Source organism: Pseudoalteromonas sp. Angola-30, assembly GCF_028599215.1.
In the GTDB taxonomy this organism is placed as follows: domain Bacteria; phylum Pseudomonadota; class Gammaproteobacteria; order Enterobacterales; family Alteromonadaceae; genus Pseudoalteromonas; species Pseudoalteromonas atlantica.
The window spans coordinates 115,344-156,623 of record NZ_JAQREI010000008.1 but is presented as its reverse complement, the minus strand read 5'-3'; the positions used below and the strand labels follow the sequence as shown (position 1 = coordinate 156,623).

Sequence of the window (41,280 nt, the reverse complement as noted above, 5' to 3'; positions counted from 1 at the left end):
AGATGTGTATAGGAGACACCAGTAGAGCAAAGGCGAACAAACCTCGCATCACTGCCTTCTTTAGGGTTTCGGCCATGAGCCACAATAGCGCTGTATGATGTACCTGCAGGGTGAGAAAACTGCTGACCTAAAAACGTATCAAGTGCACGAGGACTAATGCCCTTTTTTACACCGGCTTTAACTAAAGCTGCTTGAGCTGCCTCCATAGAGAGTAATGCGCCGCCTTTGGCCGTGGTAAGCGTTGCCTCTGCAACCATGTTTTTTTCATCAACGTTAATAACAATGCTCGCGTCCGTGGCTTTGGCAATTACTAATGATTCTTGCTGATAATTTTTACTCGGTGAAAATAACTTACCAATATTGCTAGAGAGTACTTCAAACTCGCAATAATCTGACTGTTCAAGCAGCTCAATAAGTTGAGCACTCGTCACCGGAAATCCATTATCAATAGGGTGTGCAGATAACGCCAGCTCGCCCGTTTGTTCATTAAATAAAAAAACCGACATTTATAAATTCCCTACGTAATATGCCTGTTATTATGATTATTACTTTTACTACTAAAGCCTTATAGCTAGTGTAAAATTTAACTCCTTATTTGAGCACAACTTGACCGGTATGTTAAGTAAATGTTCAGTATTTGTTTGCTTTTTTACAAACTTGTGCTTGTTTACTGTTCAGTTGATTCAGTTAGCTAAAATAAAAGTGTCACACCCCTTGAGTATCAGTCGTTTACTCAGTTATACTGCCCTCACTGAAAGAAATTCATATTTCAGGGGCTGATTAGGATTCGACGGAATTCAAGAAGCCTGAGGTGCATGTCGAGGTGCGGTTTGCCTCGTAAAAAAGCCGCAATTTAAAGTAATCGCAAACGACGATAACTACTCTCTAGCAGCTTAGGCTGGCTAGCGCTCCTTCCATGTATTCTTGTGGACTGGATTTTGGAGTGTCACCCTAACACCTGATCGCGACGGAAACCCTGGCCGGGGTTGAAGCGTTAAAACTAAGCGGCCTCGCCTTTATCTACCGTGTTTGTCCGGGATTTAAAGGTTAACTAAATGACAATACTAAACATGTAGTACCGACGGTCGAGGCTTTTCGGACGGGGGTTCAAATCCCCCCAGCTCCACCAATACAGGTATTTAAGTTCGTTACTTAAAAACCATAAAAAACCGCCAATTTGAGCAATCAAGTTGGCGGTTTTTTTATGGCTTTAATTTATTCTGTGCTTGTAGTGGCTAGCTTCATTTTTATCGACCTTACTTTCATTTTAATACTAATAATAATAAGCGTTAAAAACGACATTAAGCTAATTAGTAGAGTTAAATCTAATATCGGTGACTTGGCGAGTTGTGTGTTTGTAGGCGTGACGGGCAAAGCGTCAGGCTTATTTTGTTGTTGCCTAATGTAGCTTTGGCTTATCCAATCAACGGCGTTGATCCATTGAATTTTATCAGGGTTATCATTACCAAGCTTGCTCATTACATGGGCGTCGTTATTAAGCGATTTAGCAAGGTTAATTAACTGCTCCCAAAATACATGTTCAGTGCCTAGCGCATCTATTTCTTGTAGGTGCTGCTTTAACCTTTCTGCGCCCATACTGTTTATATTTGGTTGCTTTAGAATTTTTGCGTAACTGTTTATATGCGTTGAAAAACGAGCAAAATAGCTATCAATTTTTTGCTGCGCCCCTTGGTTAAGCTCATCTGTGTTGTGGGTGTTAGGCAAGGTGACTTCTGGGTGCTTTTTTTGATTTGCTAAGTACTGCTTATAATGAACGTAATTTAATGTTGTTGAGGGCGAAGCTGATGAGCTGTCTATCATACTCATTTTAAGTGTGTTAAAGCTTATTACTGCTGAGCAAATAAGGCAGATGAATAATAAGCTATAACAAAAAAACAATGCGCTTTGCAGTGCTAATTTGGGCAAGGCGGTTGGGCTATTTACGCCGGACTTTTTAATGCTGGTTATTGTATTAGCTATGTTTTTTACCGCAGGCTCATTGTGAGCAACAACCAGTTTAGTACCCGCGGCACTTTGGGTTGCCCTTACACTTGCGTGCGGTTCTACTTTGGTGATTAAACCAAAACTTTTTAGTTTAGATTCTGTTTTAACTGCATCAATACTCGATAGGTCTTTTACGAGTGCGTAGGCTCGGCCATCAAATAATTTTACAGCGACATTATGAGGAATTTTTAAAAACTGACAAAGTTGCTCTTGTACGGTACTAATGTCAGCATTTTGGTGTAACTGACCATTAAAAATAATTTTAAATGAGGCGCTCACGCTATGTCCTTATTCGTGCAACTTCCATTGAGGAATTTTTATTATTGTTTTAACACGCTGTTAATTTACCAGATAAAATAAGGGGTTTCTAGTATTCAGCCTTATTAAACTAGTAAAAAAGCCTGAACAAAATTTACTCTGTTGAGTTTTTAACGCATTGTTTTGTCGTGATTTTAGTGGAAGTGCTTGTTTTTCATGTTGTTTTATTAGGAACGCGGTGTGTAGGCTTTTATAAAGCGATTTAAACGTGTTGTTTACATTTAATAAATATAGTGAAGCAAGGGAGGGCGCGTGCGATTTAGCATTTAAATACGTTGCCCTTTGCAAGGAGTTTACAAAGGGCAACCAGAGTGTTTATTTTACAGCTGCTTTAATGGGCGTTTCGCCATCAAATAGTTCAAAAACGCGGTTGCCATTAAATGCGTTAGTAGCAATATGTAATAGGGCATTGGCAACGTTTTCGCGGCTAATTTTAGCTTTAGAACGATCGTTTGGACGCTCGGTGGTTACTTTCATTGAGGCGCTTTCATCGGTCAGCCCACCTGGGCGCACTATGGTGTAGTTTAAGCCACTGTTGATAAGGTGCTCATCGGCCATATGTTTGGCAACTAAGTAAGGTTTTAAGTCGCTTTCAATTGAGTCTGGATCGTCAGCGCCAATCGAGCTAATCATAATAAAATGCTTTACGCCATGCTCTTTAGCATACGTTGCTGCTTTGGTGGCTGCCCATAAATCAATAAGCACGGTTTTATCTGTGCCTGTACTTCCGCCCGAGCCAGCAGCAAAAATAACTTGATCGCAATCTTTTAACGCACCAGAAAAATCTCCTTCGAGATCTTGCTCCACAATGCTTAAAAATGGACTATCTAAATCATCTAACTTACTTTTATCACGCACTAATGCAGATACATTTTGCTCATTGTTTAAAAGCAACTTGGTTGCCATTTTACCAATTTGTCCGCTAGCGCCAATAATTAGGGTCTTACTCATAATTAATTCCTTCTCAATTTAGTGTAAAGGTATTTAGTACAAATAGACCTTGGGGTAGGCATTCGTTTTTAAAGGGTAAAATGCTGTTTTTCTCTACAAAGTGGTTATTTAAAAGTAAATAAAAATTGAGTCTGAACTGAGCATGAAAATTAGCCGCTTTTTACTGTGTTTATTCAATCATTATGCTGACTTCGGTAACATAATTATGATGGTATAAACTGATGCGAACAGCATGGTTTTGGTAGTTATAGTAAAGGGTGCGGTAGTTATTATCACCTTTGCTGTTAATGGGGTCACCAAGGGCCTGCTGATAAAATTTAGAAATAGCATCAATAGAAGCAGCTAAATACCCTGTTCTAACCAGCGGGTATTCGCCAGTTACATCCATGGTAGTGATGAATTCTTCAGGTAAGGGGATGGCGGTTACGTCTTGGCTAAATGTGTTAAACGATAAAGCGGCGAGTAATGTTACAGCACAGGTTAAAGCTTTCATTGTTATCCTTTTATTGATACCCATCCGCATTCATACATATGGTGCGCATTGGTTATATAATACCAGTGCGCAATAATACTTGATCATTTTGCGGTGCTAACCGTGTCGCTACCTGTTTTAAAAAATTCTTATTTAGAACAACTAAATAGCGAACTTTTTACCTAGCTATCAACACGTTTTTCCAGCCTCAAAATTGATCACTTAATTAAGCGGATTGGTATAAATTCCTTTTATGGTTATTATTTTACGCAAAAAATGAATGATGTCATTTAAATTTTATTTCGTATTAAATCACGCACTATAAAACGCGCAGGGTGAATGGCCTGGCTTACACGCTCGCTGAGTGGGCGAGGTTCATTATTTAACGTGCTAATAAAGTGCTCGCTTAATAACGGTGCGCTGCATAATGCACGCGCTCCAAACCCGGTAAAAATATGTAAGCCTTGTTGTGGCTTGCATAGAGGTGAGTATTGATAGCGTTTACCTAGGCGTAAATTAGCAAAGGCGGTGCTGTAATCGCTTTGCTCACACCATTGTCCTGCCATTGGTAAGTGATCTATAAACGTGCAGCGCACAGCTGCTTTAGCACAGGTGATGTTACCTAATGTGGTGGCAAAGTCGCTTTGATGGTAAAAGCTAAGTAGTTGCTCATGGTTTAGCTGGTTGTCTTTTTCTGTAACGACGCGACTTTTTGTGTTTTTTTCAAATGTAGCGCCCATACAGTGTTTACCTAAATAGGCGGGGGTAAAATAACCTTTATGGCACAACACGGTTTTAAGCTGCTTAGATTGTTCACTCGCTTGAATATGCGATACTTGACCACGTACCCCTACAATAGGTAATGCGTTTGTTTGTTCAAACGCATCGCTATGCTCACCTGCACATATTATTACATCACTAAAAGGGCCATATTGGGTATGCTTGTGGGTTAAATACCAGCCTGCATCGGTTTTAGTAAGCTGCTGTATATGGCAATTAAAATAGCTATTAATAGGGTTAAGGCTATTGGCCGCTTTTAGCATTGCCTCAACTAGCTGGGGTGGGTTTACCCAACCGCCTTGCTCAAAATAAACGCCGGGGTAGCCGGTTTTTACGCCTGCCAGTTTATCTCCTTGCTCTACAGTTACATTGCGCATTAAGGCTTGAGGCCATAACTGTTTTTGTTCTAAATTTTGATGTTTATCGGCAAGAGGCTTTTTAACCGCATGTTGCAGTACACCGCACCAGCTATAATCAAAATTAAAGCCGTTTTTTAGTAGTTGCTGGTAACTGCGCTTAGCGTATAAAAAACTGTGCGCAAATAATTCACTATGAGGTGAATTTTTAGCTTGCAGATGGGGGTAAACCGCGCCTTGTACGTTATGTGAAGCGCCCATAGCTGGTTTTTCATCTTGGCAAAATAGGCTACTTTTAATGCCACGCTTAGCCAAACTGTGCAAAATACAGCTACTCGCAATCCCGCCGCCAATTACAGCAACATGTTCTAGTTTGGCAGGGGGTTGATCAAAGTACGGGGGCGATGACTGTGCACTATTAGCGTGTGCTAATTTGCCTATCAGCATTTCGCGTTTACGGCCAAAGCCTTTCGCTTTTTGCATGCTAAAGCCTGCAGCTATTAAGCCTCGGCGTACAAAGCCTGCAGCGGTAAATGTGGCAAGTGTTGCATGCTTGCGCGATATATCAACCATGGCATTAAACACACTTTGTTGCCACATGTCAGGGTTTTTACTCGGTGCAAAGCCATCTAAAAACCACGCATCGACCACCCCTGATTGCGGGTAGCTCATTGCATTTATTGAATCAAGCACGTCGCCAAAATACAAATCAAGAATAACCTGGCCGTTATTAAATTCTATGCGATGACAGCCGCCTAAGTTTATAGGGTAGTGCGTTATTAATTCATCACTAAGCTTGTTTAATGTTGGCCACGCTTGCAGTGCTTTTTTTAGATCATCAGCATTAAGCGGGTATTTTTCAAACGAAATAAAATGCAATCGCTTAACCCGTTTGTCTACTTGATTTTGAACTTGTTGATTGGCAAGGTGGTCATTAAAGTGTTGCCATGCATTTAAAAAATTTAAACCAGTACCAAAACCGGTTTCGGCAATAACAAAATGCGTTTGGTCATGATTTTGTAACCGCGCCTGTATATTGTTTTGTTGATAAAACACGTAATGCGATTCAGTAAGGCCGTCGTCATTAGAAAAATAAACATCGTCAAAGTTATCGGCTACTGGTGTGCCTACTTCATTAAAGTGTATTTGGGCGTTTTTTATCATGACTTATTAAATTTTTAGACAGTATTTTTTAATTATTTTACGGGTTTTCTTTGAAATAGTCTGGCGTTATTTATAAGCTATTAAATTCAGAGTACAGGTGTACGCTAGAAAGCTGACCACTTAACACCAAAAAACAGCGTAAAATACACAGTAATTTAGTATCAAGCTAAGGGAATTACCCATGAGAAGAGCCGTAATTACGGGTATCGGTGTTGTATCAAGCATCGGTAATAACAAACAAGAAGTATTAGAGTCACTAAAAGCGGGCAAAAGCGGTATTGCTTTTAACCAAGAATTTGCCGATTACAACTTACGTAGTAATGTATCGGGCAAAATTGATATTGATGTTAAAGAACACGTAGACCGTAAAGCAATGCGCTTTATGGGTGATGCTGCTGCTTACTCTTATATTTCTATGAAGCAAGCAATTGAAGACGCTGGCTTATCTGATGAGCAAGTATCTAATGAGCGCACGGGTTTATTAGTTGGCTCTGGTGGTGGCTCTTCAAAGTGGCAAGTAGAAGCGGCCGATATTTTGCGCGAAAAAGGCGTAAAGCGTGTAGGTCCTTATATGGTTCCGCGTACGATGGCAAGCACGACATCGGCTTGTTTAGCAACGCCATTTAAAATTAAAGGCGTTAACTATTCTATAAGCTCTGCGTGTGCAACATCTGCACATTGTATTGGCCACGCTGTTGAGCAAATTCAATTAGGCAAGCAGGATGTTATTTTTGCCGGTGGTGGTGAAGAGCTCCACTGGACCCTTGCAATGGAATTTGACGCAATGGGCGCGTTATCTACCAAATATAACGAAACACCAGAAAAAGCATCTCGTACGTACGATGCAAACCGCGATGGTTTTGTTATTTCTGCTGGTGGCGGTATTGTTGTAGTAGAAGAGCTTGAGCATGCACTTGATCGTGGCGCACATATTTACGCAGAAATTGTAGGCTACGGTGCTACATCTGATGGCTACGACATGGTAGCACCTTCAGGTGAAGGCGCAGTACGCTGTATGCGCCAAGCAATGCAAGGCGTTGATACTCCAATTGATTACTTAAACACGCACGGTACCTCTACGCCAGTAGGCGATGTTAAAGAGCTAGGCGCTATTCAAGAAGTGTTTGGTGGTAACTCACCGCTTATTAGTGCGACTAAATCATTAACGGGTCACGCACTAGGTGCTGCGGGTGTTCACGAAGCTATTTTCTCAATTTTAATGATGGAAAACGACTTTGTAGCGCCATCTATTAACGTAGATGAGCTAGATGAGCAAGCACAAGGCCTTAACATTGTAACTGAGCGCCGTGATGCACAGCTTAATACTGTTATGTCTAATAGCTTCGGTTTTGGTGGTACAAACGCCACATTAGTTATGAGCAAATATAAAGGTTAATTCGTTTTCTCTTTATAGTGATTAAAAGCCGAGCATTGCTCGGCTTTTTAGTTTGTGTAATGGCTCGGTTGTTCGTTACAATAGCGCCTCATTTTGCCATACGGACTCCCCAATGAAGATTCTTGCCGATCAAAACATGCCTTTAGTTGAGCAGTATTTTGCAGACTTTGGTGAGGTAACGCGCTTTGATGGACGAAACTTAACACCCGATGCGTTAATTGATGTTGATGTATTACTTACGCGTTCGGTTACTAAAGTAAACAGTGACTTGCTTGCCCACGCTAATAAAATAAGCTTTGTAGGTACCGCCACTATTGGTGTTGATCATATAGATACACAGTTACTAAACGATAAAGGCATTGCCTTTAGTAGTGCCCCAGGTTGCAATGCAGTGGCGGTGGCTGAGTATGTAATAAGTAGCTTGTTTGCCTTAAGCCAAGAAAACGCAGCCCCTTTAAGTGGTCAAACAATAGGTATTGTCGGGGTGGGTAACATTGGCAGCTGTTTAGCACAAAAACTAAAAGCACTTAATGTTGATGTTTTATTATGTGACCCAATTAAACATGAGCAGGGCTTATTAGCCGAGCATGTTGAGCTTGACGAACTACTTGAGCGCGTAGATGCGGTTACCTTTCATGTACCGCTGATTAAAACCGGTGAGCACAAAACGCATCATTTAATTGATGAAAAACGCCTTAAAGCGTTAAAGCCTGGGTTAGCAGTTATAAATGCGAGCCGTGGAGAAGTAATTGATAATCAAGCTTTGTTATCGGTTATGGAGCAAGGGGCAGACTTAGATTTGGTTTTGGATGTTTGGGAAAACGAGCCTAACATTTTAATTCCATTGCTTGATCATGTGCGCTATGCCAGCGTGCACATTGCCGGCCATACCCTTGAAGGAAAAGCCCGCGGCACACAAATGCTGTACCAAGCATTGTGTAAATTAGAAGGCGTAACCGCAGAAAAATCTCTCGCTGATTTTTTACCACAACCTGCTGTTACAAGCCTAAGTTTACAAAGCAGCTTTACTGAGGCTGATATTGCGCGTTTAGTACATTTAATTTACGACGTACGCCGTGATGATGGCATTTTGCTGCGTAACTTAGCAAAAGACGGGTTTGATAGTTTACGCAAAAACTACCCAGTCAGGCGTGAGTTTAGCACTTTAACGGTAAAAGGGAGTGCACAGCATACAGATGCACTCGCTCAGCTTGGCTTTAACACCGCAAACTAATTTAACTAGTAGTGTTGTTTTAACACTACTTAAAGAGGATAAAATATGTCGCAAAAATATAACGTTGCTGTACTTGGCGCTACAGGCTTAGTAGGTCGTCAAATTATTGAAACCCTGGAAGATCGTAAATTTCCGGTAGACCAACTTTTTTTACTAGCCAGTAGCCGCAGCGCAGGTGAAGACATAAAGTTTCGTGGCGAAACCATTGAAGTGCAAGACGTAGAAGGCTTTGACTTTAGCCAAGCACACATAGGTTTGTTTTCAGCTGGTGGCAGTGTATCAGAAAAATACGCGCCAATTGCAGCCGATGCGGGCTGTGTTGTAATTGATAACACCTCACATTTTAGAAATGATTTTGAAGTACCGCTAGTGGTACCAGAAGTTAATGCAGCCAGCCTTGAAGACTTTAGAAATCGCAATATTATTGCAAACCCTAACTGCTCTACTATTCAAATGATGCTAGCGCTTAAACCAATTTACGATGCTTATGGTATTGACCGCATTAATGTATCTACATACCAAGCTGTATCTGGTGCAGGCAAAGAAGCCGTAGATGAACTAGCAAAGCAAACAGCTAATTTAATGAATGCTCGCCCAATGGAAAACGAAATTTTTCCTAAGCAAATTGCATTTAACGTTATCCCTCAAATAGATACCTTTGAAGATAACGGCTACACGCGCGAAGAAATGAAAATGGTAAACGAAACGCATAAAATTTTGGGCGATACCACTATTGCAGTCAACCCAACCTGTGTACGTGTACCTGTATTTTTTGGCCACTCTGAGTCAATCAACATTGAAACACGCATGCCGTATGACTTTGAGCACGTTAAACAGCTTTTAAATGATGCCCCAGGAGTCGAGCTTATTGAAGATGAGGGCGATTACCCAACCGCGGTTTCAGATGCCAGTGGTAATGATACAGTTTACGTTGGCCGCTTACGCGCTGATATTTCGCACCCTCATGGTTTAAATATGTGGGTTGTAAGTGATAACACCCGCAAAGGGGCTGCCACTAATAGTGTGCAAATAGCGGAAGAGTTAATCGCTAACTACTTATAAATACCCGCTAACATTGCGTGTAAATTAAGCGGCAAACTTTTATAGTTTGCCGCTTTTGTATTTAAGGGAGCCAAATTATTGCCGCTTAGCGTTGCTACTAAACTAAACGCCTTGATCTATCACGATAAAATAGTATTAAGAATAAAGTTTTAAGGTATTTATTTTCAAAGCGTTGCAATGGATATTAGGCCGCAACTGGTTTATAGTTTGTAACTGGAATAGAGCTTGCAATAAAAATAGATTGTAATAACAAATGTAGATCAGCTATTTGGCTGGTTACGGCAAGAATAATTAATGTTGAGCAGCTAAATAAATAGCAAAGCATTTAACATTTACACATTAAAGGATCAGCATGCGCGGTTTAGCTTCACTTATTATATTAGCGTCTGCATTGGTAGTAACTCCAATTTACTCTCAAGACAGCACCCAATTAAAGGGGCCAAAAGGCGCTGACTATGGTGCGCAAGGGCGATCAATAGGGCCTATAAAGCCAACCGATACACTATGGCGTATTGCTGCCAAAGTACGCCCAGATAACTCAGTTAGTATTTACCAAGTTATGCAGGCCTTGTATAACAAAAACCCTAATTCTTTTTTAGAACAAAACCTAAACCACATGCAAAGTGGTGCATATTTAAAAATACCCACCTTAGCGGAAATTAGACGCGTAAATCCACAGCTTGCTAAACAACGCTCAGAGCAAGATGACGCGCTATGGGAAAAAAAGAAAAATGGCACACTAACCACCAGTGAAATTAACGCCGCGCAAACTAAAGTAACACAAGCTCGTAAAGCCGATGTTGACGACGCTAAAAAAGAAATTCAAAAAGAATTAAATGAAATAAAAACGCAGCAAGGTAATAAGCTTGTAGAGCTGCAGCAGCAATTTAAAAGCTCGGTTAATAATGTAGAAGAAATATTAGCTGAGAATAATAATCTCAAAAAACAATTGTCGGGTATTTCAAAAGAGCTTGCCAATGTAAAAGAACAGCTAGGCCAAGACAGCGAAATTCAAAAACAGCTAAAAGAGCTAATAGAAAAACAAAACGAAATAATAGCTCAGCAAAAAGTGCAAGAAGTACCAAAAGAAGAATCTTTTGACCTAGGCGCTTTAATGTCTAACCCACTTGTACTTATTTTATTAATGACCATTCCTGCGTTATTAATTATTTTTGCTGTGGTGATGTTTTTACGAAAGCGTGCCAACAAAGACGAAGAAACTCAAGATGACGATGATTTTCTGCCACAAACGCCCAGCTTTACCGAAGACGAGCCGCAAAGTAATGATGCGTTAGACGATCCAATCATTCCTGACCCGCTTGATGATTTAGATATTCAACTAGATGACAATCATAGCAACGATATTTTGCCAGAGGATGATATTGCATTTGATGATTCTCTCGATGATGCGTTAGACGATGAATTTTCTGATTCAGAAAACTTGCTCGATCAAGACGAATTAGAAAGCCTATTAAGTGATGATATTGTTTTTGATGACGAAGGCAGTGAAGGGGACGAGTTAGACGTTTTCATGCAGCAGGGCTTTGATGAACCTGTAGATGAAAAACAAGATGATGAAATTGACCTTGATTTAGATGATACAAAAGATTCGGACGATATTTTAAGCAGTGACGACCTAGACGATTTATTTGATGAGGACGATAGCCTGCCTGAAATTGACTTGCCTGAGGTTGAGCAACCTACCGCAGATAGCAGCTTAGAAAGCAATGATGAGTTGGCCGCCTTAAGCGAAGAGCTTGCCCAAGAAGAGGATGATGACTTTGATATTGATGAATTATTAGATCAACAAGCTGATAAAGAATCACCAAAAGACGATGACTTTGATTTAGACGACATAGACAGCTTAATTGATGAAGCAGGCGATACACCTGATGAAACCCCTGCTGATGCTGCGCTGGTTGAAGAAAACGATGACTTTGATCTAGACGACATAGACAGCTTAATTGGTGAAGCAGGTGATACACCTGATGAAACACCTACTGATGCTGCGCTAGTTGAAGAAAGCGATGACTTTGATTTAGACGACATAGACAGCCTAATTGATGACGCAGGCGATACAACCGAAGAAACCCCTGCTCATGCGCTGGTTGAAGAAAACGATGACTTTGATTTAGACGACATAGACAGCCTAATTGATGAAGCAGGCGATACACCTGATGAAACCCCTGCTGATGCGCTAGTTGAAGAGAGCGATGACTTTGATTTAGACGACATAGACAGCTTAATTGATGAAGCGGGCGATACACCTGATGAAACCCCTGCTGATGCGCTAGTTGAAGAAAGCGATGACTTTGATTTAGACGACATAGACAGCCTAATTGATGACGCAGGCGATACACCTGATGAACCCCCTGCTGATGCGCTAGTTGAAGAAAGCGATGACTTTGATTTAGACGACATAGACAGCTTAATTGATGAAGTTGAAGATTCATCTGCCGATCAAGTAGCAACAGATAATAATACTGAGCGAGATATTGATAGCGCATTAGCTGATTCAGTCGAAGATCTAGCTGATGCACAGGAAGATTTTGACGAAGATGATATTGAAACTTTAGCGTCTTCACTTATTGATGAGCCAGAGCTTGCAGAAGAGCTTGCAGAAGAACCAGAGCTTGCAGAAGAACCCGAGCTTCTCGAGGAACCAGAGCTTGTAGAAGAACCAGAGCTTGTAGAAGAGCCTGAGCTTTTAGAAGAGCCTGAACTTGTAGAAGAACCTGAACTTGTAGAAGAACCTGAACTTGTAGAAGAACCTGAACTTGAAGAAGAACCAGAGCTCGAAGAAGAGCCTGAACTCGAAGAAAAACCAGAGCTTGCAGATGAGCCAGAGCTTGAAGATGAGCCAGAGCTTGCAGATGAGCCAGAACTTGAAGAAGAGCCAGAACTTGAAGAAGAGCCAGAACTTGAAGAGGAGCCAGAACTTGCAGATGAGCCAGAACTTGTAGAAGAGCCAGAACTTCTCGAGGAACCAGAGCTTGCAGATGAGCCAGAGCTTGCAGACGAGCCTGAACTTCTCGAGGAACCAGAGCTTGTAGATGAGCTTGAACTTGTAGAAGAGCCAGAGCTTGAAGATGAGCCTGAGCTTGCAGACGAGCCAGAACTTCTCGAGGAACCAGAGCTTGATGCTGACTTGCTTGAAAACACTGACTTTGCAGATAGTTCAGAAACGTTACTCGACCCAGAGGATGCACAGGAAGAGTACACCGACGATACTCTAAAAAGTGTTGATGAATTACTCAACGAGCTACAGCAGGCTACAGACGAAGACTATGTTGAAAACCCTGATTGGGCGTTAGATGATCTTGATGATGACATTGAAGAGGTAGAGGTTGATTTAGGTGACGATCCGCTTGATTCACAAGAAACACCAGCGAGTCCGCTTTTAGATACTCAACCTGAAAATGATGCTGTAAATGATACGCTTAGTGATGATATAGGCTTTTCAGATGATAACCCTGAGGCGTTAGATGTAACAGAGCAACAGCAATATCTTCCTGATGAGTTATTGGGAGATGAGCTTGATGGTGATGCAACAGGCATGCAGCCAAGCCAAGCTGAACAAGACTTAGCAAACGCACTTTCAGGCATTGAATTAGATAGCTTAGAAGACGACTTTGATGATGAGTTACTCATTGATAACGATTTTTCAGAGCCAGAACTTGAGCCGAAGCATACCGATGATATAGGTGCAGATGATAACCACACTCAAGTGCTGTCATCTCTAGATGAATTAACTGATGATGAAAGCGAGCTAGATTTATCTGAAAATACGGATGAAGACGAAGGGGTTTTCGATGATGATTTATTGCAAAGCGTTGATGAGCTAGACGACGAGCTCAATGCATTATTAGATGAGCAAGTAACTCCAAGTGAAGAGCTTGACGAGTACCCTGAGTTAGAGCTTGATAACGATGACGAAATTGATTTAGATGATCAGCAATCATATAGTCCGCAAGAGTTACAAGGTGATGAACTTGATGGACAAGCAAGCGGTATGGCGCCAAGCCAAGCTGAGCAAGACTTAGCAAATGCACTTGCTGGTAACACTGGTATTGATGCGTTAGAAGCCGACCTAGATGACGAGCCGCTGATTGACGATGAGCTTGATGCGCCTTTACCGCAAGATGAACCTCTAGGTGAAGCGAAAACAACGGATAGTGCGCAGGAACAGCCTGATTTTGACGATGCAATTTTAGAACAAGCACTTTCAGAAGACGTTGAAGATGAAATAACAAATTCGCAATTAGAAGCCGAGCTAACACAGGCAGCTGATGATAAAACTAATGAAGACGTTATACCCGACGAGCAGCTAGACGATGAGTTTATGGCTGACCTAACGCAAACCGATTTTGATGCCTTGCTTAGTGAGTTAGGTGAACCGGATGAGTTAAATTTAGAAGATAGCAGCGAATTTGATGTCGACTTTGATAGCCTATTAAACGAAGACTTAGACACTGAAGTTGAAGCGAAAGCGGTGCAAGAAGAGCCTTTGCAAAGTGAACCGCAGGCTACAACCGATGACTTTGTTGATATTGACGCGCTACTTGAACAAAGCGATGACTCAGTACTTGAGCACGAACCCTATGACGAGGTTAATATGGACGTAGGGTTAAGTGACTTTGATTCGTTACTTGCAGGCGATAACCCAACAGATGTTGACTTAGAAAGCGGTGGTTATTCTGCCAAGCTTGATTTGGCACGAGCATACATTGAAATTGACGACTTTGACTCAGCCCTTAAAGTGATTGAAGATGTTATTGAAAGTGGCCCTGAAGATGTACAAGAAGAAGCGCAAAGTTTAAAAGCTAAACTTAACTAGAGCATTCATGATTATAAAAACCGCATTAGCTTTGTTAATGCGGTTTTTTTATAGGTACGAATAACTCTAACCTATAAAAAGCACTTAATTAGTTTTAGACGTTTATTAAACCCAGGATGTTAAAAGCTCACTAACTTATCGCTGTGTTTTATTGGGGTAAAATAAATTACTTAATTTTGCGAATAACTATAAATAGACGAGGTTACTTTTATTGCACCGCGAGATAGCATAAAATGCCCCGTTCATTAGCACAGTAGGTAAAGCAGTAATTATGCGAGTAGCACTTGGAGTTGAATACAACGGCGCACGTTACAGTGGGTGGCAACGTCAGTCTCATGTAAATAGCGTACAACAAGAAGTAGAAAAAGCGTTGTCGAGCATTTGTAATCATCCGGTTGAAATAGTGTGTGCGGGCCGCACAGATGCAGGTGTGCATGGCACTGGTCAAGTTGTACACTTTGAAACCCATGCTCCCCGTGAGATGGTTGCATTTACTATGGGTATGAACACGTTACTCCCTAAAGATATAGCGATTCGTTTTGCTCAACCTGTTAGTGAAGACTTTCATGCACGCTTTAGCGCAACAGCGCGTCGTTATCGTTATGTTATTTATAATTACGCTTATAGAGGCGCAGTTATGAATGAAGGCGTTACGCACTTTCATCACCCACTTGATGAAACAAAAATGCAAGAGGCGTGTCAGTACTTAATTGGCGAGCACGACTTTACCTCTTTTAGAGCGCTGCATTGCCAAGCTAATACAGCAAACAGAACTATTCATCATTTATCGGTACATCGCCAGGGCGATTACGTTATTATTGATATTAAAGCGAACGCTTTTTTACACCATATGGTGCGTAATATTACCGGCTGTTTAATGGATATAGGTCTACACAAGCACCAACCTGTATGGTTAAAAGAGCTATTAGATTTAAAAGAGCGTGCTAAAGCCAGTGCCACGGCTAAAGCCGCGGGTCTTTATTTAGTAGATGTAGATTACCCAGAACACTTTAATATTCCTAAAACCCCACTAGGGCCATTATTTTTACCTGACTCGGAATGTTAGTGTTGAATTTATAAGCGTTTATCTAACTACTAAGACCAGTTTTTTATACCGTGTTTGTGTAATTCATGTTTTAATTGAAAAAATCTGTCTGCTACTTATTAGCAGACTCGCGACACAGAACAGCATTAAGAGAGTTGCAAATGAGTTGGTTAGAAAAAATCTTACCTAAAACGACTAAGTCGTCAGGTCGTAAAGAAATTCCAGAAGGCGTTTGGGCTAAATGTACAGCTTGCGATTCAATTTTATATAAAGCTGAACTAGAAAAATCATTAAACGTATGTCCTAAATGCGACCATCACATGCGTGTGAGCGGCCGTAAACGTTTAGAGCACTTTTTAGATGAAGGTGACCGCACGGAGCTTGGCACTGAGCACGAGCCTAAAGATGTATTAAAGTTTAAAGACTCTAAAAAATACTCAGACCGTATTAGCGCAGCCCAAAAATCAAGTGGCGAAAAAGACGCGTTAGTAGCAATGAAGGGCCGCTTAAAAGGTATTCCTGTTGCCGCGGTTGCTTTTGAATTCTCATTTATGGGTGGTTCAATGGCTTCGGTTGTAGGCGCACGTTTTGTTGATGCCGTAGACCAATGTTTAGAGCACAATATGCCATTAGTGTGTTTTTCTGCCTCAGGTGGTGCACGTATGCAAGAAGCACTTATGTCGCTTATGCAAATGGCTAAAACCAGCGCTGCGCTTGCTAAAATGAGCGAAAAAGGCCTGCCGTTTATATCAGTAATGACCGACCCAACCATGGGTGGTGTATCTGCATCATTAGCGATGTTAGGAGATATTAACGTAGCTGAGCCAAAAGCTTTAATTGGCTTTGCGGGTCCGCGCGTAATTGAGCAAACAGTGCGTGAAACCTTGCCAGAAGGTTTTCAGCGCAGTGAGTTCTTATTAGAGCACGGTGCAATTGATATGATTATTGACCGTCGTGAAATGCGCGACACATTAGCACGCGTACTTGCTAAATTTATGAACTTGCCTTCTACCGAACAAGAGCATAGAGTAGCGTAAATTTCAGCTTTACTGATTACACGCTATGACAAATACAATTCCTAGCCAATCATCAAGCCTTGATGATTGGCTTTGTTATTTAGAGAGTGTTCACCCTGCAAATATTGAAATGGGACTCGAACGCGTTGCTACTGTTGCAAATAACATTGGCTTATTAAACACTTCCAGCAAAATTATTCTTATTGGCGGCACAAACGGCAAAGGCACAACTGCACGCTGTTTAGAATCGCTATTACTTGCGCAAGGTTACAGCGTAGGTACGTATGCCTCTCCTCATTTAATTAGATACAACGAGCGTGTGCGCATAAATGGCCAAGAGCTCGATGATCAATACCATGTTGATGCCTTTAACACGCTAGAGCAAGGTCGCGCTAGCACGGCGCTTACGTATTTCGAATATGGCACCCTAGGTGCGCTGGCTATTTTTAAACGCTTTGAAGTTGATTATGTGCTGCTTGAGGTTGGTTTGGGCGGGCGCTTTGATGCCACCAATATTGTTACACCTTATGCAAGCGTGATCACCACCATAGATTTAGATCATAAAGAATACCTAGGCGATACACGAGAGTTAGTTGCTTATGATAAAGCAGGTATATTTCGTCAAAACACGCCGGCTATTATTGGTGATTTAAACATACCACATACAATGACCGATTACGGTGCTGAGATTAAAGCAGGCATGGTTATATCCGGTACTGATTTTATATTCAAAGAGCACGAAGCGCATTTTACATGGCAATATAAAAATTATAATTTGCTGTTAGATAAGCCAGCGATCCCTGCACAAAATGCAGCAACGGCCTTAACAACCTTAGCTGTGCTAAATCTATTGCCAAGTGATGAGGTAATTAAGCATTGTTTAGCTAACTTAGTTGTTGAGGGACGCTTTGAGCAGTTAAGCACTTCACCTTTAGTGTTTACCGATGTAGCTCACAATCCCGAATCTGCTCGTTATTTAGCACTAAAGCTTGCAAGCTATAAAGATAAAGGCTTTAAAATTCATGCATTAGTCGCTATGCTTGCTGATAAAGATAAAGCGGGTGTACTTAAAGAGGTAAGCCATGTAATTGATCACTGGTCTCTTACTAGCTTGCACATACCTCGAGGCGATAACGTTGAAAATATGGCCGTGGCGTTGCAAACTATACCTCATACAGGCACGCATGAACGCTATAATAGTGTGCACGAAGCACTTAATGTAATTATGCCTACACAGCAAAGTGATACGCTTTTAATTGTGTTTGGGTCATTTTTTACTGTTGCAGATGCTATAAACTACTTTAAAAAATAGAGAGAAAGTCGGTGAACTCAGGTTTTATAAATCGTTTAGTCGGAACCAGTATTGTGGTGATCGCAGCAATTGTGTTTATTCCTAATATACTCGATGGCGAAAAGGTCCACTACAAAGAGGGCTTTAAAGCCATCCCTGAACGCTCTGAGTTTAAAACTATCGACCTTCAAGAGTCTATAGATGAAAAAGTAGCGCAGGCTGAGCCTTTAAAACAAGAGCAAATTGAAGACATAGCTGCCGATGACGATGTGCTGACAAGCAAGCAAAGCCAATACGCAGCAGAGCCTGAAATAGTCGAAGCAAGCATAGAGCCTCAAACTGCGCCAGAGCCTGTAGCTAAAGCGCCAGAGCCGGTAAAAGCAAAACCTATTGCGCCACGTAAAAGTGAAGAAAACCTCACTGATATGGCCTATGTAATTCAGCTAGGTAGTTTTTCCCATGCGGCTAATGTTAAGGCCTTACAAGCTAAGCTTAAAGCGAAAGGCTTTAAAACGTTTACAAAACCAATTAAAACGCCAAACGGCACATTGACTAAAGTGTTTGTTGGGCCCTCGCTTGATAAGGGGGAGCTGACCAAAAAGTTACCCGAGCTTAAAGCGCTTACCAAGTTAAACGGTAAAGTCACTCAATACAGCGTCTCTAATTGATTTTAAAAGGCCTTACTATAGTAAGGCTTTTTTTGTTTTTAAGGGCTAAAAATAGCCGTTAAAGTGATAAGTTTTTGTATGTGCTAGTTGCTGGTTATCTCCCGCTTTAACTTGCATATTAACGAGGTTTGGGTATAGAATGCGCCCCAAAATAGCGACTAATTGGTTAATATGATCTGGGTTGATTACGCCATTCTTGGCATCATTGCACTGTCTACCATCATCGGTTTAATACGCGGCTTTGTTAAAGAAGCTATGTCATTAGCAGTATGGGCTTGCGCATTTATCATCTCTAGTTTGTTTTACCAATATTTAGCTTCCTTCCTAACAAGTATTTCTGAACCCCTTTTAAGAAATGCGGCGGCCATTGCCATACTCTTCTTTGCGACGCTACTGTTAGGCGGTTTACTAAACTACATTTTAGGTGAGCTTGTACAACGTACTGGTTTATCTGGCACCGATCGTGTCTTCGGCATTGTTTTTGGTGCGTTACGAGGCGTGTTGGTCGTGAGCGCGTTACTCTTCTTTCTTGATGCTTTTACTGGTGCACCAAACACGCACTGGTGGGGCAATTCTATTTTGATTCCAGAATTTGGCTTTGTTGTTGAATGGTTCTTTTCGTACCTAGAAAACAACTCGAGCTTTTTAAATTCAGTAAACCGTTAATCGGCGAGGATAAATTACATGTGTGGTATCGTTGGGATAGTCGGAACATCTCCTGTTAATCAGGCGATTTATGATGGCTTAACTGTTTTGCAGCACCGAGGTCAAGATGCCGCGGGCATCATTACCATTGAAAACAATACGTTTAGCTTACGCAAAGCAAATGGCCTAGTAAAGGATGTGTTTCACACCCGCCATATGAAACGACTACAAGGCACAATTGGTATTGGCCACGTACGTTACCCTACTGCAGGCTCGTCAAGTTCATCTGAAGCGCAGCCGTTTTATGTTAATTCACCATTTGGTATTGCGCTTGCGCACAATGGTAATTTAACCAATGCTGAAACTCTAAAGCAGCAACTGTTCTCAGAAGCGCGTCGTCACGTTAATACAACGTCTGACTCAGAAATACTACTTAATATCATGGCACATGAGCTAAGTAAGTCTGACAAATTACATTTAGACGCTGAAGACATCTTCACTGCAGTAACCGAAGTAAACAACAAAGTAACCGGTGGCTACGCCGCTATTGCGATGATTATTGGTCACGGTGTTTTAGCATTTCGTGACCCTAATGGTATCCGTCCTTTGGTATTTGGTAAGCGTGAAACCGCTAAAGGCACTGAGTACATGTTTGCCTCAGAAAGCGTAGCATTAAAGCCAGACGGCTTTGAATTTGTGCGTGACGTTGCACCAGGTGAAGCGATTTACGTAACTGAAGATGGCCAATTTCATTCACAAAGTTGTGCTGAAAAAGCCTCTTATGCGCCGTGTATTTTTGAGTTTGTTTATTTTGCTCGCCCTGATTCAACCATCGATCGTATGTCGGTTTACGCAACGCGTGTAAACATGGGTACTAAACTGGGTGAAAAAATTGCGCGTGAGTGGAGCGATAAAGACATTGATGTTGTTATCCCAATTCCTGAAACCTCATGCGATGTGGCGTTAGAAATTGCCCGCATGCTTGATTTACCTTACCGCCAAGGCTTTGTTAAAAACCGTTATATTGGTCGTACATTTATCATGCCTGGCCAAGAAATGCGTAAAAAGTCAGTGCGTCAAAAGCTAAATGCGATTGACCGTGAGTTTAAAGGTAAAAACGTTTTACTGGTTGATGATTCAATTGTACGCGGTACAACCTCGGCACAAATTGTAGAAATGGCCCGTGAAGCCGGAGCAAAAAATGTGTATTTTGCCTCAGCAGCACCAGAAATTCGTTTCCCTAATGTGTATGGTATTGATATGCCATCTGCCGCAGAGCTTATTGCGCATGGCCGCGAAGTTGAAGACATTAACCAAAGCATCAGTGCTGATGGCTTAATTTTTCAATCGCTAAACGATTTAATTGCCGCTGTAAGCCAAGAAAACCCAGAAATTACTAAATTTGAAACCTCTGTATTTGATGGGCAATACATTACCGGTGATATCGATCAAGATTACTTAAACCATATTGATCAATTGCGTAACGACTCGGCTAAAAGTAACCGCGAAAACGCCATGTCATCAGGCCTTGAAATACACAATCAAGATGCCAACGAAGCTGATTAATGTGTGATTAAACATAATCAGACATAAAAAAAAGGAGCTAATTAGCTCCTTTTTTGCGAAGGAAAGAAAGGGAACACTTCATATCAAACAACGTGGTTGATTAGGTAAACATTGGACTCACAATGCCGTTAGTCCAAAGTATTGCGGTTACAGCTAAAATTATTACCAATAAAATTAGCCCGCAGGTAACAACAGAGCTGGCATAAATAAAGCCGCGCTCTTGTGGAATATGCATTAGTATTGGCACGCCTGTATAAAGCAAGTACACCGAGTAGGCTAGGGCAATCATACCTACGCAAACAACAAACCACAGCTCAGGTAAAAAAGCGGCTAAGGCCGACATAAACACGGGTGTAGCAGTATAAGCGGCAAGTTCAAGCGTTTGTGTAAAGGTAGGTTTAGCACCAAATGTAACGGCCATCCAATGGGCTAAATAGGCCAGTGCAAACACACCGGCTATTAACGCACCATACATAGCCACGGCAATTAGCAGTGCGCTTTCATGTGTTAAAAATACTGGGTTGCCCGCACCAATACTCCAGCCTAAATACACCGATGAGTAATACCCCATAATCGATGGAAATAATGCAATAAGTAAAATATGCGACAGGCTATAAGTCAGGCTTTCGTGGCGGTTATCTATTGTTTGCCATTCTTCGAGTGGATGAGCATAAATGCCCCACAGGTGGTTCAGTATCATAGCGGTACTCCATAAAAGGAACGTATTACTGTTGGTTATAATTTAGTTTTAGTTAGTTTGTTTTTTATACAGCACCTATATTTATGGTTTAGTTCATATACAAAGTCAAGTTAACTGCTTATTAACATTTTAAAGAGGTTGTTTTAGCTCGTTTTATTCTTCGTTATTTTTCGTGTTAAAATGGCTTTTTATTATTTGAAGTAACGAGCAGCCCTGTGCCACATAGCGAACTTTTAGCCCCTATTAATAATTTTTTATTGTGTGAAACCCCAAATGAATGGGTTATTGAGGCAGTAAAAAAAGAAAATTTATCGATTATTTTAATCGATCACTTAATTTGTGAGTTAAAAGCAGCGCAAAGTGCAATGTTTTTAATTCGTAAGTACGCGGTAGATAAAGACAGCAGCGATGCATTACTTGAATGGCTAAAGCCCTTTGAAACACTTATTTATAAACGCGAAGGTAATTGGCGTGATTTAGCGGCTAAAAATAAACTTACAAAATCTATTATCCCAAAGTCTAACTCACCTTACGGGCAAGATTTAATAGATAAAATGGTGATGCTAATAAAAGAAGAATTACATCACTTTTATCAAGTGCTCGAAATAATGGACGAGTATGGAGTAGAGTACCGCAGTATTACACCGTGTCGTTACGCTAAAGGGATGCTACGTAACGTTAAAACGTTTGAGCCTAATGCATTAGTCGATAAACTAATTGTAGGTGCTTATATTGAGGCTCGCTCATGTGAGCGTTTTGCTGCACTTGCTCCACATGTTGATAAACGCTTAGGCGATTTTTATATTTCATTGCTTCGCTCTGAGGCGCGCCATTATCAAGATTACTTAACACTGGCACAAGAAATTGCTGATTTTGATATTACTGAGCGAGTCGACTTTTTTGGTAAAATTGAGGCTGATTTGATCACTAGCCCTGATGAAGACTTTAAATTTCACAGTGGCGCACCTGCACTAGTTACTAACTAAAGTGGTGCTATTTAGCTCTTTAAGCACACCGGCTAGTTAGGTGTGCTACTTCTTTCTATAAAGTCTATGAGCTCAAGCGCCGTGCTTTGAGAAAAGCCATGTTTTACTAATAGCTCTTTTGCGGTGCCATTGTATAAAATAGTAGAAAAGCCTTGTTCAAGCGCGTCTCTTTTTTGTTTTGCATCAGGGTCAGACTTTGGAAACATAACATGCAGTTGATGATGCTCTAAATCGGGCGAAATATATTCAACTTGTGGCGCGCCGGGTTCATTAAGCTTTTCGGTGTTTTTTAACCAGTATTCACCCACTTCTTTAGTGCCTGCTACTAAGTCTATTCGTCCTTTTTGAAGCATATATAAACTGTTAATTAACCCGCGAGTTGAGGTTACGGCCAGGGCATTACTTTCAGAAAAAACTTCACTTACTGCGTAGCCAACGCCTTTACAAATACTGTATGGCTGTAAAGAGTCCATACTGCCGTCATAGTTTATTTGTCTGTCTTTGAGCTTAAATAGTCCAACGTATACGTTAGCAAGTGGGCGCGAATAATAAAAAATATCAGTACGCGACTTTGTATAAAAAGCGCCTAAAATTGCATCTTTTTTATTTATTTTGGTAAGCTCCAGCGCTCTGTTCCAGCTGGTAAACTCTATGTCGTTATTAATATTTTGATTAGCTAAGGCCGCTTTAGTTAAGGCAGTAACCCAGCCGTTATCAATTAAGCGCTCACCAATATAGGGTGGGGAGTTTTCGGCGACGAGATGCCAATTTTCTGATGCATACCCTTTGGAAAAAATGCAACAAAGCACCAAACAATAAATAGCTTTATACATATATCCTTATCCTATTACCAAAAAGTACTTAAATAATAGTCAGGATTTGAAATTATGCGAAGGGCGTATTAATGAGTTTTTGACCTTGTGGAGTAACCACTAAATATGAGCCTTGAGTATACCAATCACCAAGCACAGTGCGTGTTAGTGTTTGCTTACCTACAGTGTAAGTGTGTACGTTAGGGCGGTGGGTGTGGCCGTGTATCATGTTGCTTACATTATACTTGGCAAACATCGTTAGTACGGCGTCATCTACTACGTCTAAAATTTCTATGGGTTTGTCGGCTTGGCTTAATTTGCTTTTTTCTCTGGCATTGCGAGCAATTTTTTTTCTGTACCATAGTGGCATTGCTAACATTAATTTAGGCCACCACCAACCGCGACTTTTTTTACGAAACTTTTGATACTCAATATCTTGAGTACACATTTCATCACCGTGCAAAATAACAGTGGGAGTGCCATATAAATCTATAACCGTTTGCTCGTTTAGCAATACCATACCTGCGCGTTTAGCGTATTGCTCACGCATAATAAAATCGCGATTACCGTGTATAAAGTACACTGGTGTACCGCCATCTTTAACGGCTTTTAAATGCTTTGCTACCTCACTAGCCAATTCTGTTACGTAGTCATCCCCAACCCATACTTCAAAAAAATCACCTAAAATATACAGTGCATCTACGGGCTTACCAATAATGTGCGTATTTATAAAGCGATAAAAGGCCTCGCTAATATCTGGGCGGTTTTCACTTAGGTGTAAGTCTGCAATAAAGTAGGTTTGAGAAGTCATAGAGGCATCTAGTTAGGTTAAATAAAAGCGGGCGCATACATAATGTACCATGCCCGCTTAATTACTCAGTGTATGAGTAAACGTTTAGCTTACAGTAACGTTTTCGATGATTACATTTTCAAGCGGTACGTCTTGGTGAAAACCAGCGCTGCCTGTTGCTACACCTTTAATTTTATTTACTACGTCCATGCCTTCAACTACTTCAGCAAATACACAGTAACCCCAGCCTTGCGAAGTTTCGCTGCTGTGGTTTAAAAAGTCGTTGTCGTTAACGTTAATAAAAAATTGGGCTGTTGCTGAATGTGGATCAGGCGTACGCGCCATTGCTAATGTACCTACTTTATTAGATAAGCCATTATTTGCTTCGTTTTGAATTGGGTCGTTAACGTCTTTTTGTTCCATACCAGGTACAAACCCACCGCCTTGCACCATAAAGCCGTCAATTACGCGGTGAAAAATAGTGCCGTTGTAAAAACCTGAGTTTGCGTACTCTAAAAAGTTTTTAACTGTGTTTGGAGCTTCTTGCTCAAACATTTTAATGGTGATGTCACCAAAATTAGTGTGTAGAACAACCATGTGGTTTCCTATATCTGGTTTAATTAGTCGCGCTATTTTATCTTAGTTAACTAAGATAAACAAAGTGCTTGTTCAATATATCCAAAGCTGCCCAAGGTATATACTTGTGCGTTTTACAGGGGGTTAATATCGAGGCGGTATTTTGCCGTTGTGGTATTTCCTTTCAATAAATAACCATGCACAGAGCAAGAGTTTGTTAAGCAATAAACAGGGTGGTTTAAAACTGATTTTTACAGTGTTATTAATTTTAACAACAGAACCTCTATTACACACAATCAAGACCTCGCCAAAATTGGTTTTGATTCCAACTTAAACACGCGCATTGAGGTGGTTTGGGTATAAAAAGCGCTAGAGCGGGGGCTTTTCAAGTGTTAACATAGCCAACTCAGCAAACAGTCAAGGACTAAAAGTAAATGGTACAAATATACAACACACTCACGCGACAAAAAGAGCAGTTTAAACCTATGGTCGAAGGCAAAATCGACATGTATGTGTGTGGTATCACCATTTATGATTTTTGTCATATCGGTCATGCGCGTACATTTGTCGGGTTTGATGTTATTGTCCGCTACCTTCGCCACCTTGGTTACGACTTAAAATACGTACGTAATATTACCGACGTAGATGACAAAATAATCAAACGCGCAAACGAAAATGGCGAGTCAATTAATGACCTAACTTTGCGTATGACCCAAGCCATGCACGAAGACTTTGATAGCCTAAACATGCTGCGCCCAGATATTGAACCTACGGTTACAAACCATATGGATGAAATTATCGAAATGGTTGAGCGCTTAATTGCAAAAGGCCATGCATACGTAGCAAACGACGGCGACGTGCTTTTTGATGTTTCTACGTTTGAGCAGTACGGCGCACTATCGCAGCAAGATTTAAGTATGCTCCAAGCAGGCTCTCGCGTAGAGGTTGCACAAGATAAAGACGATCCGCTTGATTTTGTATTGTGGAAAAAAGCAAAAGCAGGCGAACCTTCATGGTCATCTCCGTGGGGAGAAGGGCGTCCGGGTTGGCATATAGAATGTTCAGCAATGAGCTCAAAGCATTTAGGTGAGCATTTTGATATTCACGGTGGCGGCTCTGATTTACAGTTCCCGCATCATGAAAACGAAATTGCGCAATCATGCTGTGCAAACAATGGTAAGTATGTAAATACATGGATCCACACAGGCATGGTACAAGTAAATAAAGAAAAAATGTCTAAATCATTAGACAACTTTTTTACTGTGCGTGAGGTATTAAAAACATATGACGCTGAATCAGTTCGTTACTTTTTAATATCAGGGCATTACCGTAGCCAGCTAAATTACTCGCAAGAGAATTTAGATCAAGCACGTTCATCGCTTGAACGTATTTACACAGCACTTCGTGGTGTTGAGCCAATAACGTGCGATATTGAAAACAATGAGTACGTGGCTAAATTTAGAAAAGCCATGAATGATGATTTTAATACACCAGAGGCGTTACCGGTTTTATTTGAGCTGGCTAAAGAGCTAAACCGCGTTAAAGACACCGATACACAGCAAGCAGGGCAATTAGCATTTGTGCTACGCGGCATAGGCGAAGTACTTGGTGTTGCCCAGCAAGCACCTGAATCGTTTTTGCAAGGCGGGCAAGATGATGATGAAGTAGCCACTATCGAAGCGTTGATTGTAAAACGTAATGAAGCGCGCGCAAACAAAGATTGGGCCGCTGCTGATGAAGCACGTGATGCACTTAATGCACTCGGTGTTGTGCTTGAAGACTCAGCAGGTAAAACAACGTGGCGTAAAGCGTAAAGCGTAAATGCGCTAAAGTAGCTTTTAAACTAAAAAGGGTTGCCAGTTGGCAACCCTTTTTTAATGCCAAGGCATTAAATTAACTGTGGTATTTTTCACATGCTTCGAGGGTATTTTCAATTAAACTTGCTACAGTCATTGGGCCAACGCCACCCGGTACAGGGGTAATAAAATCAGCTTTTTGCTCTGCAACACTGTACTGAACATCGCCCACTAACTTGCCTGTATCTAAACGGTTAATACCTACATCAATCACAATTGCACCTTCTTTTACCCACTCACCAGGTATAAATTCAGGTTTACCTACGGCCACGACTAATAAGTCTGCGCGGCGCACATGGGTTTCTAAGTCTTGTGTAAATTTGTGACATACCGTTGTAGTACAACCGGCAAGTAATAACTCAAGCGACATAGGGCGGCCAACAATATTAGAGGCACCAACAACTACCGCATGCATCCCTTTGTAACGCACGCCCGTTGAATCTAATAAGGTAATAATCCCTTTGGGTGTACATGGGCGCAGCGCCGGCATACGTTGCGCTAAGCGGCCAATATTGTAAGGGTGAAAACCGTCTACATCTTTATGTGGTGTAATACGTTCTAAAATCTTTTCAGCATCTAGGCCTTCAGGTAGCGGTAGTTGCACCAAAATACCATCTACTTCGCCATCGTTATTTAGCTCATCAATTAATGCTAGTAGTTCTTCTTCGCTGGTTTGAGCAGGTAAATCAAATGACTTTGAAATAAATCCTACTTCTTCACACGCTTTACGCTTAGAGCCAACGTAAACTTGGCTTGCAGGGTCAAGCCCTACCAGTACTACTGCTAAACCGGGTGCACGTAAACCGTTTGCAACGCGTTCGCTTACGCGCTCAGCCACTGCACTACGTACTTGCTTTGCGATTGCCTTACCATCAATGATGTTTGCCGTCATGGGGGACCTTTAATTGGGGTTAAATAAACTTCGATACTTATATTTTAAAAGCATCTGCATATAAAGAGGGGTGTATGCAAAAAATTAATTTTATTAATGCTTTTTTAATATGCAGGCTATTTTCGCAGAAAAGGCCCGAAGCGCCAAGTTGCTTTTAGGTTATAAACCGGTGTTTTCAAAAAAAGCGTCTAAATTTCAGCTTAGTTTTGCAATATTTAACCATTATGAACTAAAAATGACCGATTGATTTATTTTATGCAAAAAACGTTTGACCTCTCCCAGGCAAATCACTATTATGCACCCCGTTGTCAACGAGGTCACTCGCAGGCAATCGTAAGCATCGGCGATTAGCGCAGTTTGGTAGCGCACTTGGTTTGGGTCCAAGGGGTCGCAGGTTCAAATCCTGCATCGCCGACCACTTCTTTTATTTTTATAATAGAATAGCTTACAGGCAAACTATGAAGTTTTCGATGCGCCCGTAGCTCAGCTGGATAGAGCAACGCCCTTCTAAGGCGTTGGTCGAAGGTTCGAATCCTTCCGGGTGCGCCATTTGAAAACAAAGTAAATACCGTGGTGATTGTAGCTCAGTTGGTAGAGCCCCGGATTGTGATTCCGGTTGTCGTGGGTTCGAGCCCCATCAGTCACCCCAATTTACTTCGAGTATCGGCGATTAGCGCAGTTTGGTAGCGCACTTGGTTTGGGTCCAAGGGGTCGCAGGTTCAAATCCTGCATCGCCGACCACTTTCTCATAAGTGGTCTTAAATTCAACATTTAAGTATTCAACACTATTATCGGCGATTAGCGCAGTTTGGTAGCGCACTTGGTTTGGGTCCAAGGGGTCGCAGGTTCAAATCCTGCATCGCCGACCACTTTCTTAACCTTAAAGAAAGTAAACGAGTAATCACTCAACAATAACTTCTATTTACTTCCTACTAAAATATCGCTTTAACGAACCAGTTAGTCTGTTTTTTACGCAGTTGGTCTCGATCGTAGCTAAACTAGTCCAAATAATTGCCCCCTACACTCGACTATCATAATTATTAGGTTATAATGCCGCGTCTATTGTTTAACATAGTGCCCGAAGGGCAGAGCAGCAATGGGATCTCATGGTAGTGACGGATGCTTTTTAGTGAAAAATCGCTTTAAAATTTATCAAGACTCATGAAGATTACTTTGTTTGTAAGGAAGGCGAACAGTCGCCAAAATTGAATATTGAGGTAAATCATGCAAGTTTCTGTTGAGACGACTCAAGGCCTTGAGCGCCGTCTGACCATCACCGTTCCTGCAGAGAACGTTGAGACCGAAGTAAAAAAACGCTTACAACAACTGTCAAAAACGCAGCGTATCGATGGCTTCCGTGCTGGTAAAGTACCAGTTTCAGTAATTAACAAGCGTTTTGGACCTGCGGTTCGTCAAGAAGTAGCTGGCGAAGTAATGCAGCGTAACTACATTGAAGCAATTGTTGCTGAAAAAATTAACCCTGCTGGCGCACCATCATTTGCACCTAAATCACTTGAAGCAGGTAAAGATTTAGAGTTTACAGCAACGTTTGAAGTATACCCTGAAGTTGAAGTTCAAGGTTTAGACAAAATTGCAGTAGAAAAACCAGCAGTAACAGTAACTGACGAAGACTTAGCAAACATGCTAGAAACACTTCGTAAGCAACACGCTTCTTGGGCTGATGTTGACGCAGCTGCTGGCGAAAACGACCGTGTAACAGTTGATTTCGTAGGTACTATCGACGGTGAAGAGTTTGAAGGCGGCAAAGCTGAAGACTTCCCACTTGAGCTTGGCCAAGGTCGTATGATCCCAGGTTTTGAAGACAACATCGTTGGTAAAAAAGCAGGCGAAGAAGTAGTTGCTGATGTAACTTTCCCTGAAGATTACCACGCTGAAAACCTGAAAGGTAAAGCGGCTCAATTCACTATCACAGTGAAAAAAGTTGAAGCACAAGAGCTACCTGAATTAAGCGAAGAGTTTGCAACTAAGTTCGGTGTTACCGAAGGCGGCGTAGACGCGCTTAAAGAAGAAGTTAAAAAGAACATGACACGTGAGCTAGACCAAGCGGTTAAAGCTAACGTGAAAGACCAAGCGATTAAAGGTCTTTTAGAAAACAACGAAATCGAAGTGCCTAAAGCACTTATTGATCAAGAAGTTGACGCATTACGTCAGCAAGCAGCTCAACGTTTTGGTGGCGACGCTAAAAACATGCCTGAGCTTCCAGCTGAATTGTTCCACGAGCAAGCTGTAACTCGCGTTAAAACTGGCCTATTACTAGGTGAAGTGATCAAAGCAAACGATATCAAAGTTGATGATGAAAAAGTTGAAGCATTAATTGCTACGGTTGCATCTGCTTACGAAGATCCAACTGAAGTAGTAGAATACTACAAAGCAAATGATCAACTTATGCAGCAAATGCGTAATGTTGCAATGGAAGAGCAAGCTGTTGAAGCTATTTTAGCTAAAGCAAACGTGTCTGACGTTGAAAAAGCATTTGATGACATCATGAATCCTCAGCAAGGTGCTTAATAAGTCATTGACTTAAGCGCTCGCTAACGATTAAATGGCTCGTGTTACTCTGTTTATGCAGTGTGCCCGGGCCATTTTAGTTTGTGCCCCATAATTTGCGAAAAATGATAACTATGCTTCCTTTAGTAAGAAAAAGCATAAGCGCATAAGGAATTAAAAAAGTATGAACACTGGTATGACAGATCCCCTAAATGCATTAGTCCCTATGGTTGTTGAACAAACAGCTAAAGGTGAGCGCTCGTATGACATTTATTCGCGTCTATTAAAAGAGCGAATTATCTTTTTAACGGGCCAAGTTGAAGACAACATGGCAAATCTAATTTTAGCGCAAATGCTATTTTTAGAATCAGAGAACCCTGAAAAAGATATCTTTTTATATATTAATTCACCAGGTGGTTCGGTAACCGCTGGTATGGCAATTTACGATACAATGAACTTCATCAAACCAGATGTAAGTACTATTTGTGTTGGCCAAGCGGCAAGCATGGGCGCATTTTTGCTTACTGCTGGCGCTAAAGGTAAGCGTTTTTGTTTACCAAACTCACGTGTAATGATTCACCAACCGTTAGGTGGTTTCCAAGGTCAAGCATCTGACTTTGAAATACACGCTAAAGAAATCCTGTCTATTAAAGACAAACTTAACCGCTTAATGGCAGAGCATACAGGCCAGCCATTAGATGTTATTTCACGCGATACTGACCGTGATAACTTTATGAGTGCATCACAAGCTGTAGATTACGGCCTGGTTGACTCAGTGTTTACAAATCGCGAAAGCAAGTAAGCGTGTAGGCAAGCAAATAATTGCTTGCCACTTTGAGTTACTATGCGAAAACCAGTAAATTTTGGTATAGTTAAAAGCGAATTTGAAATAGTTGCCAACCTTATTTGGCAGCCAACGTATAAAAGAGGTAGCTGAATGTCTGACACTCCTACAGACGGCGACAAAAGTAATAAATTGTTATACTGCTCTTTTTGTGGCAAAAGCCAACACGAAGTGCGTAAATTAATTGCAGGTCCTTCAGTATACATTTGTGATGAATGTGTAGAGCTGTGTAACGATATTATCAGGGAAGAAATCAAAGACATTGCTCCTAAGCATAATTCGTCTGATAAACTACCTGTGCCAAAAGAAATTCGTAATCACTTAGATGACTACGTAATTGGTCAAGACCATGCTAAAAAAGTATTGTCTGTAGCGGTATACAATCACTACAAGCGCCTACGCAACCAATCTACAAAGCAAGAAGTAGAACTAGGTAAAAGTAACATTTTGCTTATTGGCCCTACAGGTAGTGGTAAAACATTACTGGCAGAAACACTTGCGCGTTTACTTGATGTACCGTTTACTATGGCAGATGCAACTACACTAACCGAAGCCGGTTATGTAGGTGAAGATGTAGAAAACATCATTCAAAAACTGCTACAAAAATGTGACTACGACGTAGAAAAAGCGCAACGTGGTATTGTTTACATTGATGAAATTGACAAAATTTCGCGTAAATCAGATAACCCATCTATTACACGTGACGTGTCGGGTGAGGGCGTACAACAAGCGCTGCTTAAACTAATTGAAGGCACGGTTGCATCAGTACCACCACAAGGTGGTCGTAAGCACCCGCAGCAAGAGTTTTTACAGGTTGATACCTCTAAGATTTTATTTATCTGTGGTGGTGCATTTGCAGGCCTAGATAAAGTAATCGAACAGCGCAGCCATAAAAATACCGGAATTGGCTTTGGTGTTAACGTTAAAGAGTCAGCGTCGAGCCGCTCTTTAAGCGAAACATTTAAAGACGTAGAGCCAGAAGATTTAGTTAAGTACGGCTTAATTCCTGAGTTTATTGGTCGTTTACCTGTTGTTGCTACATTAACTGAGCTTGATGAAGCGGCACTTGTACAAATATTAAGTGAACCTAAAAACGCCATTACTAAACAGTTCTCTGTATTGTTTGGTATGGAAGACGTTGAATTAGAGTTCCGTGATGATGCACTAAGCGCTATTGCTCACAAAGCAATGGAGCGTAAAACAGGTGCTCGCGGACTTCGCTCAATTGTTGAAGGCGTACTGCTTGATACTATGTATGAGCTGCCATCAATGGATGATGTAAGCAAAGTGGTTATAGATGAAACCGTGATTAAAGGTGAATCTGACCCAATCTTGATTTATGAAAACAATAATCAAGATAAAGCTGCATCAGAGTAGTTTTTAAGCTATTTGTATAAAAAAGGAGCCTTAGGCTCCTTTTTTTATAATTAATTTGAACGAGTTGGGGAAAATTGTTGAACTTTAATTAGATTATCCCCATATACTTGAGTAATCTTTTAAATAAATGAAGTGCGAAGAGAAACTATAATGACGCTTGAGAGAACCGATCGAGTCGAAATCCCAGTGTTAGCACTGCGCGATGTTGTGGTATATCCGCACATGGTGATCCCGCTTTTTGTAGGCCGTGAAAAATCAATAAAATGCCTCGAAGCGGCAATGGATAAAGACAAACAAATTTTCTTGGTTGCACAAAAAGATGCAACTGTAGACGAACCTGAGCAAGACGATATTTACCGTATCGGTACTATTGCTACTGTACTTCAGTTATTAAAGTTACCAGACGGTACAGTTAAAGTTTTAGTTGAAGGTACGCAGCGCGCACAAATTGAAGAATTTGTAGATAACGATGAGTTTTTTGTAGCGAATGCTCAGTTCATCGAATCTGATTCAGTGGATGAGCAAGAACAAGATATTTTCATCCGCAGCGCTGTTAGCCAGTTTGAAGGCTATGTAAAACTTAATAAAAAAATTCCACCAGAGGTATTAACCTCTGTTTCAGGTATTGATGAGCCAGCACGCCTTGCCGATACAATGGCAGCGCATATGCCATTAAAAGTGCCTGAAAAACAAAAAGTGTTAGAGATTTCAAGCGTTACAGAGCGCTTAGAATACCTAATGGCACTGATGGAAGGTGAAATAGACTTATTACAAGTTGAGAAAAAAATTCGTACCCGCGTGAAAAAGCAGATGGAAAAGTCTCAGCGCGAGTACTACCTCAACGAGCAAATGAAAGCCATTCAAAAAGAACTTGGTGAGCTTGATGATGTACCTGACGAATTTGAAGCGCTTAAAAAGCGTATTGAAGAATCAGGTATGCCAGAAGAAGCGAAAGAAAAAGCATCAGCTGAGCTTAATAAGCTTAAAATGATGTCGCCAATGTCTGCAGAGGCCACTGTAGTGCGTTCATACATTGATACGTTAATTAACGTACCATGGAAAAAACGCTCTAAAGTGAAAAAAGACTTAGCAGGCGCGCAAAAAATTCTTGATAGCGATCACCACGGCTTAGATAAAGTTAAAGAACGCATAATTGAATACCTCGCGGTGCAACAACGTACCAATAAGCTTAAAGGGCCTATTTTATGTTTAGTAGGACCACCGGGTGTAGGTAAAACGTCATTAGGGCAGTCTATTGCACGCTCTACGGGTCGTAAATATGTTCGTATGGCATTAGGTGGCGTACGCGACGAAGCTGAAATTCGTGGTCATCGTCGTACTTACATTGGCTCTATGCCAGGTAAGCTGATTCAAAACATGACAAAAGTGGGCGTTAAAAACCCATTATTCTTGTTAGATGAAATCGACAAAATGTCATCAGATATGCGCGGCGACCCAGCTTCAGCACTATTAGAGGTGCTCGATCCGGAGCAAAACAGCCACTTTGCTGATCACTACTTAGAAGTTGATTACGATTTATCGGATGTAATGTTTGTAGCAACATCAAACAGCTTTAATATCCCTGGTCCATTATTGGACAGAATGGAAGTTATTCGCTTATCGGGTTACACCGAAGATGAAAAGCTAAACATTGCAAAAGAGCACTTAATTACTAAGCAAGTTAAACGCAATGGTTTAAAACCTTCTGAGCTAGTAATAGAAGACAGTGCAATTATTGGCATTATTCGTTACTACACGCGTGAAGCGGGCGTACGTAATTTAGAGCGCGAAGTATCTAAACTATGTCGTAAAGCCGTTAAAAATATCTTACTTGATAAAGAGACTAAAACAGTCACTATCAATCAAGATAACCTAGAAGAGTTTTTAGGTGTACAGCGCTACGACTACGGTAAAGCTGAAGACGGCGACCGCATTGGTCAGGTAACAGGCTTAGCGTGGACCGAAGTAGGCGGCGATTTACTGACCATTGAATGTGCGGCTGTGCCAGGTAAAGGCAAACTAAGCTACACAGGCTCACTGGGCGATGTAATGCAAGAGTCGATACAAGCGGCCATGACGGTGGTTCGTAATCGTGCTGATACGTTCCGTATTAATAACGATTTTTACGAAAAACGCGATATTCATGTGCATGTACCAGAGGGTGCGACCCCTAAAGATGGCCCAAGTGCCGGTGCAGCAATGGTAACGGGTTTAGTATCGAGCTTAACAGGTAACCCCGTTAAAGCCGATGTAGCAATGACAGGTGAAATAACACTGCGCGGTGAAGTACTGCCTATTGGTGGTTTAAAAGAGAAACTACTTGCTGCACACCGTGGTGGAATTAAAACAGTCATCATTCCAAAAATTAACGAACGTGACTTAAAAGAGATCCCAGATAACGTACTGGCAGGCTTAGATGTTCACCCAGTTACATGGATTGATGAAGTATTAAAGTTAGCTTTAGTGCATCCTGTTGAGAGTTTTTCAGTCGAAACACCGAAAAACCAATAAAAAACCCAAAAAAAGTGCTTTAAAGGGCTTTTCAAATCTAATCGGTATGATAAGTTAAGCACTGGTTTTCGAGCCTAGCCCTTATGGGGCCTAGGCTTAAGAAAAATATAATCATGTGAGCATTAAAAGTTTGCTCTAAAATTTTCAAAAAAGTGATGTTAGTTTAAAAAACAATCGCTCTTGATAATAACAATGAAAGAGGATGATATTGTGAATAAATCTCAATTAATCGATCAAATCGCAGCTGACGCTGACATTTCTAAAGCGGCTGCAGGTCGTGCACTAGATTCATTCATCGAGTCTGTATCTGGAGCGCTTAAAGATGGCGATTCAGTTGCACTTGTAGGTTTTGGTACTTTCTCAGTACGCGAGCGTGCTGCTCGTTCAGGCCGTAACCCACAAACTGGTGAAACTATCCAAATCGCTGCGGCAAATATTCCTTCTTTCAAAGCCGGTAAAGCGCTGAAAGACGCAGTAAACTAATCACTGTTTAAATACAGATTAGTTATGGCGAGTGTATATAAACTTAATTATCCTAATCGATGAATTAAGTAACTTCACCGCCAGTTACTTCAAGTGAAAAAGCGTATCTGGTAAGATACGCTTTTTTTACATATGACAAGGTAAAATACCTTGATCAATAAGAGATAAACAAATGCTTGAGAAAATCAGAGAGGGCTCACAGGGTCCTGTAGCCAAAATAATTTTAGGCGCGGTGATTTTATCTTTTGCCTTAGCAGGGATCGGTAGTTACTTAGGTCAAACCCCAGAACAACCCGTTGCTGAAGTAAATGGAATTAAAATTAGCCAAACCGAATTTAATCGTGCTTATCAAAACGAACGTAGCCGTTTAGAGCAACAATTTGGCGAATACTTTGCACAAATCAGTGCAGATCCAAATTACATGGCGCAAATTCGTCAAGGTGTAATTGACCGCTTAGTACAACAAGAATTGCAATCACAATTAGCGGCAGATTTAGGCCTTCGCGTAAGCGACGACAGCGTACGTAAAACAATTTTAGAACTACCGTACTTTCAAATTGGTGAAAAATTTAATAACGACCGTTACCTACAAGTAATTCGTCAAATGAACTTTCAACCAGATGCTTTTCGTGAGTACTTACGTAAAGACATGACACGCAGCCAATTAGTGTCTGCGGTTGCTGGTACTGAGTTTGCACTTGAAAACGAGCTTAAACGCGCTGCAGCCCTGCAGCAGCAAACGCGTAGCATAGACTACCTTGTGTTAAGCAAAGAAGCGTTACAAGCAAACGTAGACGTATCTGAGCAAGAAATTGCTGATTACTACGAGCTAAACGCATCACAATTTTTATCGCCAGAGCTTGTATCGGTTGATTACATTGAGCTTAAAGCACAAGATATCACCGTAGAGTCGGTAACAGAAGACGACGTAAAAGCGTATTATGAGCAAAATAAAGCACAATACATCGAGCCTGAAAAACGCCGTGTATCGCACATTTTAATTGATAACAGCGAAGATGATGATGCCGCGCTTGAAAAAGCCAACGCATTACATGAGCAGTTAGAGCAAGGTGCTGATTTTGCACAGCTTGCAGAGTCATCATCTGATGATGTTGTGAGTGGCGAAATGGGCGGCGACCTAGAGTGGATTGAGCGCGATGTAATGGACCCAGCTTTTGAAGATGCTGCATTTGCGCTTCAAAGCAAAGGTGATATTTCAGAAGTTGTAGCATCAGAGTTTGGTTATCACATCATTAAACTTACTGACTTACAGCCAGAGCAAGTGAAAGCGTATGACGACGTAAAAGCCGACTTACGTGCAGAGCTTGAGCAAACTGAAAAAGTAGATGCGTTTTACGAAAAGCAAACAGAAATGGGTGCCTTAGCATTTGAGATTTCTGACCGTTTAGAGGATGCTGCAGAAGTGGCAGACGTTGAAGTTAAAACCACGCCACTTGTTGCACGTAATGCATTGCCAGAGCCACTTAATACACCTGCGGTAATTTCACAGTTGTTCTCAGTAGAATTACTTGAAGATAAAGTAAACTCAGAAGTGATTGAGCTAGGTGATGAGCACGTTATTGTAGTACGTGTAAATAAATACGAGCCATCTGCAACTAAACCACTTGCGCAAGTGAGTGAGCAAATCAAAACACGTTTAGTTAATGAAAAAGCATCAACACTTGCTAAAGAAAAAGCACGTGAGTTATTTGCACAAGTTCAAGCAGGTAAAACGCTAAGCGATGTGGCCAGTGAGCAAAACCTAACGGTACGTGAAGAAGCGAGTTTAACGCGTCAAAGCTACACGGTTTCGCCTGCTATTGTAACGCAAGCGTTTAAAATGCCTCGTCCTAATGATGCACCAAGCACAGACGTGGTTGATTTAAACAACGGTGATGCGGCAATTGTTGCACTTAAATCGGTAAGCGATGCGCAAGTAACCGCAAATATCGACCCGCAAGTACAGCAAAACATTACTATGGCGCAAGCTAACAAAAACTATTTAGCGTTTATTGAGTCTTTAAAGGCTAAAGCTGAGCTAAATCTACCTGTGGTAGAGCAAGCAGCAGAATAATCGCGACACATTAAAAAAGGCGCGTTACTTTATAAGTAACGCGCCTTTTTTATAACTTCAATGTGCTTAGTAAAATGATTAGGCAGTATTGCTTATAAATATAAGCTTAGAATTAACAGCAAATTAAGCGCTGTGTTACTTTTGATTGCGGATTTTGAAACACCTCTTCGGTACGCCCATATTCTACTACCTCACCTTTTTCAAGCACTACTAGCTGATCGCTGATATGGCGCACTAAACTTAAATGGTGCGTAATGAGTACATAAGTTAGACCGGTTTCTTTTTGCAGCTTAAGTAATAAGTTAACTGTTTGCGCACGAACGGAGGGATCTAAAGCCGACAGCGCTTCATCAAGCACCACCACTTTAGGGTCTAAAATGAGCGCCCGCGCCAACGCTACACGCTGCAATTGGCCTACACTAAACATGTGAGGGTAATAATGTTGATGATCGATTAGCAGTCCCACTTTAGAAAGCGTGGCATCTATTTTTTCTTGGCGAGCGAGTTGGTCTGAATCGGTATTATACTGCAAGCAATCATCTAGCATATCACCTATGGTGAGACCCGGGTTGAGCGAGGCAGCGGAGTCTTGGAATATCATGCGGATATGTCGACATTGATCATCGCGCACGCCGTCATCTTCAATAATGTTACTTTCTAATAAAATTTGCCCACTGTCGGCGCTATCTGCCCCTGCGAGTAATTTAGCGAGTGTACTTTTACCCGCACCGGTTTCACCGATTACTGCGATTGTTTCGCCTTTGCCCACACAAAAAGAGATATTTTTTAGTACCTCAAATTTTTTGCGGCTAAATAAACCGGCACGTATGTTAAAGGTTTTACAAAGCGCTTGTACTTTTAATACCGGTTGCATTACTTCATCTCCTTAATAAGCGGAAAATGACACGCATAGCTGTGCCCATGGTGCTTAGTAAGTGCAGGGGTAATTACACATTCTTTTTGTGCTTGAGGGCAGCGTGGGCCTAATCGGCAACCTATAGGTAAATGTTGCAAAGTAGGGATAGTGCCTTTAAGTGCATAAAAGGGTTCTTTGTGTGCTAAGCCTTGCTCATAATTGGGTAAGCTTTTTAATAACGCTTGCGTGTAAGGATGGCGAGGCTGGCGGAAAATACGTTGCGTAGGGCCGGCTTCAACCATTTGCCCACAATATAAAACATGAATACCGTGCGACCAGTCGGCTATTTCTTCAAGCTCATGAGAAATCATCAAAATAGACATATTTTTTAATTGATTTAAGCTTTTTAGCAACCTAAATACCTGTGCACGAGTGGTGCTTTCAAGCGCTGTAGTCGGCTCATCAGCAATTAGTAGCTTAGGAGTGCGCGCTATGGCCATGGCAATCATGACCTTTTGGCACACGCCTTCTGATAGCTCGTGCGGGTAACTATCAAGCACAGCGTCGTGGTTTTTAATACCCACTTTATGGATAAGTGCTTTTACGCGGTCTTTACGTTCTCTATTGCGCTTTAAAAAAAAGCCTTTAGTGGATGTTTCAGGCAGTGTTTCGGCTATTTGGTCAAATATTTTAGCGGTCGGGTCAAGGCAGCGGCTAGGGTCTTGGTAAATCATCGCAATGTCTTGGCTGACTGTTTTTCTGCGTTGCTCTGGGGTTAAGCGCATTAAATCAACACCGCGCCAATGCATTCTATCGGCTGTTATATGCCAGCGTTCGTTAAGTACCCCAACAATGGCTTTGGCTATTAAGCTTTTACCAGAGCCCGACTCACCCACCAAGCCATGTACTTCACCTTCTTTTAGGCTAAAGCTGACTCTATCTACAGCGCGAATCACCGTTTCAGAGGTACGCAGCTCTATGGTTAAATTTCTAACGTCGAGTAATTGCATTTAATCAGCCTTACGTGCTTTAAGCACTTTTCGTAGGCCATCACCTACTAAATTGGTAGACAAAACCGCTAAAAATAATAATACACCCGGTAGCGCAACGGTCCAAGGTGCTAAATATATAAGGCCTAAATTCTCAGCCAGTATGGCGCCCCATTCGGTTGTAGGGGGCTGCGCACCAAGTTTTAAAAAGCCTAAGGCAGCAATATCTAAAATAGCAGTAGAAAGCGCGGTGGTAAAAATAACTACAATGTGCTCATAAATATTAGGAAAAATACCCCGCGACAAAATATGCCAGTTAGAGGCACCATCAAGCCTAAAAGCGGTAATGTAGTCTTTGCTTAGCTCATCAACAATTAAATTACGAATAGAGTGAATAAATTGCGGTAATAACGCCAGTATAATGGCCCACACTGTATTCATTAAGCCCGGCCCAAGCACTGCAATAATAATAATCGCCAATAGCAAAGACGGAATAGAGAGCGTGATATCAAGCAAGTGATTTAAAAAGCTTGAGCGCAGGCCGCGGCTAATGCCGGCAAAAGTCCCAACAAGCACACCAATAATGGTGGTAATAAAGGCAGCCACCACCGATAAGCCAAACGTGTAAGTTGCGCCATTCATTAAGCGCGAGAGTACATCGCGTCCTAAATCATCAGTGCCTAAAATAAAGCGCACATCGCCCATTTCTCGCCATGACGGCGGTATAAGTAAAGCATCGCTATGTTGCTGGTTAACCCCATACGGCGCTAAAAAGGGCGCACTGGCGGCCAATAACGCAAACGCCATAAAAATCCATAACCCCACCAAGGCGGGGTGATTGTTTTTAAATTTGCGCCAAAAACGCGCCAGCGGCGATTTATTCGACTCTTCAGAAAATAATTTAAACTTTACCATGTGCCTGATTCCGCGAAATTGGGTCGAACAGAGTATATGTAAGCTCGGCAACAATAGTGGCAATAATAACAAACATAGACACCGCCATTAAACCGCCTTGAATAGCAGGGTAGTCTCGTTGGTAAATACTATCGATTAGCCAACGGCCAATACCAGGCCAAGAAAAAATAACTTCGGTTATCATTGCAAGCGTAATAAGCGTACTAAATTGCAGCCCTATTTGTTTTATTACCGGCAATAGCGCATTGCGCAGCGCATGATGCATGATTAATTGGCGGCGATTAAGGCCTTTTGCCCTGGCTGTTTTTATAAAGCTTTGATCCATTACTTTAAGCATAGAGTCGCGGGTAAAGCGCACTAAAACAGTGGTAGGAAACATGGCCAGTACTATGGTTGGCAGTGTTAAGTGATGCAGTGCATCTATAAATGCTTCACCTTTGTAGGGGAAGCCTGCGAGCATAATATCGATTAATATAAACCCGGTATTAGGCGGTATTTCAAATAGTAACCCCATTCTACCCGACATAGGAAACCAGCCCAGTTTGAGCGAAAAAATCATAATAAGTAACAGCGCTAACCAAAAAACCGGAATAGAGTAACCAATCATGGTGGTAGAGCTAATTAATTTATCTGGCCAACGGCGTGTGTATGCTGAGGCCAAAATGCCCGCTGGTACACCTACCACAACCGATACAATAAGCGCATAAACACACAGCTCTAAAGTTGCTGGGATTAAATCTAAAATGTGCTGAAAAACGTTATCCCCCGAGGCAAACGACACACCCCAGTCACCTTGAAATATACGCCCTAAAAACGCTAAATACTGCATAACGTAGTTGCTGTCATACATGTATTTATCTTCAAGCTCACTGTGCTGAGAAAAATTACCACTAGGAATACCACTTAGGTTGCTAAGCGGATCTCCTGGGAACAAGTAGCTAAGCGAAAAGGTAAATATGCTTAGCATTAAAATCATGAATAAAAACAAGCCAAGGCGGCGTAATATATAATCTAGTATCATTATTTTTTCCTCGCATTTGCGAGTGAAATCGCCCCAAATGGGCCAAGGGTTATCCCTTCTACATCGGCACTATTTGCTTGAAAACGCATACCATGAGCAATAGGCACTAACGGAAGCTGATCTACAATGAGCGCTTGAACCTGATCGTAATACTGTTTGCGTAAGCTTAAATCGGTGGTGTCGAGCGCTTGGGTAAGCAATAAGTCAAACTGCGGGTTACACCAATTGGCTGGGTTTTTACCGCTAAAAGTGGCAGTGCAGCTTAGCAATGGGCTAAAAAAGTTA

General features: G+C 41.4%; 33 protein-coding genes, 5 tRNA genes and 1 other RNA gene (1 of these 39 cut by a window edge). 24 read left to right on the top strand and 15 right to left on the bottom strand.

What is annotated here, in order from left to right:
- On the bottom strand, window positions 1-506 hold a 506-nt coding region (locus PSH54_RS12295; protein ID WP_273606245.1), incomplete at its 3' end, for a flagellar assembly protein A.
- A 266-nt stretch (window positions 507-772) separates the two neighbouring features.
- Here PSH54_RS12295 and ssrA point away from each other — a divergent pair.
- Window positions 773-1,129: a transfer-messenger RNA gene (gene ssrA / locus PSH54_RS12290) on the top strand.
- Between the two features lie 86 nt (window positions 1,130-1,215).
- On the opposite strand, the gene PSH54_RS12285 is transcribed toward ssrA, so the two are convergent.
- From PSH54_RS12285 to mnmC, 4 genes are all read right to left on the bottom strand, one after another.
- Window positions 1,216-2,283, bottom strand: a complete 1,068-nt coding sequence (locus PSH54_RS12285; protein ID WP_273606244.1) for a hypothetical protein — start codon at window positions 2,281-2,283, stop codon at window positions 1,216-1,218.
- Window positions 2,284-2,637: 354 nt separating this feature from the next.
- Window positions 2,638-3,273 carry an NAD(P)-binding oxidoreductase gene (locus tag PSH54_RS12280; protein ID WP_054983048.1) on the bottom strand — a complete coding sequence of 212 codons (636 nt, stop codon included), beginning with the start codon at window positions 3,271-3,273 and terminating at the stop codon, window positions 2,638-2,640.
- A 169-nt stretch (window positions 3,274-3,442) separates the two neighbouring features.
- Entirely contained in the window at window positions 3,443-3,766 is a 324-nt protein-coding gene (locus PSH54_RS12275) for a hypothetical protein (RefSeq protein WP_273606243.1), read from the bottom strand.
- Window positions 3,767-4,035: 269 nt separating this feature from the next.
- Window positions 4,036-6,045, bottom strand: a complete 2,010-nt coding sequence (gene mnmC, locus PSH54_RS12270) for a bifunctional tRNA (5-methylaminomethyl-2-thiouridine)(34)-methyltransferase MnmD/FAD-dependent 5-carboxymethylaminomethyl-2-thiouridine(34) oxidoreductase MnmC (protein WP_273606242.1) — start codon at window positions 6,043-6,045, stop codon at window positions 4,036-4,038.
- 181 nt (window positions 6,046-6,226) lie between these two features.
- On the opposite strand from mnmC, the gene fabB reads away from it, so the two are divergent.
- From fabB to purF, 10 genes are all read left to right on the top strand, one after another.
- A complete protein-coding gene (gene fabB / locus PSH54_RS12265) occupies window positions 6,227-7,441 on the top strand; it encodes a beta-ketoacyl-ACP synthase I (protein ID WP_273606241.1) in 1,215 nt (404 codons plus the stop codon).
- Window positions 7,442-7,553: 112 nt separating this feature from the next.
- Window positions 7,554-8,675: a 4-phosphoerythronate dehydrogenase gene (locus tag PSH54_RS12260; protein WP_273606240.1), complete on the top strand. Its 1,122-nt coding sequence runs from the start codon at window positions 7,554-7,556 to the stop codon at window positions 8,673-8,675.
- Window positions 8,676-8,720: 45 nt separating this feature from the next.
- Window positions 8,721-9,737, top strand: coding sequence for an aspartate-semialdehyde dehydrogenase (locus PSH54_RS12255; protein WP_004588395.1), 1,017 nt, complete (start codon window positions 8,721-8,723; stop codon window positions 9,735-9,737).
- A 352-nt stretch (window positions 9,738-10,089) separates the two neighbouring features.
- Complete coding sequence (locus PSH54_RS12250; RefSeq protein ID WP_273606239.1) at window positions 10,090-14,574, top strand: FimV/HubP family polar landmark protein; 4,485 nt, start codon at window positions 10,090-10,092, stop codon at window positions 14,572-14,574.
- Between the two features lie 271 nt (window positions 14,575-14,845).
- Entirely contained in the window at window positions 14,846-15,640 is a 795-nt protein-coding gene (truA, locus tag PSH54_RS12245; RefSeq protein WP_055253125.1) for a tRNA pseudouridine(38-40) synthase TruA, read from the top strand.
- Window positions 15,641-15,780: 140 nt separating this feature from the next.
- Entirely contained in the window at window positions 15,781-16,656 is an 876-nt protein-coding gene (accD, locus tag PSH54_RS12240; RefSeq protein WP_024032247.1) for an acetyl-CoA carboxylase, carboxyltransferase subunit beta, read from the top strand.
- Window positions 16,657-16,681: 25 nt separating this feature from the next.
- Window positions 16,682-17,947 carry a bifunctional tetrahydrofolate synthase/dihydrofolate synthase gene (gene folC / locus PSH54_RS12235; RefSeq protein WP_273606238.1) on the top strand — a complete coding sequence of 422 codons (1,266 nt, stop codon included), beginning with the start codon at window positions 16,682-16,684 and terminating at the stop codon, window positions 17,945-17,947.
- A gap of 11 nt (window positions 17,948-17,958) precedes the next feature.
- Window positions 17,959-18,594, top strand: coding sequence for an SPOR domain-containing protein (locus PSH54_RS12230; protein WP_029772564.1), 636 nt, complete (start codon window positions 17,959-17,961; stop codon window positions 18,592-18,594).
- 171 nt (window positions 18,595-18,765) lie between these two features.
- A complete protein-coding gene (locus tag PSH54_RS12225; RefSeq protein ID WP_004586885.1) occupies window positions 18,766-19,260 on the top strand; it encodes a CvpA family protein in 495 nt (164 codons plus the stop codon).
- Window positions 19,261-19,278: 18 nt separating this feature from the next.
- Window positions 19,279-20,805, top strand: coding sequence for an amidophosphoribosyltransferase (purF, locus tag PSH54_RS12220; RefSeq protein WP_256845277.1), 1,527 nt, complete (start codon window positions 19,279-19,281; stop codon window positions 20,803-20,805).
- 100 nt (window positions 20,806-20,905) lie between these two features.
- On the opposite strand, the gene PSH54_RS12215 is transcribed toward purF, so the two are convergent.
- The gene (locus PSH54_RS12215; protein ID WP_004586887.1) at window positions 20,906-21,505 is read right to left on the bottom strand and encodes a Yip1 family protein; all 600 of its coding nucleotides are present in this window, start codon (window positions 21,503-21,505) and stop codon (window positions 20,906-20,908) included.
- Between the two features lie 215 nt (window positions 21,506-21,720).
- On the opposite strand from PSH54_RS12215, the gene miaE reads away from it, so the two are divergent.
- Window positions 21,721-22,491 carry a tRNA isopentenyl-2-thiomethyl-A-37 hydroxylase MiaE gene (gene miaE / locus PSH54_RS12210; RefSeq protein ID WP_004586888.1) on the top strand — a complete coding sequence of 257 codons (771 nt, stop codon included), beginning with the start codon at window positions 21,721-21,723 and terminating at the stop codon, window positions 22,489-22,491.
- 32 nt (window positions 22,492-22,523) lie between these two features.
- Here the strand turns inward: miaE and PSH54_RS12205 are convergent, their stop codons facing one another.
- From PSH54_RS12205 to PSH54_RS12195, 3 genes are all read right to left on the bottom strand, one after another.
- The gene (locus PSH54_RS12205) at window positions 22,524-23,324 is read right to left on the bottom strand and encodes a substrate-binding periplasmic protein (protein ID WP_273606237.1); all 801 of its coding nucleotides are present in this window, start codon (window positions 23,322-23,324) and stop codon (window positions 22,524-22,526) included.
- A 52-nt stretch (window positions 23,325-23,376) separates the two neighbouring features.
- The gene (locus PSH54_RS12200) at window positions 23,377-24,114 is read right to left on the bottom strand and encodes a UDP-2,3-diacylglucosamine diphosphatase (RefSeq protein ID WP_273606236.1); all 738 of its coding nucleotides are present in this window, start codon (window positions 24,112-24,114) and stop codon (window positions 23,377-23,379) included.
- An 84-nt stretch (window positions 24,115-24,198) separates the two neighbouring features.
- Window positions 24,199-24,690 carry a peptidylprolyl isomerase gene (locus PSH54_RS12195; RefSeq protein WP_024032242.1) on the bottom strand — a complete coding sequence of 164 codons (492 nt, stop codon included), beginning with the start codon at window positions 24,688-24,690 and terminating at the stop codon, window positions 24,199-24,201.
- Between the two features lie 413 nt (window positions 24,691-25,103).
- On the opposite strand from PSH54_RS12195, the gene cysS reads away from it, so the two are divergent.
- Entirely contained in the window at window positions 25,104-26,483 is a 1,380-nt protein-coding gene (gene cysS / locus PSH54_RS12190; protein ID WP_273606235.1) for a cysteine--tRNA ligase, read from the top strand.
- A 79-nt stretch (window positions 26,484-26,562) separates the two neighbouring features.
- On the opposite strand, the gene folD is transcribed toward cysS, so the two are convergent.
- Entirely contained in the window at window positions 26,563-27,417 is an 855-nt protein-coding gene (gene folD, locus PSH54_RS12185) for a bifunctional methylenetetrahydrofolate dehydrogenase/methenyltetrahydrofolate cyclohydrolase FolD (protein WP_029772557.1), read from the bottom strand.
- Between the two features lie 341 nt (window positions 27,418-27,758).
- On the opposite strand from folD, the gene PSH54_RS12180 reads away from it, so the two are divergent.
- The 11 genes from PSH54_RS12180 (at window position 27,759) to PSH54_RS12130 (ending at window position 37,214) form a co-directional block, all read left to right on the top strand.
- A tRNA-Pro gene (locus PSH54_RS12180) sits at window positions 27,759-27,835 on the top strand.
- 54 nt (window positions 27,836-27,889) lie between these two features.
- Window positions 27,890-27,966 (top strand) — tRNA-Arg (locus PSH54_RS12175).
- Between the two features lie 24 nt (window positions 27,967-27,990).
- A tRNA-His gene (locus PSH54_RS12170) sits at window positions 27,991-28,066 on the top strand.
- A 15-nt stretch (window positions 28,067-28,081) separates the two neighbouring features.
- Window positions 28,082-28,158 (top strand) — tRNA-Pro (locus PSH54_RS12165).
- Window positions 28,159-28,209: 51 nt separating this feature from the next.
- Window positions 28,210-28,286 (top strand) — tRNA-Pro (locus PSH54_RS12160).
- 355 nt (window positions 28,287-28,641) lie between these two features.
- Window positions 28,642-29,946 (top strand): trigger factor, encoded by a 1,305-nt coding sequence (gene tig / locus PSH54_RS12155; protein WP_004586894.1) that lies wholly within the window; start codon window positions 28,642-28,644, stop codon window positions 29,944-29,946.
- Between the two features lie 163 nt (window positions 29,947-30,109).
- Window positions 30,110-30,727, top strand: a complete 618-nt coding sequence (gene clpP, locus PSH54_RS12150; protein ID WP_024033798.1) for an ATP-dependent Clp endopeptidase proteolytic subunit ClpP — start codon at window positions 30,110-30,112, stop codon at window positions 30,725-30,727.
- A gap of 135 nt (window positions 30,728-30,862) precedes the next feature.
- Window positions 30,863-32,146: an ATP-dependent protease ATP-binding subunit ClpX gene (gene clpX / locus PSH54_RS12145; RefSeq protein ID WP_004586896.1), complete on the top strand. Its 1,284-nt coding sequence runs from the start codon at window positions 30,863-30,865 to the stop codon at window positions 32,144-32,146.
- A 150-nt stretch (window positions 32,147-32,296) separates the two neighbouring features.
- Window positions 32,297-34,657 carry an endopeptidase La gene (gene lon / locus PSH54_RS12140; protein ID WP_004586897.1) on the top strand — a complete coding sequence of 787 codons (2,361 nt, stop codon included), beginning with the start codon at window positions 32,297-32,299 and terminating at the stop codon, window positions 34,655-34,657.
- A 183-nt stretch (window positions 34,658-34,840) separates the two neighbouring features.
- Complete coding sequence (locus tag PSH54_RS12135; protein ID WP_286247754.1) at window positions 34,841-35,140, top strand: HU family DNA-binding protein; 300 nt, start codon at window positions 34,841-34,843, stop codon at window positions 35,138-35,140.
- A gap of 172 nt (window positions 35,141-35,312) precedes the next feature.
- Window positions 35,313-37,214 carry a SurA N-terminal domain-containing protein gene (locus PSH54_RS12130; protein ID WP_273606234.1) on the top strand — a complete coding sequence of 634 codons (1,902 nt, stop codon included), beginning with the start codon at window positions 35,313-35,315 and terminating at the stop codon, window positions 37,212-37,214.
- 112 nt (window positions 37,215-37,326) lie between these two features.
- Here the strand turns inward: PSH54_RS12130 and PSH54_RS12125 are convergent, their stop codons facing one another.
- The 5 genes in view from PSH54_RS12125 to PSH54_RS12105 are tightly spaced (each overlapping or abutting the next) and all read right to left on the bottom strand, a layout consistent with a single transcriptional unit that may run on beyond the window.
- Entirely contained in the window at window positions 37,327-38,088 is a 762-nt protein-coding gene (locus PSH54_RS12125) for an ATP-binding cassette domain-containing protein (RefSeq protein WP_004586900.1), read from the bottom strand.
- Window positions 38,088-39,080, bottom strand: a complete 993-nt coding sequence (locus tag PSH54_RS12120) for a peptide ABC transporter ATP-binding protein (protein WP_004586901.1) — start codon at window positions 39,078-39,080, stop codon at window positions 38,088-38,090. The genes PSH54_RS12125 and PSH54_RS12120 overlap by 1 nt, the downstream gene beginning before the upstream one ends.
- Window positions 39,081-39,974, bottom strand: coding sequence for an ABC transporter permease subunit (locus PSH54_RS12115; RefSeq protein ID WP_024033801.1), 894 nt, complete (start codon window positions 39,972-39,974; stop codon window positions 39,081-39,083). It abuts the gene before it with no gap.
- Entirely contained in the window at window positions 39,961-40,995 is a 1,035-nt protein-coding gene (locus PSH54_RS12110) for an ABC transporter permease (RefSeq protein WP_004586903.1), read from the bottom strand. Before PSH54_RS12110 ends, PSH54_RS12115 begins: the two co-directional genes overlap by 14 nt.
- Window positions 40,995-41,280, bottom strand: partial view of an ABC transporter substrate-binding protein gene (locus PSH54_RS12105; RefSeq protein ID WP_096041404.1) — the 3' portion only. Its footprint extends 1,322 nt past the window's final position; 286 of the gene's 1,608 nt are visible here — the last part of the coding sequence; its start codon lies off the right edge, out of view; the stop codon is at window positions 40,995-40,997. The genes PSH54_RS12110 and PSH54_RS12105 overlap by 1 nt, the downstream gene beginning before the upstream one ends.

Excerpts from the sequence above, each read along its gene's own strand:
- PSH54_RS12280 (WP_054983048.1), bottom strand. The coding sequence starts at position 3,273 with ATGAGTAAGACCCTAATTATTGGCGCTAGCGGACAAATTGGTAAAATG.
- PSH54_RS12275 (WP_273606243.1), bottom strand. The coding sequence starts at position 3,766 with ATGAAAGCTTTAACCTGTGCTGTAACATTACTCGCCGCTTTATCGTTT.
- mnmC (WP_273606242.1), bottom strand. The coding sequence starts at position 6,045 with ATGATAAAAAACGCCCAAATACACTTTAATGAAGTAGGCACACCAGTA.
- fabB (WP_273606241.1), top strand. The coding sequence starts at position 6,227 with ATGAGAAGAGCCGTAATTACGGGTATCGGTGTTGTATCAAGCATCGGT.
- PSH54_RS12260 (WP_273606240.1), top strand. The coding sequence starts at position 7,554 with ATGAAGATTCTTGCCGATCAAAACATGCCTTTAGTTGAGCAGTATTTT.
- PSH54_RS12255 (WP_004588395.1), top strand. The coding sequence starts at position 8,721 with ATGTCGCAAAAATATAACGTTGCTGTACTTGGCGCTACAGGCTTAGTA.
- PSH54_RS12250 (WP_273606239.1), top strand. The coding sequence starts at position 10,090 with ATGCGCGGTTTAGCTTCACTTATTATATTAGCGTCTGCATTGGTAGTA.
- truA (WP_055253125.1), top strand. The coding sequence starts at position 14,846 with ATGCGAGTAGCACTTGGAGTTGAATACAACGGCGCACGTTACAGTGGG.
- accD (WP_024032247.1), top strand. The coding sequence starts at position 15,781 with ATGAGTTGGTTAGAAAAAATCTTACCTAAAACGACTAAGTCGTCAGGT.
- folC (WP_273606238.1), top strand. The coding sequence starts at position 16,682 with ATGACAAATACAATTCCTAGCCAATCATCAAGCCTTGATGATTGGCTT.
- PSH54_RS12225 (WP_004586885.1), top strand. The coding sequence starts at position 18,766 with ATGATCTGGGTTGATTACGCCATTCTTGGCATCATTGCACTGTCTACC.
- purF (WP_256845277.1), top strand. The coding sequence starts at position 19,279 with ATGTGTGGTATCGTTGGGATAGTCGGAACATCTCCTGTTAATCAGGCG.
- PSH54_RS12215 (WP_004586887.1), bottom strand. The coding sequence starts at position 21,505 with ATGATACTGAACCACCTGTGGGGCATTTATGCTCATCCACTCGAAGAA.
- PSH54_RS12205 (WP_273606237.1), bottom strand. The coding sequence starts at position 23,324 with ATGTATAAAGCTATTTATTGTTTGGTGCTTTGTTGCATTTTTTCCAAA.
- PSH54_RS12200 (WP_273606236.1), bottom strand. The coding sequence starts at position 24,114 with ATGACTTCTCAAACCTACTTTATTGCAGACTTACACCTAAGTGAAAAC.
- PSH54_RS12195 (WP_024032242.1), bottom strand. The coding sequence starts at position 24,690 with ATGGTTGTTCTACACACTAATTTTGGTGACATCACCATTAAAATGTTT.
- cysS (WP_273606235.1), top strand. The coding sequence starts at position 25,104 with ATGGTACAAATATACAACACACTCACGCGACAAAAAGAGCAGTTTAAA.
- folD (WP_029772557.1), bottom strand. The coding sequence starts at position 27,417 with ATGACGGCAAACATCATTGATGGTAAGGCAATCGCAAAGCAAGTACGT.
- tig (WP_004586894.1), top strand. The coding sequence starts at position 28,642 with ATGCAAGTTTCTGTTGAGACGACTCAAGGCCTTGAGCGCCGTCTGACC.
- clpP (WP_024033798.1), top strand. The coding sequence starts at position 30,110 with ATGAACACTGGTATGACAGATCCCCTAAATGCATTAGTCCCTATGGTT.
- clpX (WP_004586896.1), top strand. The coding sequence starts at position 30,863 with ATGTCTGACACTCCTACAGACGGCGACAAAAGTAATAAATTGTTATAC.
- lon (WP_004586897.1), top strand. The coding sequence starts at position 32,297 with ATGACGCTTGAGAGAACCGATCGAGTCGAAATCCCAGTGTTAGCACTG.
- PSH54_RS12130 (WP_273606234.1), top strand. The coding sequence starts at position 35,313 with ATGCTTGAGAAAATCAGAGAGGGCTCACAGGGTCCTGTAGCCAAAATA.
- PSH54_RS12125 (WP_004586900.1), bottom strand. The coding sequence starts at position 38,088 with ATGCAACCGGTATTAAAAGTACAAGCGCTTTGTAAAACCTTTAACATA.
- PSH54_RS12120 (WP_004586901.1), bottom strand. The coding sequence starts at position 39,080 with ATGCAATTACTCGACGTTAGAAATTTAACCATAGAGCTGCGTACCTCT.
- PSH54_RS12115 (WP_024033801.1), bottom strand. The coding sequence starts at position 39,974 with ATGGTAAAGTTTAAATTATTTTCTGAAGAGTCGAATAAATCGCCGCTG.
- PSH54_RS12110 (WP_004586903.1), bottom strand. The coding sequence starts at position 40,995 with ATGATACTAGATTATATATTACGCCGCCTTGGCTTGTTTTTATTCATG.